Source organism: Rhizobium sp. FKY42 (genome assembly GCF_005222835.1).
Lineage (GTDB): Bacteria > Pseudomonadota > Alphaproteobacteria > Rhizobiales > Rhizobiaceae > Neorhizobium.
Window position 1 is genome coordinate 913490 of record NZ_STGA01000029.1, and the last position, 56826, is coordinate 970315.

General features: G+C 57.5%; 57 protein-coding genes, 1 tRNA gene and 1 pseudogene (2 of these 59 only partly in view). 26 read left to right on the forward strand and 33 right to left on the reverse strand.

Annotated features, from left to right (window positions below):
- Nucleotides 1–171, reverse strand: partial view of an oxygen-independent coproporphyrinogen III oxidase gene (hemN, locus tag E8M78_RS15170; protein WP_137135789.1) — the 5' end (the start) only. The gene continues 1179 nt to the left of window position 1, outside the view; the window shows 171 of its 1350 coding nt (coding positions 1–171); its start codon is at nt 169–171; its stop codon lies off the left edge, out of view.
- Between the two features lie 105 nt (nt 172–276).
- Between hemN and E8M78_RS15175 the strand changes: the two genes are divergently transcribed.
- From E8M78_RS15175 to E8M78_RS15215, 9 genes are all read left to right on the forward strand, one after another.
- Entirely contained in the window at nt 277–999 is a 723-nt protein-coding gene (locus tag E8M78_RS15175) for a helix-turn-helix domain-containing protein (RefSeq protein WP_205910242.1), read from the forward strand.
- 245 nt (nt 1000–1244) lie between these two features.
- On the forward strand, nt 1245–2336 hold the full coding sequence (gene rutA, locus E8M78_RS15180; RefSeq protein WP_137135790.1) for a pyrimidine utilization protein A: 1092 nt from the start codon (nt 1245–1247) through the stop codon (nt 2334–2336).
- Nucleotides 2333–3079 carry a pyrimidine utilization protein B gene (gene rutB, locus E8M78_RS15185; RefSeq protein WP_137135791.1) on the forward strand — a complete coding sequence of 249 codons (747 nt, stop codon included), beginning with the start codon at nt 2333–2335 and terminating at the stop codon, nt 3077–3079. The genes rutA and rutB overlap by 4 nt, the downstream gene beginning before the upstream one ends.
- A 25-nt stretch (nt 3080–3104) precedes the next feature.
- Complete coding sequence (gene rutC / locus E8M78_RS15190) at nt 3105–3494, forward strand: pyrimidine utilization protein C (protein ID WP_137135792.1); 390 nt, start codon at nt 3105–3107, stop codon at nt 3492–3494.
- 68 nt (nt 3495–3562) lie between these two features.
- Nucleotides 3563–4336, forward strand: a complete 774-nt coding sequence (gene rutD, locus E8M78_RS15195; protein WP_137135793.1) for a pyrimidine utilization protein D — start codon at nt 3563–3565, stop codon at nt 4334–4336.
- A gap of 93 nt (nt 4337–4429) precedes the next feature.
- Complete coding sequence (locus tag E8M78_RS15200; RefSeq protein WP_137135794.1) at nt 4430–4939, forward strand: flavin reductase; 510 nt, start codon at nt 4430–4432, stop codon at nt 4937–4939.
- A gap of 111 nt (nt 4940–5050) precedes the next feature.
- Entirely contained in the window at nt 5051–5482 is a 432-nt protein-coding gene (locus tag E8M78_RS15205; RefSeq protein WP_137135795.1) for a curlin, read from the forward strand.
- Between the two features lie 62 nt (nt 5483–5544).
- Entirely contained in the window at nt 5545–5937 is a 393-nt protein-coding gene (gene csgH, locus E8M78_RS15210) for a curli-like amyloid fiber formation chaperone CsgH (protein WP_137135796.1), read from the forward strand.
- Nucleotides 5938–6135: 198 nt separating this feature from the next.
- Complete coding sequence (locus E8M78_RS15215; protein WP_137135797.1) at nt 6136–6549, forward strand: curlin; 414 nt, start codon at nt 6136–6138, stop codon at nt 6547–6549.
- A 36-nt stretch (nt 6550–6585) separates the two neighbouring features.
- Here the strand turns inward: E8M78_RS15215 and E8M78_RS15220 are convergent.
- The 3 genes from E8M78_RS15220 to E8M78_RS15230 form a co-directional block, all read right to left on the reverse strand.
- Nucleotides 6586–6662 (reverse strand) — tRNA-Arg (locus E8M78_RS15220).
- 132 nt (nt 6663–6794) lie between these two features.
- Nucleotides 6795–8225 (reverse strand): HAMP domain-containing sensor histidine kinase, encoded by a 1431-nt coding sequence (locus E8M78_RS15225; RefSeq protein WP_246658351.1) that lies wholly within the window; start codon nt 8223–8225, stop codon nt 6795–6797.
- Between the two features lie 205 nt (nt 8226–8430).
- Nucleotides 8431–10491, reverse strand: coding sequence for a methyl-accepting chemotaxis protein (locus E8M78_RS15230; protein WP_137135799.1), 2061 nt, complete (start codon nt 10489–10491; stop codon nt 8431–8433).
- Nucleotides 10492–10841: 350 nt separating this feature from the next.
- Here E8M78_RS15230 and rpmH point away from each other — a divergent pair, with 350 nt between their 5' ends.
- The 4 genes from rpmH to yihA all read left to right on the forward strand — a co-directional run bounded on the left by rpmH (nt 10842) and on the right by yihA (nt 14011).
- Nucleotides 10842–10976: a 50S ribosomal protein L34 gene (rpmH, locus tag E8M78_RS15235; protein WP_062555230.1), complete on the forward strand. Its 135-nt coding sequence runs from the start codon at nt 10842–10844 to the stop codon at nt 10974–10976.
- 28 nt (nt 10977–11004) lie between these two features.
- A complete protein-coding gene (gene rnpA / locus E8M78_RS15240; RefSeq protein ID WP_062555229.1) occupies nt 11005–11397 on the forward strand; it encodes a ribonuclease P protein component in 393 nt (130 codons plus the stop codon).
- Nucleotides 11397–13199, forward strand: coding sequence for a membrane protein insertase YidC (gene yidC, locus E8M78_RS15245; protein ID WP_137135800.1), 1803 nt, complete (start codon nt 11397–11399; stop codon nt 13197–13199). The genes rnpA and yidC overlap by 1 nt, the downstream gene beginning before the upstream one ends.
- 155 nt (nt 13200–13354) lie before the next feature.
- The gene (gene yihA / locus E8M78_RS15250; RefSeq protein ID WP_062555227.1) at nt 13355–14011 is read left to right on the forward strand and encodes a ribosome biogenesis GTP-binding protein YihA/YsxC; all 657 of its coding nucleotides are present in this window, start codon (nt 13355–13357) and stop codon (nt 14009–14011) included.
- Nucleotides 14012–14047: 36 nt separating this feature from the next.
- Here the strand turns inward: yihA and E8M78_RS15255 are convergent.
- The 3 genes and pseudogenes from E8M78_RS15255 to E8M78_RS15265 form a co-directional block, all read right to left on the reverse strand.
- Nucleotides 14048–14601 (reverse strand): annotated as a pseudogene (locus E8M78_RS15255) (fasciclin domain-containing protein).
- 133 nt (nt 14602–14734) lie between these two features.
- On the reverse strand, nt 14735–15463 hold the full coding sequence (locus E8M78_RS15260) for an anti-sigma factor (RefSeq protein ID WP_137135801.1): 729 nt from the start codon (nt 15461–15463) through the stop codon (nt 14735–14737).
- The gene (locus E8M78_RS15265) at nt 15460–16002 is read right to left on the reverse strand and encodes a sigma-70 family RNA polymerase sigma factor (RefSeq protein ID WP_137135802.1); all 543 of its coding nucleotides are present in this window, start codon (nt 16000–16002) and stop codon (nt 15460–15462) included. Before E8M78_RS15265 ends, E8M78_RS15260 begins: the two co-directional genes overlap by 4 nt.
- A gap of 125 nt (nt 16003–16127) precedes the next feature.
- On the opposite strand from E8M78_RS15265, the gene argB reads away from it, so the two are divergent.
- On the forward strand, nt 16128–17015 hold the full coding sequence (gene argB, locus E8M78_RS15270) for an acetylglutamate kinase (RefSeq protein WP_137135803.1): 888 nt from the start codon (nt 16128–16130) through the stop codon (nt 17013–17015).
- Nucleotides 17016–17021: 6 nt separating this feature from the next.
- Here argB and E8M78_RS15275 read toward each other — a convergent pair whose 3' ends face one another.
- A complete protein-coding gene (locus E8M78_RS15275; protein WP_137135804.1) occupies nt 17022–17924 on the reverse strand; it encodes a DMT family transporter in 903 nt (300 codons plus the stop codon).
- 99 nt (nt 17925–18023) lie between these two features.
- Here E8M78_RS15275 and E8M78_RS15280 point away from each other — a divergent pair, with 99 nt between their 5' ends.
- On the forward strand, nt 18024–18734 hold the full coding sequence (locus E8M78_RS15280) for a pyrimidine 5'-nucleotidase (RefSeq protein ID WP_137135805.1): 711 nt from the start codon (nt 18024–18026) through the stop codon (nt 18732–18734).
- A 123-nt stretch (nt 18735–18857) separates the two neighbouring features.
- Entirely contained in the window at nt 18858–19526 is a 669-nt protein-coding gene (locus tag E8M78_RS15285; protein WP_137135806.1) for a hypothetical protein, read from the forward strand.
- 82 nt (nt 19527–19608) lie between these two features.
- Here E8M78_RS15285 and E8M78_RS15290 read toward each other — a convergent pair whose 3' ends face one another.
- Entirely contained in the window at nt 19609–20487 is an 879-nt protein-coding gene (locus E8M78_RS15290) for an LOG family protein (protein ID WP_137135807.1), read from the reverse strand.
- Nucleotides 20488–20636: 149 nt separating this feature from the next.
- On the opposite strand from E8M78_RS15290, the gene dapD reads away from it, so the two are divergent.
- From dapD to E8M78_RS15310, 4 genes are read left to right on the forward strand one after another with little or no spacing between them, the layout of a single operon-like run.
- Complete coding sequence (gene dapD, locus E8M78_RS15295; RefSeq protein WP_137135808.1) at nt 20637–21506, forward strand: 2,3,4,5-tetrahydropyridine-2,6-dicarboxylate N-succinyltransferase; 870 nt, start codon at nt 20637–20639, stop codon at nt 21504–21506.
- A 27-nt stretch (nt 21507–21533) separates the two neighbouring features.
- Nucleotides 21534–22727 (forward strand): succinyl-diaminopimelate desuccinylase, encoded by a 1194-nt coding sequence (dapE, locus tag E8M78_RS15300; RefSeq protein WP_137135809.1) that lies wholly within the window; start codon nt 21534–21536, stop codon nt 22725–22727.
- A complete protein-coding gene (locus E8M78_RS15305; RefSeq protein WP_137135810.1) occupies nt 22714–23331 on the forward strand; it encodes a hypothetical protein in 618 nt (205 codons plus the stop codon). The genes dapE and E8M78_RS15305 overlap by 14 nt, the downstream gene beginning before the upstream one ends.
- 28 nt (nt 23332–23359) lie before the next feature.
- Complete coding sequence (locus E8M78_RS15310; protein ID WP_137135811.1) at nt 23360–23956, forward strand: hypothetical protein; 597 nt, start codon at nt 23360–23362, stop codon at nt 23954–23956.
- Here the strand turns inward: E8M78_RS15310 and truA are convergent.
- From truA to def, 3 genes are read right to left on the reverse strand one after another with little or no spacing between them, the layout of a single operon-like run.
- Nucleotides 23944–24702 (reverse strand): tRNA pseudouridine(38-40) synthase TruA, encoded by a 759-nt coding sequence (gene truA / locus E8M78_RS15315; protein ID WP_137135812.1) that lies wholly within the window; start codon nt 24700–24702, stop codon nt 23944–23946. The genes E8M78_RS15310 and truA overlap by 13 nt on opposite strands.
- Entirely contained in the window at nt 24702–25637 is a 936-nt protein-coding gene (gene fmt, locus E8M78_RS15320; protein WP_137135813.1) for a methionyl-tRNA formyltransferase, read from the reverse strand. Before fmt ends, truA begins: the two co-directional genes overlap by 1 nt.
- A gap of 50 nt (nt 25638–25687) precedes the next feature.
- Entirely contained in the window at nt 25688–26200 is a 513-nt protein-coding gene (gene def, locus E8M78_RS15325) for a peptide deformylase (RefSeq protein ID WP_137135814.1), read from the reverse strand.
- A 123-nt stretch (nt 26201–26323) separates the two neighbouring features.
- Here def and rmuC point away from each other — a divergent pair, with 123 nt between their 5' ends.
- The 4 genes from rmuC to E8M78_RS15345 all read left to right on the forward strand — a co-directional run bounded on the left by rmuC (nt 26324) and on the right by E8M78_RS15345 (nt 29347).
- Nucleotides 26324–27511, forward strand: a complete 1188-nt coding sequence (gene rmuC, locus E8M78_RS15330; RefSeq protein WP_137135815.1) for a DNA recombination protein RmuC — start codon at nt 26324–26326, stop codon at nt 27509–27511.
- A 49-nt stretch (nt 27512–27560) separates the two neighbouring features.
- Entirely contained in the window at nt 27561–28460 is a 900-nt protein-coding gene (locus E8M78_RS15335; protein ID WP_137135816.1) for a ribokinase, read from the forward strand.
- Between the two features lie 157 nt (nt 28461–28617).
- On the forward strand, nt 28618–29046 hold the full coding sequence (locus E8M78_RS15340) for an Hsp20 family protein (protein ID WP_137135817.1): 429 nt from the start codon (nt 28618–28620) through the stop codon (nt 29044–29046).
- 43 nt (nt 29047–29089) lie between these two features.
- The gene (locus E8M78_RS15345) at nt 29090–29347 is read left to right on the forward strand and encodes a DUF1150 family protein (protein ID WP_062555210.1); all 258 of its coding nucleotides are present in this window, start codon (nt 29090–29092) and stop codon (nt 29345–29347) included.
- 206 nt (nt 29348–29553) lie between these two features.
- Here the strand turns inward: E8M78_RS15345 and trmB are convergent, their stop codons facing one another.
- From trmB to trpS, 15 genes are all read right to left on the reverse strand, one after another.
- Nucleotides 29554–30252, reverse strand: coding sequence for a tRNA (guanosine(46)-N7)-methyltransferase TrmB (trmB, locus tag E8M78_RS15350; RefSeq protein ID WP_137135818.1), 699 nt, complete (start codon nt 30250–30252; stop codon nt 29554–29556).
- Between the two features lie 11 nt (nt 30253–30263).
- Nucleotides 30264–31502, reverse strand: coding sequence for a methionine adenosyltransferase (gene metK, locus E8M78_RS15355; protein WP_137135819.1), 1239 nt, complete (start codon nt 31500–31502; stop codon nt 30264–30266).
- Nucleotides 31503–31694: 192 nt separating this feature from the next.
- Nucleotides 31695–32114 carry a helix-turn-helix domain-containing protein gene (locus tag E8M78_RS15360; protein WP_137135820.1) on the reverse strand — a complete coding sequence of 140 codons (420 nt, stop codon included), beginning with the start codon at nt 32112–32114 and terminating at the stop codon, nt 31695–31697.
- 147 nt (nt 32115–32261) lie between these two features.
- Nucleotides 32262–33863: an apolipoprotein N-acyltransferase gene (lnt, locus tag E8M78_RS15365; RefSeq protein WP_137135821.1), complete on the reverse strand. Its 1602-nt coding sequence runs from the start codon at nt 33861–33863 to the stop codon at nt 32262–32264.
- Between the two features lie 100 nt (nt 33864–33963).
- On the reverse strand, nt 33964–35127 hold the full coding sequence (locus E8M78_RS15370) for a hemolysin family protein (RefSeq protein WP_137135822.1): 1164 nt from the start codon (nt 35125–35127) through the stop codon (nt 33964–33966).
- A gap of 10 nt (nt 35128–35137) precedes the next feature.
- The gene (ybeY, locus tag E8M78_RS15375) at nt 35138–35647 is read right to left on the reverse strand and encodes an rRNA maturation RNase YbeY (RefSeq protein ID WP_137135823.1); all 510 of its coding nucleotides are present in this window, start codon (nt 35645–35647) and stop codon (nt 35138–35140) included.
- 14 nt (nt 35648–35661) lie between these two features.
- The gene (locus E8M78_RS15380) at nt 35662–36720 is read right to left on the reverse strand and encodes a PhoH family protein (RefSeq protein ID WP_062555203.1); all 1059 of its coding nucleotides are present in this window, start codon (nt 36718–36720) and stop codon (nt 35662–35664) included.
- A 35-nt stretch (nt 36721–36755) separates the two neighbouring features.
- Nucleotides 36756–38159: a tRNA (N6-isopentenyl adenosine(37)-C2)-methylthiotransferase MiaB gene (gene miaB, locus E8M78_RS15385; RefSeq protein ID WP_137135824.1), complete on the reverse strand. Its 1404-nt coding sequence runs from the start codon at nt 38157–38159 to the stop codon at nt 36756–36758.
- Nucleotides 38160–38203: 44 nt separating this feature from the next.
- A complete protein-coding gene (locus E8M78_RS15390; RefSeq protein WP_137135825.1) occupies nt 38204–38998 on the reverse strand; it encodes a 1-acyl-sn-glycerol-3-phosphate acyltransferase in 795 nt (264 codons plus the stop codon).
- Entirely contained in the window at nt 38995–39423 is a 429-nt protein-coding gene (locus E8M78_RS15395) for a Fur family transcriptional regulator (protein WP_137135826.1), read from the reverse strand. Before E8M78_RS15395 ends, E8M78_RS15390 begins: the two co-directional genes overlap by 4 nt.
- A gap of 39 nt (nt 39424–39462) precedes the next feature.
- Entirely contained in the window at nt 39463–39957 is a 495-nt protein-coding gene (locus E8M78_RS15400) for an N-acetyltransferase (RefSeq protein ID WP_137135827.1), read from the reverse strand.
- A gap of 9 nt (nt 39958–39966) precedes the next feature.
- The gene (tsaB, locus tag E8M78_RS15405) at nt 39967–40626 is read right to left on the reverse strand and encodes a tRNA (adenosine(37)-N6)-threonylcarbamoyltransferase complex dimerization subunit type 1 TsaB (protein WP_137135828.1); all 660 of its coding nucleotides are present in this window, start codon (nt 40624–40626) and stop codon (nt 39967–39969) included.
- A gap of 6 nt (nt 40627–40632) precedes the next feature.
- Nucleotides 40633–41199: a NifU family protein gene (locus E8M78_RS15410; protein WP_062555197.1), complete on the reverse strand. Its 567-nt coding sequence runs from the start codon at nt 41197–41199 to the stop codon at nt 40633–40635.
- A gap of 112 nt (nt 41200–41311) precedes the next feature.
- On the reverse strand, nt 41312–41803 hold the full coding sequence (locus E8M78_RS15415) for a universal stress protein (RefSeq protein WP_137135829.1): 492 nt from the start codon (nt 41801–41803) through the stop codon (nt 41312–41314).
- 118 nt (nt 41804–41921) lie between these two features.
- Complete coding sequence (gene trpS, locus E8M78_RS15420; protein WP_137135830.1) at nt 41922–42986, reverse strand: tryptophan--tRNA ligase; 1065 nt, start codon at nt 42984–42986, stop codon at nt 41922–41924.
- Nucleotides 42987–43357: 371 nt separating this feature from the next.
- On the opposite strand from trpS, the gene E8M78_RS15425 reads away from it, so the two are divergent.
- Nucleotides 43358–43792, forward strand: coding sequence for a DUF882 domain-containing protein (locus E8M78_RS15425; RefSeq protein WP_137135831.1), 435 nt, complete (start codon nt 43358–43360; stop codon nt 43790–43792).
- Here E8M78_RS15425 and murJ read toward each other — a convergent pair.
- From murJ to mutS, 4 genes are all read right to left on the reverse strand, one after another.
- Entirely contained in the window at nt 43783–45378 is a 1596-nt protein-coding gene (murJ, locus tag E8M78_RS15430; protein ID WP_137135832.1) for a murein biosynthesis integral membrane protein MurJ, read from the reverse strand. The genes E8M78_RS15425 and murJ overlap by 10 nt on opposite strands.
- Complete coding sequence (locus tag E8M78_RS15435) at nt 45375–48215, reverse strand: [protein-PII] uridylyltransferase (RefSeq protein ID WP_137135833.1); 2841 nt, start codon at nt 48213–48215, stop codon at nt 45375–45377. Before E8M78_RS15435 ends, murJ begins: the two co-directional genes overlap by 4 nt.
- A gap of 169 nt (nt 48216–48384) precedes the next feature.
- Complete coding sequence (locus tag E8M78_RS15440) at nt 48385–49401, reverse strand: AraC family transcriptional regulator (protein ID WP_137135834.1); 1017 nt, start codon at nt 49399–49401, stop codon at nt 48385–48387.
- A gap of 74 nt (nt 49402–49475) precedes the next feature.
- Nucleotides 49476–52121, reverse strand: a complete 2646-nt coding sequence (gene mutS, locus E8M78_RS15445) for a DNA mismatch repair protein MutS (RefSeq protein ID WP_137135958.1) — start codon at nt 52119–52121, stop codon at nt 49476–49478.
- 193 nt (nt 52122–52314) lie between these two features.
- Between mutS and E8M78_RS15450 the strand changes: the two genes are divergently transcribed.
- The gene (locus E8M78_RS15450; protein WP_137135835.1) at nt 52315–54615 is read left to right on the forward strand and encodes an NADP-dependent malic enzyme; all 2301 of its coding nucleotides are present in this window, start codon (nt 52315–52317) and stop codon (nt 54613–54615) included.
- Between the two features lie 55 nt (nt 54616–54670).
- Here E8M78_RS15450 and E8M78_RS15455 read toward each other — a convergent pair whose 3' ends face one another.
- Nucleotides 54671–55543, reverse strand: a complete 873-nt coding sequence (locus E8M78_RS15455) for a GNAT family N-acetyltransferase (protein ID WP_137135836.1) — start codon at nt 55541–55543, stop codon at nt 54671–54673.
- Nucleotides 55544–55675: 132 nt separating this feature from the next.
- Nucleotides 55676–56826, reverse strand: the 3' portion of a protein-coding gene (locus tag E8M78_RS15460) for an ATP-binding protein (protein WP_170973429.1). The gene runs 772 nt beyond the window's last position; 1151 of the gene's 1923 nt are visible here — the last part of the coding sequence; its start codon lies off the right edge, out of view — the gene reads right to left on this strand; it ends in the stop codon at nt 55676–55678.

A 56826-nucleotide genomic window follows, 5' to 3' on the forward strand; every position in this document is an offset into this window, starting at 1 on the left:
ATCACAAAACGGGATATGCAGATAGAGTGAAAGACCTGTTTCCCCGTCCTCGCGTGCAAGCCAATGGGCATAGGTTGCGCCGTTTACGCCCGTATGGAAATGGGGCGCAGTCGGATAACTGGTGTAACGGGGAACCGCGATAGCGTAGCGACGGATGAGTTCTGGCTGCATGGAATGTTCCTTTTGCAGCGACATTAGAAGCTCGGAGCCGCCATTCCTTGATCAAGATCAAGTGGAATGGAAGCATCCTTAAGAAGCCGCTATAACGAGCGTGCCATGGATATTTCGCGCCTCGACATTCACAACTCCGATATTCCCGAACTTTGCAAAAGCTGCGAGGTTCGCCACAAAGGCATGTGCGGCGCCCTGAACGCGATGGAGCTAACGTTTCTTTCGAAACACACACGGCAAATCAGCCAGCCCGCCGGTGAGGAACTGGTTGGCGAAAGCACCGATATCGATGCCTATGACAACATCATCCGGGGTGTGGTGAAACTCTCCAAGACGCTCGAAGATGGCCGCCAACAAATTGTGGGATTGCAATTCGCGCCGGATCTCGTCGGTAGGCTCTATGCCAGCGAAAGCCCGATGACCGCTGAAGCCGCATCGGATGTGGATGTCTGCCGTGTACCGCGGCGCATTCTGGAAAGACTGATCGACGGAAACCCGGAACTTCGCAAAAGACTAATGGATCAGTCGCTGCGTGAACTGGATGAGGCACGCGACTGGATGGTAACGCTCGGCCGCAAGACCGCTGCCGAAAAAGTTGCCAGTCTGCTTCTGCTGATTGCCACGCATCTGGATCCGGACGCAGAAGGGGAGAAACGGGTTTTCGATCTCCCCGTCTCGCGCCTGGATATCGCCGATTATCTCGGCCTGACGATTGAAACCGTCTCCCGCCAGCTTTCAAAGCTCAAGGGCGAGAAGGTCATCTCGATTACCGCAAACCGCCACATAGAGGTTCTTAGTTTTACTAAATTGCGCGTTCGGGCGGGGTAAGATAAGCGGGCGACGTTTTGCCATTCGTTTGATCAAGATCAAAAAATAAGCATTGCGCTGTTCAACAGGCGTGCGCGACGACTGCTGCCTGTCTAACGGATAGGCATTTTTTGACCATTTGATAAATTTTTTTGATCGCCGAAACTTAACCATTTGTTTTACAATCACTATTTCATCTGGCACGCGGATTGCAAAACCTTCTGCAGCGGGTCTCGGACCCTTGAGCGACAGAAGGAGTAAGTCTCATGGAAATCGGTGTCTTCATTCCAATCGGCAACAATGGCTGGCTGCTCTCGGAAAATGCGCCGCAATACAAGCCAAGCTTCGAGCTCAACAAGGAAATCACGCTCCGGGCAGAGAAGTACGGCTTCGACTTTGCGCTCTCGATGATCAAGCTGCGTGGATTTGGCGGAAAGACGGAGTTCTGGGACTATAATCTGGAAAGCTTTACACTGATGGCGGGTCTTGCCGCGGTCACCTCCAAGATCAAGCTCTTCGGCACGGCCGCTACGCTCATCATGCCGCCGGCCATCGTCGCACGGATGGCAACCACGATCGATTCCATTTCGGGCGGACGGTTTGGCGTCAACCTCGTCACGGGCTGGCAGCGGCCGGAATACAGCCAGATGGGACTGTGGCCGGGAGATGACTATTTCTCCGACCGGTACGAATATCTTTCGGAATACACCACAGTCCTCAAGGATTTGCTGACGACAGGTCAGTCCGACCTGAAGGGCAAATATTTCCAGATGGATGATTGCCGGATGAAGCCGGTGCCGCAGGGCGATGTTAAGCTGATCTGCGCCGGTTCCTCGAATTCAGGCATGGCGTTCTCGGCACAGTTTGCAGACTACAGCTTCTGCTTCGGCGTTGGCGTCAACACGCCCAAGGCCTTTGCACCTACCAATGAGCGGCTTCTGGCCGCCACGCAAAAGACAGGTCGTGAAGTGCGCTCCTTCGTGTTGACCATGGTGATTGCGGAAGAAACGACAGAAGCCGCCTTCGCCAAGTGGGAGCACTACAAGGCAGGTGCGGATGAAGAAGCTATAAAGTGGCTTGGCCTGCAGAGTGCCGCCGACACCAAATCCGGCTCCGATACCAATGTGCGCCATATGTCCAACCCGGTCTCCGCCGTCAACATCAACATGGGTACGCTGATCGGCTCCTATGCGGAAGTGGCAGCCATGCTGGACGAGATGAGCGAAGTGCCCGGCACCGGCGGCGTCATGCTGACCTTCGACGACTTTTTGGAAGGCATCGAAAAGTTTGGCCAGTTCGTCCAGCCGCTGATGAAGAGCCGCGCCCACATTCAATCCATGTTGGAGGCCGCCGAATGAGCGAGAGGGTTGTTGCAGGATACCAGCCTCGCCCGGAACTGACCAAGAGCGTGACACTTCCGGCCCGACCAGAACCGATTTCGCTGAAGCCGTCTGAAACTGCCGTCGTGGTGGTGGACATGCAGAATGCCTATTCCACCGAAGGCGGCTATGTGGATCTCGCGGGCTTCGATATCTCAGGCGCCAAAGGGACGATTTCCAACATCAAGAAGACACTCGATGCGGCGCGCGCGGCGGGCGTTCTGGTTGTTTATTTCCAGAACGGCTGGGACAAGGACTATGTGGAGGCTGGCGGCCCCGGCTCACCCAACTGGCACAAATCCAACGCGCTGAAGACCATGCGCAAGCGCCCGGAGCTTCAAGGTCAGTTGCTTGCCAAGGGTACCTGGGATTACGCCATCGTGGACGAGCTTCAGCCGCAGCCCGGGGACATTCTGGTGCCGAAGACGCGCTATTCCGGTTTCTTCAACACCAATATGGACAGTGTCCTGCGCGCCCGCGGCATCCGTAACCTCGTCTTTGTCGGCATTGCCACCAATGTCTGCGTGGAAAGCTCGCTGCGGGACGCTTTCCACCTCGAATATTTCGGCGTGATGCTGGAGGATGCGACCCATCATCTTGGGCCAGACTTCATTCAGCAGGCCACCGTCTACAACGTCGAGAAATTCTTTGGCTGGGTTTCGACCGTCAATGATTTCTGCGGCGCGATCGGTCAGGCAGCACCCGCCGAAGCCGCCGAATAATATCCATCACATCAGGAGAGAGATCATGCCGAAAACTATCGTCGTTCCCGAAGGCACGCAGAAGCCCATCGCCCCCTATTCGCCCGGCACGCTGGCCGATGGCGTACTGTACGTGTCGGGCACCCTTCCCTTCGACAAGAACAACGATGTTGTTCACGTGGGTGATGCGGCCGCACAGACCCGCCATGTGCTGGAAACCATCAAATCCGTTATCGAGACTGCGGGCGGCACGATGGAAGATGTCACCATGAACCACATCTTCCTCACCGACTGGGCCAATTATCAGGCGATCAACAAGGTCTATGCCGAATATTTCCCCGGCGAAAAACCCGCCCGCTACTGCGTACAGTGCGGGCTGGTGAAGCCGGATGCGCTGGTGGAAATCGCCACTGTTGCGCATATCGGAACGAAGTAAACCGATCGCCTCCCCTTCGCGCGTGCGGCCGGGGGAGGCTCCATATCCATTTCAGCCAAGAGCACCCGATGCATTACGAGATCCACGGCCTGACCGAGCCAGATGCGCCAACCATTCTGCTTTCCTCTGGACTCGGCGGCTCAGGCGCCTACTGGGCACCACAGATCCCGGCGCTCTCCAAGCGTTTCCGTGTCATTACCTACGATCATCGTGGGTGCGGAAATACAGGCGGCGAGGTTCCAGTGACAGGCGGCATCGCGGCCATGGCCGATGATGTGCTGGAGATCGTTGAAGCTCTTGGCCTTACACGCTTTGATTTCATGGGTCATGCGCTGGGCGGGCTGATCGGCCTCGACATCGCTCTTCGCAGGCCCGACCTCATCGAAAAACTCATTCTGATCAATGCATGGAGCAAGGCCGATCCGCACTCCGGCCGATGCTTTGATGTACGCCTCGAACTGCTGGAAAAGTCTGGTGTGCCTGCCTTCGTGAAGGCACAGCCCCTGTTTTTATATCCTTCCTGGTGGATGAGCGAAAACGCCGAACGGCTTGCCCGGGATGATGCGCATGGCATCACACACTTTCAGGGCAAAGAAAACGTGACGCGGCGCATTGCAGCACTTCGTGCCTTCGATGTGGATACAAAGCTTGATCGCATCTCCTGCAAGACCTTCGTCATGGCAACAAAAGACGACCTGCTGGTACCGTTCACCCGGTCTGTGCGGCTTGACCAGGGACTGACCCATTCGACCCTGTCTGTCTGGGACCATGGAGGTCACGCCATGAACATTACCCTGTCGGATCGCTTCAATGCCGAGGTCGGGGAATTTCTTTCATCTTAAACAAGCTGTGAAAGTTTGAGAGCCACGCCATTGAACCTTAACGCTGCTTCCTCCGTAACATTCAAGACTACTGCCCCTCTGGAGACATCCGAAATGCCCGCTTCGCCTCAACTTCTCTCCTCCACCGAGACTGACATGCGCCAGATTTTCCGAGATGCCATGGCGCGTCTGGCTGCTGCGGTCACCATCGTGACCACGGATGGGGATGGTGGCCGGGCGGGTTTTGCGGCAACAGCCGTATGTTCTGTGTCTGACTCTCCTCCCATGCTTCTCGTGTGCCTCAACAAGGGGTCTTCCGCCTACCCGGCGGTTGCGGCCAATCAAGCAATCTGCGTCAACATTCTGGCCAGCGAACATGAGAGCCTCAGCCGCCTCTTCGGCGGCAAGACACCGGTAGACGAACGTTTCGCGGCGGCAACCTGGTCTCGGACAGAGACGGGCTGCCTACGTCTGGAGGGAGCGCTTGCGAGTTTCGACTGCACGATCTCCTCTGTCGCCGATGGCGGAACTCATGACGTCCTTTTCTGCTCTGTCGAAACGATCGATATCCGGAGCGAGGGCCAAGGCCTTATCTATTTCGATCGCGCTTACAAGACGGTGTGATCATTCACGGCATGAACGGCAGCTAAATGGCGTCTTCAGACGCCATTCCGCATCGGCCAACTAAAAAGAAAGCGTTCAATGGCGGAACGATCCGCACAAGGAGACGCTTTCATGATCCGCAAAACTCTCATCGCTCTTGCAGCCCTGACCAGCCTCACCGCGGCTGTGCCGGCCTTGGCCAACGATGTCCGGATCGATCAATACGGATGGTCCAATTCCGCTGGCGGCACGCAGCATGGATCCTGGAACCGCATAAGATCCTACCAGAACGGCTACGGCAACTCGTCGGCCTCTCACCAGCGTGGCTACGACAACCTCTCCGTCACGGGCCAGGACGGCAACCGCAATTCCGCAAGCACCTATCAGACCGGAAACCGCAACAGCGCAGGTGTCGGCCAGTTCGGCTCCGGTCACCAGACGATCCTGACCCAGGATGGCAATGGCAATATCGCTGCCGGTGTTCAGGTGGGCCGTGGCTGTAGCGCAAATGTAGCGCAGGCCGGCAGCGGCAATATCGCTGCCTTCGTCCAGTCCTGCGACTGACGCCAACCCAAACCTGTTCAAACGCTTCCCGCCCACAGAGCCAGTTTGTTTGGAGAATGGCCATGTTCATCAATACCAATGCCAAGAGCACCGTCGTCGTCGCCCTACTGCTCGCCGCAGTGGGCGGAACGGCAGGGCTTGCCATCGCGGGCTCAAGCAAGGGTCCGCTACGCTGCGAGTTGCGCGTCACGAAATCCGGCGGAAACATTACACTGGAAGCTCTCGCCTTCTCGGACAAAAGCATTGAGGGCACCTACCGTCTGATGGTGGATAGATCTGGTCAAGGCGGCAATAGCGTGATTCAGCAAGGCGGCCCTTTCAATGTGGACGCCGCGAAAGCCAGCTCTCTCGGCCTGGTGTCACTCGGCACAGGTTCCAGCTACGATGCACGACTGGAAGTCAAGGGTGGCGGGACAAGCGTCAAATGTACGGAAACGGTCGGCGCGGGGGTCTGAACTCCTGCCAAAAGAAAATTGTTGATCCGGCTTCCAGGAGCCGGATTTTCTTTTTGAGTTCATTTGCGGATTGGCACTTCTAACGGCGACCGGGCTTGCCCGACATGAAGTTAAACGGCAGCTAAACATCGGGTTCCGCAGCCATTCAGCCATGGCAGTGCAATCTCTCTTCAGGCTCAGATCAAGGAGAGACCGACGATGAACCGCCTGCTGAAGACACCCGTAGCCGCTCTTGCTTTGGCAGCCCTTTCCCTGTCGCTTGGCACGCAAACGCCCGCCCATGCTGGAGGATCGGTCTCTTTCACGCTCAACCCTTCGCGGGATCAGGGTGGAGACCTGCTTTCAACGGGCGTACGCCTCTACTCCATGTACCGAGGATTGAAGCAAGGAGAGATCCGGCAGGATGGTTCACATAATGAAGCTGGTGTCGTCCAGAACGGGAGAGACAATGTCGGATTCATCCGGCAGCGCGGCAGCGACCACTCTGCGACACTGCGCCAGAACGGCGACGAGAATGCCTACGGAATATTTCAGTACGGTCGCGGAGCGGTGGCAAACGTCGAGCAGCGCGGTCAAGAAAGCGGCCTGACGTTCAGCTACGGATGGCGATAATCTGCCCGCGTGCTATCAAAATCATTGGAAGAAGAATGGCGCACCCGAAGAGATTCGAACTCCTGACCCCCAGATTCGTAGTCTGGTGCTCTATCCAGCTGAGCTACGGGTGCTTGCCTCACCGACTGTCCGTCGGCGTTGGCGATCCTCTAAAGCGTTACGTTTCGGATTGCAAGCGCTTTTGAAAAATCAGGCGTCATTTTCTTGAAATATATGAGCAAGGTATTGAAAAATATCGGTTATTTTCATGCCCTTGCGCGATAGCTCTCCAGGGAGACCGGCCGGTCAGGAATCTCTATGCGAAATTGCGTGCCCCGTCCCGGCTTCTCGACGAGCGCAATCGTGCCGCCGTGAGCGAGCACGAGCTCACGCGCTATGGCCAGGCCCAGGCCCGTCCCACCAGAGCGGGCAGCGCCCCGAAACGCCGTAAAGAGGTTCTCCCGGGCCTTCTGCGGCATGCCGGGACCATTGTCGTCGATAGTGATGCTGACAACCGATCCCACACGCTGCGCACTGAGGGTAATACGGTGTGCCTGTGCGTCTTCACCAGGCTCGGCCTGGCTGAGCGCCTGAACGGCGTTTCGACACAGATTGTGGATCACGCGGAACAGTTGCTCACCATCGGCGTCAACCTCCAGATCCTCCGCAATCTGCTCGACAAAACCAATCGTTCCTTCCGGATCGATGGCCAGCATGTCCCGAACATCCTGACAGAGGTCGGCAAGCTTCAGCAGCCTGCGGCGCGGCGCCGCCTCCGAGGCCTGACCGTAGGCAAGAACCTCATTGGTATAGCCGACTGCGCGATCAATCGTGCGCAGCAGCTTGGGGGCGAAGCTGCGCACCATGGGATCCTCCACGTCCACAAGCCGGTCAGACATCAACTGGGCCGAAGCAAGAATGTTACGCATGTCGTGATTGATTTTTGAGACCGCGAGGCCAAGATCGGCAAGATTCTTTTGTTGCTTGAGTGTCCGCTGCAATTCCATCTGCATGGCAGCCAGATGCTGACCGGCCACTTCAATTTCACCCTTTGCCCTGCCCGGCTGGAAGATTCGGTCCGGATCTTCGGGACGATCGGAAAAGCGCTGCATGCCATGCGTCAAACGGCGGATCGGACTAATCATCATGCGGTTGATCGAGACGTAAATCAGTCCGGCCGTCACCAGGGAGATCAAGAGCGAAATACCGAACATGAGCTTGGAAAAACTGATCATCGCCTTGCGAAGGGCATCGTCCGTCATGACCAGCTCAATGATCATGTCGGTCTCACCGATTGGACCGAAGACGCGCATCACCTTCCCGCCACCCAAAAACAGCGTATCAAGCGCATTTTGCATGGCGTAGACGGCGCCTTCATTGGCGAGATCGTACTGGTCATCGACCTGTGGAGGCACATCAATGGCCGCCAGAAGTCGAGACGTTCCATCCTTGCGCAGCGCCAGAACTTTCGTCCCGGTCGCAAGCAGCGTATCGTCCTGAACTTCGCGGGGCAATTCAGCCGGCTGCAGGCCATCGATGACGATCCCAGCAGCGGCGGCTGTATCGAGCCTGTCGCGCAGCCAGGTCGTGCGCATCACAGAAATGGACGGTATGAATATCAGGACTTCGGCAAACATGACGAAGGCAACCGTCAGCCAAAGAAGGCGCCCTGACAGGCCGTGAAGTCGCCGCGGCATCCGCTGTATCGCCGCGTCCGCATCGTCTCCTGCCAGTGCCTGTCGGGCGGATAGATCCGCCACTCTGCTCATGCGGAACTCCATTCCCCTTGGACAGCAGGCCCTCAGGCCCACCTAGCTCAGGACAGAATGATAATGGCGCCCGAAGGGTTTTTCCAGCCCTCGGACGCCAAACCTTCATTACAGTTCGTTAATTCGGCAGTTCTCAGAATTCTTCCCAGTGTTCGCCGCTGGCGGCAACCGCCACGGCAGCGCTTGGCACCGAGAGAGCACGGGCGAGATTGCCCATGATCTTGCGGGCTGGCGAGGCCTTTGGTGAAGATGCCGTATCGGCAGCACGGGGCACACGAGAAACGCCCGGACGCGAAGTTGCTTCGGATGCGTAACTCGAAGGCGCAGCGACCACCATGTCACCAATCTTGAAGTGTGACAGAAGCGAGAAGAGCGTTGCGGTTTCGCTCGAAAGCTTGTGTGTCGCGGCGGACGTCTCTTCCACCATGGCAGCGTTCTTCTGCGTAACCTGATCCATCTGGTTGATGGCGGTATTGATCTCGTGCAGACCAGTCGCCTGTTCCCGGGCAGCAACCGCGATCGAATGAATATGATCGTTGATGCTGAGGACCTGCGTCTCGATTTCGTGGAGCGAAGCGCCCGTTTTCTGTACAAGCTTCACACCACCAGCAACCTCGTCGCCGGACTTCGTGATCAGCGTCTTGATGTCTTTGGCGGCGTTCGCAGACCGCTGGGCCAGTTCACGAACCTCCTGGGCAACGACGGCAAAGCCTTTACCTGCCTCACCGGCACGAGCCGCTTCGACGCCTGCGTTCAGAGCCAGCAGGTTCGTCTGGAAGGCGATCTCATCGATCACATTGATGATCTGAGAAATTTCGTGGGAAGCCTGCTCGATGCGGCCCATCGCGGTGATGGCGTCACGAACAACATTTGCGGATTGAGCGGCGCTCTGCTTGGCTTCGGTCACCATTTCGCTGGCTTCCTGAGCTCGTGTCGTGGATGTCTTGACCACGGCTGTGATTTCATCGAGCGCGGCTGACGTTTGTTCAAGTGCAGCGGCCTGCTGCTCAGTTCGACGAGACAGGTCATCGGCTGCTATACGAAGCTCTTCCGAGTTGCTGTTGATCGAGCTCGTCGCGTTGCGGATCTCTTCCATGGTCTTGCGCAGACCCGTGATGGCTTCATTCACATTGAACTGCAGCTCTGCAAAGGCACCGCGAAATTCACCGCGCATCGTCTCCGTCAGATCGCCAACGGCGAGGCGCTTCAGGATTGCGCCAGTCTGGGTAAGTCCGGAATCAACCGATTCCAGCAGTTCATCGACATTGCGAGCGAAGCGATCGAGTGCCGGATCACCAAACTCCTTGTTGATACGAGAAGAGAAATCACCACTTGCAGCCGCAGCCATAACGCTGGCCATGCGATTCTGCAGAGCATCACTCTTGGCACGATTCGCGGTTTCCTGGGCATTCATACGATTGACTTCGACGCCATTCGACTTGAACACCTCGACGGCAGCGGCCATATCGCCGATTTCATCCTGGCGTCCCATGGACGGAATCTCAGTGGAATAATCTCCGTTTGCGAGGCGCTTCATCGCTTCAGTCAAGCCAATAATCGGGTTGCTCAGCGAACGGGTGCCGATAAACATCCCTACGGCAGCACCGGCAATCACGCCGATGGCAGTAATCGCGGCAATCATACTGAACAATGTCCGACCGAACGATTCCGCGCTCTTTTGGACCTCGTCCAGTTCAGCGAGATCGGAGGCAACCACTGCGTCGATTTCTGCTTGGAACGCCTTGCGGTTATTGCGGTTTGCTTCGTTGTTACCCTGCTTGTTGGCTGCGACAGGACCTTCCTCCTTCGCCAGCCGGACCGTTTCAGAACGGAACGCACGGAATTCCTTGGCGCGCGACACCATCGCCTCAAAAACAGCACGCTGATCCTTGGGAACCAGCGGCTGCCAGGAAGCCAGAACCTGATCAATCTGATCCAGGCTCTTCATGAGGCCCGGGCCAAATTTCTCGGCGTCTGCTGCGTCCTTGGCAGCGTAGATGCCACGCGCTTCCATGACGACGGCCGTGACCGCACGGTTCAGAGTTTCGCCCTTGTAGGCCCGCGTGGCAGCATTATCAAATGCCGCGATGCGGTTGCTGTACTCAACAATTGCAAAGAGCGACAATCCGCCGACAACCAATGCAACCATACTCAGTATGCCAACAAGTAAATTGATTTTGCCTCGAATTCTCATTGCACCCTTCCTGTCTTCCGTGTCGCCGGCTACTGAGCCCCCGCTCCCGGACAGCTTCGATTGCCCGAAATTTTGCCATCGAGTAATTAAGGAAGCCTGAACATAAATCAGAGCTTGTGTCGTAAACGACCTACCCGCATAGGTGACCGGAACAAAATCGGAGTCAGAGTTACCGTGATGTGAAGGCGGCAATGATTGACTTTGCGCGGCTGATGCCCTTATAAGCCGCGCACGTCCGGCATCTCAGGCTGAAGCGCATCAGCGCACCTGTGGCTGAAACGTTTTCAAACAACGCTCTTGCTCCTCTCGGAGCAACTTCAAGAAGGGCCGCACACCGCGGTGTTAAAAAAATGAAGCGTACCTACCAACCATCCAAGCTTGTTCGCAAGCGTCGTCACGGCTTCCGCGCCCGCATGGCTACGCCTGGCGGTCGCAAGGTTCTTGCTGCCCGTCGCGCACGTGGCCGCAAGCGTCTGTCGGCCTAAGTGTCGACAGCCCGAGATTGACCGGGCAATGAAGTCGAAAGACATTATGCAGCGAACTGTCGGGCGGCTGAAAAGTCGGCCGCAGTTTCTTGCCGTGAGGGACGGTGAGAAGCGGCGTGGACCCCTCTTCCTTCTGGAGGTTCTCGATCGCAAGGATCCCGCAAGCGAGCCCCGCGTCGGCTTCACGGTTACGAAGAAGCAGGGCAATGCTGTAGAGCGAAACCGGATGAAGCGACGGCTGCGCGAAGCAGTTCGTCAAAGCGCCCAGTTTGCAATGAAAGACGGTCACGACTACGTCATTGTCGCGCGGCGCGAGTTACTAAGTGCGCCTTTCGCAGACGTGACGAAAGCGCTTTCCGAGCGGATCGGAAGCAGACCGAAACACAAGCGGTCCGAGGAGACCCGTTCCAGGAAAGCATGATGGAAAAGAATCGCAATTACTTCATCGCGATCGCCCTTTCAGTGGTGATTGTTCTTGCCTGGCAATTCCTCTATATGAATCCGAGGTTGGAAGCCCAGCGTCGCGCCGAGGAAGCCCGGCTCGCGAGCCAGGGGCAAAGCCAGATCATCCAGCCGGAGAGCCTTGGCGCTCAATCCGGCGTACAGCCGAACGGCACCCTGCCTGCCAGCGCACAGGCTCAGGGCCAGGTTACGCGCGAAGAATCGCTTGCGAAATCCGCACGCGTCGTGATCGACACGCCTGCCCTCTCCGGCTCCATCAACCTCACGGGCGCCCGCTTTGACGATCTGAGCCTTCGCGAATATCATGAGACGGTCGATCCGAAGAGCCCGACCATCGTGCTCTTCTCTCCGGCCGACACGAAGGACGGATACTTCACCGAACTCGGTTACATTGGTAGTCAGGAGACCGGAACGGTGCCGGGTCCATCAACGGTATGGACGGCACCTGCAGGTGCCAAGCTGACCGTCCAGACACCGGTAACACTGACGTTCACCAATGATAAAGGCTTGCTGTTCAACCGCACGGTCGCTATCGACGAACATTACATGCTGACGGTGACCGACAAGATCGAGAACCCGACCGGCGCAGCCGTCAATCTTTCGTCCTATGGACGCGTCACACGCTACAACAAGCCGAACCATCCCTCCGTTTATGTGATTCATGAAGGCTTTCTCGGCGTCATCGGCTCCGAGGCAGGTCTCTCAGAGCACAGCTATAGCAATGTCGAAAAGGAAGCGACCGTCAACGCAAAGGCGACCGGCGGCTGGCTTGGCATAACCGACAAGTATTGGGCTGCAACACTCATTCCGCCGCAGACGCTCGCCTATGAATCCCAGTTCCGCTATCTCGCGGACGGCCAGACGCGCTATCAGGCGGACTTCAAGTCAGACAGCTTCACCGTACAGCCGGGTCAGCCGACCGAGATCAAGAATCTTGTCTTTGCAGGCGCCAAGGAAGTACCGCTCGTCGACGGCTATGAAGCAAGCCACTCAATTCCAAAGTTCGATCTGCTCATCGACTGGGGCTGGTTCTATTTCATCACCAAGCCGATGTTCAAGCTGATGGACTTCTTCTTCCGCTTCTTCGGCAACTTCGGCGTCGCTATCCTGTGCACCACCATCGTGGTCAAGGGATTGTTCTTCCCGCTCGCAAGCAAGCAATACGCCTCCATGGCTGCGATGAAGCGCGTTCAGCCAAAGATGGAGGAATTGAAGGCAAAGCATGGCGATGACCGCATGGCCATGCAACAGGCGATGATGCAGCTCTACAAGGAAGAGAAGATAAACCCGATTGCAGGCTGCTGGCCGGTCCTGCTTCAGATCCCGGTGTTCTTCGCTCTCTACAAGGTCATCTACGTCACGATCGAAATGCGCCACGCGCCGTTCTTCGGCTGGATCCAGGATCTGTCTGCGCCCGATCCGACATCGCTGTTCAACCTTTTCGGCCTTCTGCCCTACGACGTGCCGCATGCATTGATGATCGGCATCTGGCCCATCATCATGGGTGTCACGATGTTCCTGCAGATGCGCATGAACCCGACACCGCCGGATCCGACGCAGGCCATGATCTTTACGTGGATGCCGCTGGTCTTCACCTTCATGCTGGCGTCGTTCCCTGCTGGTCTGGTCATCTACTGGGCGTGGAACAACACCTTGTCGATTATGCAGCAGGCGCTGATCATGAAGCGTCACGGTGCAAAGATTGAGTTGTTCGGCAATCTGAAGAGTATATTCCAGCGAAAACCGGCGCAAACCAAGTAAATACAAGATGGCCCCGGCTTACTCAAAGGCCGGGGCCTTTTGCTTCACGGTTGCAGGAAAGTCTGGCGCGGGATTTCAGCAAGACAGGTGCGCTCGCCGCTTGACTCGGGCATCGAAACCCTGAATGCACGGGACCTGAAACAAAGGCACTGTTCATGACAAGCGACACCAAAAGCACGAAGCCGATCTTTGGGCACCCCTGGATTTTCATTCGCGGGGTTCCCGCCATGAAGTTCCTGCCACCGGAAGGACCGCTCGAGGTTGCTTTTGCAGGGCGTTCGAATGTTGGCAAGTCTTCGCTGATCAATGCACTTGTCGGGCAGAAGGGTCTTGCGCGAACATCCAATACGCCCGGCCGCACCCAGGAACTCAACTACTTTGTCCCGGACGGCTATTCCGGTGAAGGCGACGATCTGCCGCCCATGGCGCTGGTGGACATGCCCGGTTACGGCTATGCACAAGCCCCCAAGGAACAGGTGGATGCCTGGACGAAGCTGGTTTTCGATTACCTTCGCGGCCGCGCGACCCTGAAGCGCGTTTATGTGCTGATCGACAGCCGCCATGGGCTGAAGAAGAACGATGATGAGGTTCTGTCGCTGCTCGACAAGGCCGCCGTCTCGTACCAGATCGTTCTGACAAAGACCGACAAGATCAAGGCACCTGCCGTACCGAAACTGGTTGACGAAACGCTGGAGAAGATCCGCAAGCGCCCCGCCGCCTATCCAGAGGTTCTGGCGACTTCATCGGAGAAGTCTGAAGGTCTCGATGCCTTGCGCGCGGAAATCCTGAAGACGATCGGGCGTCCGGCCTGACGTATCGGTGAGCCAGGCCGGACCTTGATCTGGCTATTACATGGTCTTCGGCAGCATAACGCGGTCGATCACATGGATCATGCCGTTCGACTGCTTCACATCGGCAATCGTGACACGAGCAGCGCTTCCGTTTTCATCCGTCAGCGTAATACGGCCCTTGTTCATCTTTGCTTTCAGGATACAACCGTCTTGACGTCGTGCGTACCGCCATCATCCTTGATCATCTTTGCGATCATGCCGGACATGGCATCAGCCGCGACAACATGACATGTCAGCACCTTCTGCAACTGCGCCTTGTTTTCCGGCTTCAGGAGATTATCGACCGCACCCTTCGGCAGCTTTTTGAATGCGGCATTCGTCGGCGCGAACACGGTGAAGGGGCCCTTGCCGGACAATGTATCGACAAGACCGGCAGCCTTCACAGCAGCAACCAGCGTCGTGTGATCCCTGGAGTTGACGGCATTCTCGACGATGGTCTTTGTTTCATACATCGGCGCGCCGCCGACCTTCGGATTCGCAGCGAAGACGCGAGCGGTGGAACCCGCTACCAGAGCGACAGCTGCCAATGTGTGCATCGCGAATTTGAACATGGATATTTCCTCTTCCTTCGTTCAAACAGCGACGGGACTCTTGCCCGTTGGATGGCCCGAAATAGTCGGGTCATTTGAAAGGACGAGAGTTGGGGAGAGGAAGTTTCAGCTAATCTAAAATAAATTTCACCACTCAGCGAGCAGCCATCTGTCCAGACATCAGCACGGGACCGGTGGGACCGGTGGACGGCGAGCCGCCTTTTGGTTCAAGACTGACGGCCAGCGTGACACCGTTCGCAATGCGTCGGCGCATAGCATCCGGAATGATGACATCCCCAGTCCCGATGTCCGGCATCAGGCCAAGTGAAACAGGCGGGGCGTTTCCGTCAATCATCCAGAGCTGTAACGACTTTGGCTCCGCCTGCGAATTGGCAATGGGCGTCATCACAAGTCTTCCACTGCGCGGCTCGAAACTTGCGAGCAGGCTCATATTAGTCGCATCCTGCCCTTTCAATTGCGCCTGCAGCTGTCCACCAGTCTTCAGGGAAGACGGAGGCTGAAGACCAAAGATGGCGACACCAATCAGCATAAGGAACAAGGTAAGGGCCAAAGTTCGCCAAACCGTAGCCGAAGACCACAGGCGTCCAAATCCCGAAAGCTGCGTCTGTTGCGAGTTCCTCGTCAACAGACGCTGTTGCACTTGCGGAAATACAGATTCCGGTGGCAGTTGCGGAGTGTATTCATCATCCATGGATGACAGATTTTCCTGCCAACGCGCGACCATAGCCGCAAAGGCACGGTCGCGCCGGATCCGTTGTTCGACCTGCTGACGCTTTTCGGCGGGCAGGACGCCCAGAACATACTCGCCCGCAAGAACTTCGTCTCTTGCGCGATCCCCTTCGCTCTGGTCCGGCCTAGTCATCGGTCCATGCACACTCTCAGTTTCAAAAGACTGCGCCTCAGCCACGTCCGCATCGTATTCAATGGCACATCGTACCGTTCCGCCAGTTCCTGATAACCCATGCCATCGACATATGCTGCACGAACCGCCTGCGCCCGGTCAGGATCCAACTCTTCCATGCACCTGTCAATGCGCCTTCCTTCGCCATTGATCACAGTTTGTGCCTCCGGATCGGGAACTTCATCGACAAGGCGGTCCGTTTCATCGTCCAGATTTTCCGTCTCTTGCTTCCGGCCTCGCAGCACATCCAGCGAATGGTTACGTGCAATCGCGCAGAGCCAGGGCATCGCGCTGGTCTGCCCTCCGACAAAACGATCGGCCCGATACCAGATCTTGACGAAGATTTCCTGCAGCGCAACTTCCGCATCCGTCCGCACTTTGAGGAGACGAAGGCAAATGCCGAAAAGTTTCGGGGATGCGGCAAGATAAAGGGCGCGGAAAGCTGCACGATCCTGCAAGGCCACCCGGGCCAGCAGATCCGGGAGATCGGTTTCAGCCATTGCACTCATCTTCCACGGCACATTTGGCGATACTACGTCGCTTACGCTCATTTGTTTCAAACGGATTATTTCCTCCGCCAAAAACATGGGTTAAAAGGCCGCACCAAGGTTCCAGAGGTGTTTTCATGTCCCCTTCCGAAAGCGAGATGCAGGCCCAGTTGCTGGCGCAGGCCCTGCCCTTCATGCAGCGTTACGAAAACAAGACGATTGTCGTGAAATATGGCGGCCATGCAATGGGTGATACGGCACTCGGTCGCGCTTTCGCCGAAGACATTGCACTTCTCAAGCAGGCGGGCGTCAACCCGATCGTCGTGCATGGTGGCGGTCCGCAGATCGGCGCAATGCTTTCCAAGATGGGAATCGAATCCAAGTTCGAAGGCGGATTGCGGGTGACAGACCAGAAGACGGTCGAGATCGTTGAAATGGTGCTGGCTGGTTCCATCAACAAGGAGATCGTCGCGCTCATCAACCAGACGGGCGAATGGGCAATCGGGCTTTGCGGCAAGGACGGCAACATGGTGTTTGCTGAAAAGGCCAAGAAGACCGTGATCGATCCGGAATCCAATATCGAGCGCGTTCTGGACCTCGGCTTCGTCGGCGAAGTGGTGGAAGTGGATCGTACGCTGCTCGACCTTCTGGCGAAGTCGGAAATGATCCCTGTCATCGCACCTGTTGCTCCGGGCCGTGATGGCGCTACCTACAACATCAACGCCGATACGTTTGCCGGGGCGATTGCTGGCGCACTCCGCGCCGACCGTCTGCTGTTTTTGACCGATGTACCAGGCGTGCTCGACAAAGATAAGAACCTGATCAAGGAGCTTTCTGTTGCGCAGGCGCAGGCGCTGATCAAGGACGGTACAATTTCCGGCGGCATGATTCCGAAAGTCGAGACCTGCATCGACGCCATCAAGGCAGGCGTTCAGGGCGTCGTCATCCTCAACGGCAAGACGTCGCATTCGGTTCTTCTGGAAATCTACACCGAAGGTGGCGCAGGAACGCTCATCGTTCCTTGATATCGCTCAAACGAAAATGAGACCGAGGATGCCTGTCAGAATGAGCAGGCATCCCAAGACTTCCAGCCGGTTGATACGCTCCTTGAACAGGAAGACCGAGGCTGCGAATGTAAAAACGAGTTCGATCTGGCCTAGCGCCCTGACATAGGCCACCTGCTGCAGCGTCATGGCCGTAAACCATCCCGCAGACCCCAGGACGCCTGCCAGCCCAACCAGCGCTGACGATCGCCAGGACCGGATGACCTTGCCGATTTCGGCACGGTCGGTAAACACCATCCAGACCAGCATATAGAGCGTCTGGAACCCGGTGACGAAGGCCAGCGTGAAGGCTGCCTGCACTACGGCATTGGGTCCGTCCAGGGACAGAGACGCGCTCCGATAGGCGACGGCCGAGATTCCGAAGACACCGCCCGACGCAATGCCGATGAGGGCTGTGCGGCTGAAAAGCGCGGCCAATAGACTGCGCGCGTTGAGTGGCGTGCGGGCAACCGAGATCAGCATGACACCGATAACGCCGATGATGATGGCAACGACGGTTCCCGGCTGGAGCCTTTCGCCGAGAAGGACCAGACCGAACAGCGCGGCCTGCACGGGCTCTGTTTTCGAGTAGGCAGTTCCAACCGCGAAGTTTCGCAAGGAAAACAGATAGACCAGCATGATCGTCGCGTAGATCTGCGCCAGTCCACCGAAAATTGCCCAGCCAACGAAGGGCCAGTTCATCTGCGGCAGGTGATAGCCTCCAACAAAATGGAGGGCCGCGACGTAAAGAACGGCAACCGGAAAACCGTAGCCGAAGCGCACGAAACTGGCGCCCCGGGTGCCGAGGCTAGAACGCAGATGACGCTGCAGGGCAGAGCGCAGATTCTGCAGAAATGCAGCCGCAATCGTGATGGGGATCCAGAGTTCCATGATCACGCGCTAACACGCGTTCGTGCACCCGCCAAGTCCTCATGCAACAGCAAGCGTTCGCCTCTTTCAATTCTCCTCGGCTCAAGGCATAAAGCGCGCATGGCCAAGATGACGAACACACCTGACCCCGCCGATTTCTCGCATGTCCGCGACTGGGTCTTCGACCTCGACAACACGCTCTATCCGCATCACCTCAATCTGTTTGAACAGATCGATCGCAATATGACCGAGTTCGTCGCGACCCTTCTGCAGCTAGAGCCGGACGAAGCACGCAAGCTTCAGAAGCAGTATTACCACGAGCATGGCACCACGCTGCGCGGCTTGATGATCCATCATAAGATCGATCCAAATGCCTTTCTGGAAAAGGCCCACGCCATCGATTACTCGGCGCTTCTGCCGCATCCGGAACTTGGCGAGGCAATCAAGGCACTCTCAGGCCGTAAGTTCATCTTCACCAATGGCACCGTATCGCATGCGGAGGCCGCGGCCCGGGCGCTCGGGATCCTTGATCATTTCGACGATATTTTCGACATTGTCGCTGCCGATTACGTTCCAAAACCTGCTGGCGAAACCTATGACAAGTTTACCCAGCTGAAACGGATCGACACGGCTCATGCGGCCATGTTCGAGGATCTGCCGCGCAACCTGATCGCGCCGCGGGCGCTCGGCATGAAAACGGTTCTGCTCGCACCCAGGAATCTGGGAGAATTTGTCATCGAGCGCTGGGAAGAAGTGCGCGAAGACGACGAGAGCATCGACTATGTCACCGATGATCTTGCGACATTCCTGCAAACGCTGAACCGCGGTTGAGCTCATCTCGCCACAACCGAGATTACCAAAGTTTCATTCAGCCTTACGGTTCTTTAAGTGGTGTCGGAACGGCTCTGCTCCTACCTTCATTGTCATAAGACAAAGGGAAAGGAAGCAACCCACATGACACTCAAGAGAGTTGCACTCGCCGCACTTGGCGCAACATTTCTGGTGGGCGCTCTTGTGCCTGCAAGCTTCGCCGCGCCCGGTCGTCCAGACAGAGAGGGGCATGGCCCCCGTGGCGGGATGATGCAGGAATTGGTGTTCGTGCGGCTGTTGAAGGACGCCGACACGAACAAGGACGGCAAGGTTACCAAGGAAGAAGTTGCCGCCTGGGAAACCAAGCTGTTCGATGCCGTTGACGCCAACAAGGATGGCAATCTGACACCCGGCGAAATGCGTCAATATCAGAAGGCGCGCATGGAAGAATTCCGGGAGCAACGCAAGGCAGAACGTGCAGCGAATGGCCAGACAAAGCCGGACGAGCAGGCGAAAGGTCCCGATGCCCCTCCACCGGGCCCTGACGGCAAGCCCGGCCACGGCCCTCGGCATGGCGGCGCTCATGAAATGGCAGATGGCGAGCGCGGCCATGGCCGCGACGGCTGGGGTGGTCATGGCAAGCCCCATGGCATGATGCCGGGCGCTGCGTTGATCCGCTTTGTTGATGCGGATGAGAATGGTCAGGTCAGCAAGGACGAAGCTGCCAATGCCGTAACGAAGCTGTTTGAGCGCATGGACCGCAACAAGGATGGCGTGATTTCGATCGACGACATCCCAAGCCAGCCGCTTTAACCGCAACCGGTAGCGCAGCGCGCTTTCCAGCCGCTGCATTGCGAGGTCCGCTCCTGCCGCCGGGAGCGGACCTTTTCCGCCTCTACTCTTTGTTGCCGTTCAAGTCGTAGAAGTCGGCGATGATTTTCCACGCCTGATCCGCGGTCTCCACGAAATTGATGAGATCCATATCGTCCGGAGCGATAGTGCCGAAATTGGCAAGCGCTTCGAAATCGATGATGCGGTTCCAGAATTCCGGAGCAAACAGGATCAACGGAACGCGTTCCATGCGGCGTGTCTGGATCAGCGTCAGCGCCTCGAACAGCTCATCAAGAGTCCCGAAACCACCCGGAAACACCACGACGGCACGTGCACGCATCAGAAAGTGCATCTTGCGAATGGCAAAATAGTGGAAGTTGAAGCTGAGCTCCGGCGTTACATACTGGTTCGGCGCCTGTTCATGCGGCAGAAGAATGTTCAAACCGATGGTGGGTGCACCAGCTTCCGCCGCCCCCTTGTTACCCGCTTCCATGACGCCCGGACCGCCACCGGTGACCACAACAAATTCCTGATGATTTGAGAGTGCCGAATGGTGCGCGCAGAGTGCCGCGAACTTCTCAGCCTCCTCATAGAAAACAGAAGCTTTCTTAAGATTCTCCCGCTGAACATCGTTCTTGGCAGCCCAGGGTTCCGCGCCGGGGGCGGGAATGCGGGCACCGCCGAACAGCACGACCGTGGACTTGATGCCCATTTCGCTCAGCATCATTTCGGGCTTGAGGAGTTCGAGCTGCAGCCGGACGGGGCGCAGCTCCGGACGGCAGAGGAAATCCTCATCCACATAGGCAAGGCGATAGGATGGCGATTCAGACTGCGGCGTCTTGGGAACCTGACGGGCGCGCAGCTTGTCGACGGAACTCGCCTTCAACGGATCCCATACGCCGTCCTTGCGCCGCATCTTCTTCTCATCGCCTGCTTTCGCCATTGCGCACAATCCCCTGAGATACGAATCACGGAGGCCGCCAATTCGCATTGACGCCCGGATGGCGCTCGCTTAGAGCAAAAGGCACAAATTTGCCAGTCGGCAAGAGAGCCTACCCCATCACGTTACGAGCGACAGCCGCAGGATTTCCGATGACCAGCACAGCAAGCCAGGACTACGCCTCCCTTGAAGCCCTGATCGAAAAGGCTTTCGATGAACGCGACAGCGTTTCGATCAACACACGCGGCGAAGTACGCGAGAGCGTGGAAGAAGCGCTGAACCTGCTCGATAGCGGCAAGCTGCGCGTTGCGACCCGCGGCGAAGACGGCAACTGGACTGTTCACCAGTGGCTGAAGAAGGCCGTGCTTCTGTCGTTCCGCCTCAACGACATGGAAGTCGTGAAGGGTGGTCCCGGCGCTTCCACCTGGTGGGACAAGGTTCCTTCCAAGTTTGAAAACTGGGGTGAAACGGAGTTCCGTTCAGCTGGCTTCCGCGCGGTGCCAAATGCTGTTGTTCGCCGCTCCGCCTATATCGCGCCAAGCGTCGTTCTGATGCCCTCCTTCGTCAACCTCGGCGCCTATGTCGGGGAAGGCACCATGGTCGATACATGGGCCACCGTCGGCTCCTGCGCCCAGATCGGCAAGCACGTCCATCTCTCCGGCGGCGTCGGCATTGGCGGCGTTCTGGAGCCGATGCAGGCAGGCCCGACCATCATTGAAGATAACTGCTTCATCGGCGCGCGTTCCGAAGTCGTGGAAGGCTGCATTATCCGTGAAGGCTCCGTGCTCGGCATGGGGGTCTATATCGGCAAGTCTACCAAGATCGTGGATCGGGCGACCGGCGAAGTCATGTATGGCGAAGTTCCGCCCTACTCGGTTGTGGTTGCGGGCTCCATGCCTTCCGGCAACGCCACCATGGCCAATGGCCAGCCAGCGCCGCACCTTTACTGCGCTGTGATCGTCAAGCGCGTCGATGAGAAGACCCGCTCCAAGACGGGCATCAACGAGCTGCTGCGCGACTAACCAGACGAAGCGAGCATTGCGGCAATCATGTCTGTTACCAATCCGATCGAGAACCTTCAGACACTCATCCGCTGCCCTTCGGTGACGCCGAAGGAAGGTGGTGCGCTGACTGCGCTTGCAGCAATGCTTGAACCGCTTGGCTTTGCCGTTCATCGTGTCACGGCTACGGAAGCAGGTACGCCGGATATCGAGAACCTCTATGCGCGGCTGGGAACATCCGGCCCGCATCTTATGTTTGCCGGTCATACGGATGTGGTGCCCGTTGGCGATGAGGCTGCATGGACGCATCCGCCCTTTTCTGCCGATATTGCCAATGGCGAGATGTATGGTCGTGGCGCAGTGGATATGAAGGGCGGCATTGCCTGCTTCATCGCAGCCGTTGCTCGCCACATCGAAGCGCATGGTGCGCCGAAGGGCTCCATCTCGTTCCTGATCACCGGTGATGAGGAAGGCCCTGCCATCAACGGCACCGTGAAGCTGCTGGAATGGGCGGCGGCAAAAGGTGAGCGCTGGGATGCCTGCCTTGTCGGCGAGCCAACCAATCCGGACCAACTGGGCGACATGATCAAGATCGGCCGTCGTGGTTCGACCTCAGGTTTCGTGACCGTGCATGGGGTACAAGGCCATGTTGCCTATCCGCATCTCGCGGATAATCCCATCCGCGCTGTCACGGCCATGACCAAGGCGTTGATGAGCCCACCACTTGATGCAGGGACTACCGAATTCCCGCCGACCAATCTGGAAGTCACATCCATCGATACCGGCAATACGGCCACGAATGTCATTCCCGCCAAGGCGAGCTTTGCCTTCAATGTACGCTTCAACGACATATGGACGGCTGACAGCATTCAAGCAGAACTGATCCGGCGGCTGAACGAAGCTGCCAATGATCAGGAACTGCGCGCAGGCCGTCCCGCCATTCGCTATGACATCACCTGGTCGGAGCGACCAAGCCACGTGTTCCTGACCCGTGACGATGCGTTGATCTCTTCGCTCTCCAAAGCGATTGAGGCGAAGACAGGCAGGCACCCTGCCCTTTCCACGACAGGCGGCACATCGGACGCACGGTTCATCAAGGACTACTGCCCGGTGGTGGAGTTCGGTCTCGTGGGACAGACCATGCACATGGTGGATGAGCGAGTGGCCGTGGCAGATCTGGAAAAGCTGACGGGTATCTACGCTCACTTCATCAAGCAATGGTTCGAGAATGCCACGGCTTGAAGAGGTCCGCTTCCTTTGGGGAGGACTGTGGCAGGTCGCCCGTGGAGATGCCCGTGGACTGTCTCTCTTCGACATATCCGATGAGGGTCTGACACGCTCCTTCTGGGCCCTCGCCTACTGCCTGCCTATCCTCCTGCTGAACGCGATCCTGCTTCGCGCCGCCTTTATCGAGGTGATTCCCGATCCTGCACGCGGACATATAATCTTTGTGTTTCAGGCCCTGGTACTGCAACTGGCAAGCTGGGCTTTCGTTCTGATTTGCATCATCCTGTTCGGGCTGGCATTTGGTTATCGTCCGTTGCTGAGGCCCATGGTGGTCATGGCGAACTGGGGCAGCGTCCCCATCCTTTACGCCATCGCCGGACTTGTTCAGCCGATCCTTCGTTTGACACGTGGAACGGGTCTCCTGTCCTGGATGCTGAATATGTCATTCTGGATTGTAGCAATCGCAATCCCGCTCTATCTCATCTGGCGTATTCTTCTGACGCTTGTGGGCGGCCCGGTGTGGAAGCGTGGCGGTTTCCTGTTTCTCGTTCTGGCTGCGTCGCTCTGGGCTATCCGCACACTTGAAATATCTCTGGGACTCAATATTCCCTATCCGTGAAATCCTGTTCCATCGCGAGGCGTGATTCTTGCCCTCTTTCTCCGAAGTGAAGCTTTACGTGCTCGGTCTCTGGCTACTGGTCAAAGGCGACCGGGCAGGATTCGCCCTTGTTGATTTCACTGATCGCGGGATGATGCGCTCCTTCTGGGCCATCGTCTGGTGCATTCCGGCAATCGGCTTTTCCTGGATCTGGTGGCGGCTTGCCTTTCTGGAAACCATGCCACCCGGTTTCCGCCTCGGCAGCATATTCTTCTTCCGCATGGCCCTGCTGGAAGCCTCGAACTGGCTGGTGCCGCTTGTACTGGCCGGTCTGATGGCGCTGACAATGGGGCTTGCCCGACAATTCCCGGCCATCGTCTTTACGGCCAACTGGCTCTCCGTGCCGTTTTCCTATCTCTACGGATTGCTCAGCATTCTTTTGGTGCTCATGCCCGGACTAACCGGCCTGATCGCACTCATCTGGCTTGGCGCGATCGTCGCGCTGGTCGTCTGCCTGTCGCGCATCTTTCGCATGATCATCGGTCCGCAAGGATTGACGATTGCGACGCTGACAATGGTGCTGATCGTGCCGTCGCTACTGCTGTCCGACGTTCTGGAACGCTTTCTCGGCGTCTATCCTGGCTGATCGGGATAATCGACCTGCATGAAGTAAAGACCTTCCGGCGGAGCAACCGGTCCGCAGGCGGCCCGGTTTCTGGCCTCGAGCGCTTCGCGCACAGCCTGCGGGCTCATCTTGCCCTCACCCGCCAGCTTCAGCGTTCCTGCGAAAGAGCGGATCTGATTGTGCAGAAAACTTTGCGCCGAGGCTCGGATCTCGATCAACTCTCCCTGCCGCGTCACATCCAGCCTGTCGAGTGTCCTGATCGGACTTGCCGCCTGACAGTGCGCCGAGCGGAAGGTCGTAAAATCATGGTGACCGACGAGCATCTGCGCGGCCGCATGCATGGCTTCGTGATCGAGATCTTTGGAAACCCACCACGCGCGCTTCGCTTCGATCGCTAAGGGAGCCCGACGGCTGATGATTCTGTAGAGATAGTGGCGGCGTAGCGCAGAGAAACGGGCATCGAAATCATCAGACACCTGATCGACATCGATGATCGACACCTTTTCGCTCGCCATCATCAGGTGCGCATTCAGCGCATTGCGCAGTTTGAAGGGCGCCCATTCGCGCGAAAGATCGACATGAATGACCTGGCCCAGCGCATGAACGCCGGAATCCGTTCTGCCCGCCCCGCGGATGACAACGGTTTCCGATGTCAGTGACAGAATGGCGGCTTCGACTGCAGCCTGAACGGAATGGCCGTTTTCCTGGCGCTGCCAGCCCACATAGGGCGTGCCATCATATTCCACGACCATCTTGTAGCGTGGCATCAACCAATCCTCAAACCGGGCGGCAGCGGCGTGCCACGCAGAAATTCCTGTGCGTCGAGGGGCTTGCCACCGGCTTTTTGCAGTCGCTTCAACCGGACCGCGCCAGAGCCACAGGCAATTGACAGGTGATCATCCAGAACCTCACCCGGCTGCCCATCGCCCTCTGCCATTTCACTCGACAGAACCTTGATACGTTCCGGCCTACCGCCCAGTTCAACCTCGAACCATGCGCCGGGAAACGGCGAAAGACCACGGATGTGGTTGTGCACCTCGATTGCGGGGCAGGTGAAATCGATGCGGGTTTCGCTCTTGTCGATCTTGGAGGCGTAGAGAACGCCATCCTCGGCCTGCATGACCAGCGGCAAATCGCCGTCTTCCAGCTTTGCCATGGCTTCCACCACGGCCTCTGCGCCCTGCGTCATCAGGATATCGTGCAATTCTCCTGCCGTCATGGTCGCGCCAATTGCAACCTCGCGCGTCAGTGCGACAGGGCCTGTATCCAGCCCCTTCTCCATTTTCATCACCATCATGCCCGTCTTTGCATCCCCGGCCATGATTGCACGTTGAATCGGCGCTGCACCACGCCAGCGCGGGAGAAGCGACGCGTGGCCATTATATGCGCCGAGCCGCGTACCTTCGAGGATCTCGACCGGCAACAGAAGCCCGTAGGCGACAACGACAGCCACATCGGCATTCAAGGCCCGGAATGTCTGCCGATCTTCAGGATCCTTGAAGTTAACCGGGTTGAAGACCGGTATGCCCAGTTCCTCCGCAGCCTGATGTACGGGGGACTTTTGAAGATCCAAGCCGCGCCGGCCACCCGGACGCGGCGGCTGGCTGTAGACGGCAACGACCTCATGACCCGCCTTGGCCAGAGCCTTCAAGGTCGGCACGGAAAAATCCGGCGTTCCCATGAAGATGATGCGAAGAGCCATTCAGACCTCCATCCTGACCGGTACGTATTGAAGATCAGCGCCGTGCGCGCTCAGACCTTGGCTTTGGCAGCCTTGGTGAATTTCTTGATGACCATTTCGCGCTTCAACCGCGAGATATGATCGATGAAGAGCACACCATTCAGATGGTCGATCTCATGCTGAAGGCACGTCGCCAGCAGGCCATCGGCCTCAAGCAGGTGCTCCTTGCCGTCCCGACCGACATGCTTGACCGTTACTGCCGCAGGACGCTCGACTTCCGCATAATATTCCGGGATCGAAAGGCAACCTTCTTCGTAAACAGAGCGCTCGTCCGAGCTTCTGACAATCTCGGGATTGATGATGACGATCGGCTTTTTCTCCTCATCCTCGCGCGAGACGTCGACCACGAGAATGCGGCGTGCAATGCCAATCTGAATGCCGGCAAGGCCGATGCCCGGCGCGTCATACATGGTCTCCAGCATGTCATCAGCAAGCTTGAGAACGTCGGAATCCACCTGCTCGATCGGCTTGGAAACCTGACGCAGAAGAGGATCGGGAAGGATGATAAGCGGCTTGATCGTCATGCGCCTCCCATAGCCGATCTTTTTGCAAGATGGAACATCCCTGCAAGCGTCAAAAGGGGCGCAAATGCAATTTGTTCCTGTTTTGATCTTCCTATCTGGACACGGTTAGGCTAGCTTCGGGTGATGCAAAGCCAAGCCCTTTCGAATACAGACCGTCTCATGCAGTTCGCTGAAAGCAACAGCACTCTCCTCATCGTGCTGGGAGTGGCTGTATTCGCGCTGCTGTTCTGGCTCATAAAAGCCCGTCGGTCCGGAGGCGAAGAGGCATTGGATCAGCGTTTTGCGGAGCTGATGCGGGCGCAGTTGGAGATGCAGGGACGTGTTTCCGCCATGACGGAAGCCATCGGCTTGCGGCAGGCGGAGCTCAACCGTGCCGTCAACCAGCGCCTCGATGGCATGGCGCAGCGTCTGGGCAGCAGCATTGTCGAACAGACCAGATCCACGCACGACAACCTTCGGCAATTACAGGAACGTCTGGCGGTCATCGACGCAGCGCAGAACAATATCCAAACCTTGGCGAAAGACGTTGTTGGCCTGCAGGCCATTCTTTCAAACAAGCAGACCCGCGGCGCCTTTGGGCAGGGACGGATGGAAGCCATCGTCGCCGATGCCTTGCCAAAGGGCAGCTATCAATTCCAGGCGACCCTTTCGAATGGAATGCGGCCAGACTGCCTGATCGACATGCCAAACGACACTCCGCCGCTGGTGATCGACGCCAAGTTTCCGCTGGAAGCCTGGCATGCATTCCGGGACGCCACACAGCCAGACCTGCGCAAGCTTGCGGCACAACAGTTCCGGCGTGATCTGGAAAAGCACATCAGCGATATCGCGGATAAATATCTCATCAAGGGTGAGACACAAGAGACGGCCTTTCTCTTCGTGCCTTCCGAGTCGATCTTTGCCGAAATTCACGAACACTTCGAGGCGTGCGTCGCGAAGGCGCAACGTTCGCGGATCGTCATCGTCTCTCCCTCTTTGTTGATGTTGTCTATTCAGGTCATTCAGGCTGTGCTGAAAGATCAGCGCATGCGGGAGCAGGCCCACCTCATCCAGGGCGAAGTCGCAAGCCTGATGGACGACCTCGGTCGTCTGGATGAGCGGACGCGGAAACTGCAATCCCACTTCGCGGCGGCGCAGAAGGACGTGGAGCAGATCCTGACATCCTCCGACAAGCTTGTCCGCCGCGGAGATCGCATTGCCTCTCTCGACCTGGCGCGCGAACCAGCGCTTGCCGAAGCAATGACGGTGGAACCGAAAAGTGTCGAGAGTAGAACGGGGATGCTGAAGCTGAGGGTGGTTGACGAGGATTGATGCTGTCGGGCAGTGTCTCCAAAACCATACGACACGACAGGCTCATATCATGATTACCGTTTTCGGCTCCATCAACATGGATCTCATCGCCACTACCACCCGCTTGCCGAAACCGGGCGAAACCGTTGCGGGACAAAGCTTCGCAACAGCTGCTGGCGGCAAGGGCGCGAACCAGGCACTGGCGGCGCGGCGCGCGGGCAGCACTGTTCGCATGGCAGGTGCTGTGGGCGAGGACAGCTTTGCGGAACCCGCTCTCGCATTGCTGAAGGAAGCAGGAGTGCTGCTGGATACAGTGCGCCCGGTATCTGATCCAACCGGAACGGCCATCATTCTCGTGGGCGGCGATGGCGAGAACATGATTGCGGTCGTGCCCGGCGCCAATGGCGCAGTTTCTGCGCAGGACGCAGAGAAAAGTATTGGCCTGCTGGCGGAACGGGACATCCTGATGATGCAGATGGAGGTGCCCGCAGACGCCATGGAAACCGCGTTTCGTCTTGCCAAGACGCAAGGAACAACCACCATCTTCAACACGGCCCCTTTGACGGATGACGCAATCCGGCTGGCAGGCCTCGCCGATATCGTCGTTTCGAACGAAACCGAATTCGAACTCCTTGTCGGTCGGTCTGGTCTCTCTGCCGAGGAGCGAGTATCTGAGATGCAGCAGATGGCAGAAAGAAGCGGCCAGACGCTTGTGGTAACGCTCGGCGCCGAAGGAGTGGTGGCGATCCATAAGGGTCAAATCCTGCGAGCAACCGGCCTCAAGATTACACCCGTCGATACCGTTGGTGCAGGAGACACGTTCTGCGGCTATCTTGCTGCAAGCCTTGATCAGGGTTTGGATTTTGCCGCTGCCCTTCGTCGCGCGGCCGTCGCGGGTTCTCTTGCCTGCCTGAAAGCCGGTGCACAGCCATCGATTCCCGCTTCAGACGACGTTGCCGGGCATCTCTAATACCGGGTATGGTTGATATAGCAGGCAAGGTCGGCAGGCTGCTGCGTTGCGGGCCCCACGGAGGCGCTTGCACTTGCCGATCCCAGTTCCCATATGTTGTCGCACAGGCGCATGCCGTAAGGGTGCGTGATAGGTCGCTTGTTTCAAGGACTGTTTGATGAGCCGGATGACACCGTTTGCCAGCCCGCTTCTCCTGGGCTTCGACACAATGGAGAAAACACTCGAACGCCTGACCAAGGCCAATGACGGATATCCTCCCTATAACATCGAGCGCCTGCGCCCGAGCACTGGCGGGGAACCGGAAAAGCTAAGAATCACTTTGGCTGTCGCTGGTTTCGCGGAAGACGATCTTGACGTCACCGTAGAGGAAAACCAACTCATCATCCGCGGACGTCAGGCTGATCCGGGCGAGCGAGAATATCTCTATCGTGGTATCGCCGCACGCCAGTTCCAGCGAATGTTTGTTCTAGCAGATGGGATGCAGGTCGCAGGCGCCGGCCTGAAGAACGGACTTTTGTCGGTTGATCTGGTGCGGCCGGAACCCGAGCGTATGGTGCGAAAAATTAATATTTCCGTCTCAGACTGATCTTCGTGGCAGTTTTGCCAGAATCAGTATGACGGAGGCGTCCATGCTCCTGAAGAACACCTCAGCCCAGTTGACACTCAACGAACTCGCCCATCTTGGTGCGGGTGAAGTGGGTTACATTCGTAAGATGCGCCTTGAAGACGTTAGCCGTTGCTTTCCGGAGGCTCCGGAAATTGATCCCGGTCTCGACCTGTGGGCGCTTTTCGGTGCAGATGGCACACCGATCCTGCTGACCGATAACCGTTCCAGCACCTTTTTCAAGGCAGCCGAAGACGACCTGAAAACGGTAAGCCTTCACTAAAGCGTATCGCGATCTTTCCGATTCGCTCCTGACGCTTTAAGTATTTGTTCTATCGCATGTCGTTATCGCAAAACCGCTGCAGACTTTTGCGTAGACCATGCTTTAAGTTCAGCTTCCATCGCAGACAGGGCGCCGGTTATCACCGCGCTGCCCTGTCCAGGCGGCCATCATCGTGGGCAGATGGCATAGGCTAAATCCTACGCGCGTCAGACGCGTTTGAAGGTGAGATAGGCGGATGAACGCCCCTCTCGCCGTGCCTTCGCCTCGTAACGCGTGCTGGGCCAGTTCGTAAAGGGCGTCAGCCAGTCACACGGCTCCTGCGCCGTCCAGGCGAAACCGCCATGCGAATGGGTATGTTGCAATGTCCAGTTGACGTAGGTGTCGATGTCGGAGGCAAAGCAAAACAGGCCGCCCGGCTTCAAGACACGATGGAAGCGGTTGAGATTGACCTGCGACACAAAGCGACGCTTCCAGTGCTTTTTCTTTGGCCAGGGATCCGGATACAAAAGATCAATCTGATCCAGTGATGCGTCAGGAAGCCAGTCCAAGAGGACTGTTGCATCATCGTCGTAAAGACGGATGTTGTTCACGCCCGCTTCTTCGACATGGGCCAGCAATTTTGCCATAGAATTGATGAAGGGCTCGACACCGATGAAACCGGTTCTAGCATTTTCCTTGGCACGGTGGATGAGATGCTCTCCACCGCCAAAGCCAATTTCCAGACGAATACGCTCAACGGGCTTCGGGAAGATTTGCCCCAGTACCGCGGGCGCGGGCTGGGACAAGTCCACCTTCAGTTCCGGGAGTCTGGTGGCCATCATGTCGGCCTGCCGCTCCCGCAATGGCTTACCCTTGCGCCGGCCGAAGAACGCCTCGGTGGCGCGCGACCGACGTTCGGAGTCCATCGCTTCTATCCTCAGTTTTTCAGAGCTTCCTTGAGCGGCTTCACGAGATCCAGCTTCTCCCAGGAGAATGAACCGTCGCGGCCAGCCTTGCGCCCGAAATGTCCATAGGAAGCCGTCTTTGCATAGATCGGCTTGTTGAGATCGAGATGACGGCGAATGCCAGTTGGCGACAAATCGATCACCTGACGGATAGCCGCCTCGACCTGGTCTTCGGTTACCTTGCCAGTACCGTGCAGGTCAACATAGATCGACAGCGGCTGAGCGATACCGATCGCGTAGGACAATTGGATCGTGCACCTTTCGGACAATCCTGCTGCCACGACATTTTTCGCGATGTAGCGTGCAGCATAGGCAGCCGAACGATCGACCTTCGTCGTATCCTTGCCCGAGAAGGCACCGCCGCCGTGGGGCGCTGCACCACCATAGGTATCTACGATGATCTTTCGGCCTGTCAGGCCTGCGTCTCCGTCCGGTCCACCGATGACGAATTTTCCGGTTGGGTTGATGTACCACTTGCAATCGTCGGCAATCTTCAGATCACCGAGCGCTTCCCGGATATAGGGTTCGACAACCTTGCGAACCTTGGCAGAGTCCCAGCTTTCGTCGAGATGTTGCGTGGAAAGAACGATGGATACGGCTTCCGTGGGCTTTCCGTCGACATAGCGCACGGTAACCTGGCTCTTGGCATCCGGGCCCAGTTTACCCACATCGCCTTCGCCCTTCTTGCGTGCTGTTGCGAGCAACTGCAAAATACGGTGTGAATAGTATATCGGCGCCGGCATCAGGTCCGGTGTCTCATTGCAGGCGTAACCAAACATGATGCCCTGGTCGCCAGCACCCTCATTGCCCTGATGGTCGGCGGCGCTATCCACGCCCTGGGCAATATCGGCGGACTGGGAATGCAGCAGAACGTCGATCTTGGCGGTACGCCAGTTGAAGCCATCCTGCTCGTAGCCGATGTCCTTGATCGCGCGGCGCGCCGCAGCCTTGAATTTCGAGGGATTGATAACCTCGTTGCCGTTCTTGTCCTGTTTCATCAGGCTCGGCGGCAGGCGAACTTCACCGGCGATGACCACACGGTTCGTCGTCGCAAGCGTCTCGCAGGCGATACGCACTTTCCAGGGATCGACCCCGGTCTTTGCCGCTTCACGATAGACGAGATCCACGATTTCGTCAGAAATACGATCGCAAACCTTGTCAGGATGGCCTTCTGCGACAGACTCGCTGGTGAACAGGTAATTGGCGCGCATGCTGGGATTCCCCTCAAGAACAAACCGCAACTGTCCTAGTCACTTCCAACCGTCATGACAAGGACAGAACCACATAAATATATCTTTATATGGCATGAGCTGGTTTAAGAAGGGTAGCTTTCGCTATTTTTTCTGCACCAAACGAAAAAAAGCGGCCTTTCGACCGCTTTTCCCGAACAATGTGGTGCGAGGTCAGTCCACTTCACCGTCGGCGGCCAAGGCCTTCACAAGGTCCACAACCTTGCGACGGACCTTGGGATCCGAAATCTTGACGAAAGCGCGGTTCAGTTGAAGACCTTCCGACGAGGAAAGGAAATCGACCACATAGTTTGAACTCGATGCCTCTGCCATACCGCCCGGAGCGGAAGATTGCTCACCTGGCGCATCTTCGAAAAAAAATGAAACGGGTACATTCAGTATGCTCGAAATATTCTGCAACCGGCTCGCGCCGACACGGTTGGTGCCCTTTTCGTATTTCTGGATTTGCTGAAAGGTGATGCCGAGACTTTCTCCCAGCTTCTCCTGACTCATCCCCAGCATCGTGCGCCGAAGTCGGATGCGGCTTCCGACGTGTATATCAATCGGATTCGGCTTCTTCTTATTTTCCATCATTTCACGCGTCCTAATTTTTTCTCAATTGTCCCCACAGCCCGCAGAACGTGCAAATATACTATATTGCTAATACCCGCTGCCCAAACGGCTGATTGCAATAAGGCGGCACGAAGTGCGTTGGTACTATGCAATTTTAGGGGTTTGCGGTCAATTGAGCATTATTTTGTAACCTACGCGCGAAATACCTGCAATCAAAAACAGTGATAGTAAAATCAACCCAAGATTGGTGTTGCGGGTAAAGCTGTTCCAATCAGAGACATAAAGTCCACTCAAGGTGGAATCGAGAAACCCTTTCTGACCAAAATCAAGACCCCGCAAGATTTCACCATGAGGATTTATGATTGCAGAAACCCCGCTGTTCGCGGCACGAATCAGAGGAAGACCGGTTTCAACGGCACGCAGGCGGGATTGGAGAAAGTGCTGGTAGGGGCCCGGCGTATCTCCAAACCAGGCGTCATTCGTCAGGTTGAGGACGAAAGAGGCCTTAGCAATATCGGATGTGATCTCATCAGGGAATATCGCCTCGTAGCAGATCAGCGGATAAAGGGATTTACCGTCTGGTAACGTAATGGGTGAGCGGGTAGAACCAGCAGTGAAGCCACCAGGCATATTGACGATATTGCCGATTCCGATCGAGTTCCAAAGCGCCTCATAGGGAAGATATTCGCCAAAGGGCGTGAGGTGAACTTTGTCGGCAGCGCCAATGATCTGCCCTTGGCTGTCAATCGCATAAATCGAATTGTAGTAGCGGGTCGGCTGGCCCGCGGCTCCTCCTTCAGCTCGCACCACACCCGCAATCAACACCTGCCCATCGCTCAATACATCTGCAATACGTGAAAGCGCATCGCGATTTTCCGTCAGAAGGAACGGCACCGAAGTTTCCGGCCAGACAATGATATCCGGTCTTCTCTGGCCCGGCTTCGGGGGTTGCGATGACAGTGATAGATGCTCTTCGAAAACGGCCTGCCGCTCCCTGCTGTCCATCTTTCGGGCCTGATCAATGGAGGGTTGAACGATCCTTATGGTAAAAGGCGTATCAGAGGCTTTTGGGTCGTTCAGGAGAGGCTGGTTCAATCGGTAATAGCCGTAACCAAAATGGGCGCAGGTCAACAGAAGCGACAGAACGACACCCGTTATCAATCCGCGACGCGTTCCGAAAAGTGCGGGTGTCGATAAAACAACGACTGCGCAAGCAGTCACGCCCAGAACACCTATGGCGTGCGCGGATTGCATCATGATCGGGATCGGCATGACGCCGTAGCCGATGGCGTTCCACGGAAAGCCCGTCAGCAGAATTCCACGCAGCCATTCCGCTAGAGCAAAGCTAACGGCGAGCGCCGCCAAACGGCCAAAGCCCTCCGACCACAGAAGACCTGCCAGCATTGTCGCGAAGCCATAATAAAGCGCAAGGAACGCAGGCAGACCGAATATGGCCAAAGGCAGCGCCCAGGCAAATTCATCACCGTCCACCAGCAGCGCATTGCCCAGCCACCAGAGTCCGGCAACGAAGTAACCAAAACCAAAAAGCCAGCCGAGGGAGAAGCTCGATCGGCACCGTCCCAGGAGGCCGGTTCCGGGCGCACTGGCACATCCGTCCATCAGCCAGACAAGAAGCGTAAAGGAGACAAACAGGGCTGCGACAAACGAGAACGGAGGAAGGGCCAAAGCTCCGATAGCTCCGGCGAAAACAGCAAGCAGAGCCCGACGAAAGCCCCATAGCAGAATGACCCTACCCGCCAGACGCTCCATTCCCACCCCTTTCGGATCCGCTCAACGAATCGATTCGGCCGATAAGGTGCGGCCTGCCCGCCAACTGTTTAGCAGGAAGGCCCAAAGGGTCAAAAGGTCATCAGGAAGATGTCTGCTCTTCAGCGCGTGGCGTTGATGCGACTGCCTCAGGTTCGGAAATCGGCGCTTCGTGCTCTCCCTTGGGCGAGCGACGACGCGCGACGATCTGCTTGCGCCGAACGATGCGGACACGCTTGATCCGTCGTGGATCGGCATCGAGAATCTGAAATTCGAAACCAGGCACCGCCTGAACCAATTCTCCGCGAACCGGAATGCGACCGAGCGCCGAAAAGATCAGCCCTCCCAGCGTATCGACGTCCTCCAATTGCTCGGCAACGTCAAAGTCCGGCCCGATCGCTTCCGCGATCTCTTCCAGTTCGACACGGGCATCGGCAAGCCAGATATCCTCGCCGATGCGAGAGAACATGACTTCTTCATCGTCATGCTCATCATCGACATCACCAATGACCATTTCGACGATGTCTTCGTGACTTACCAGTCCATCCGTGCCGCCATATTCGTCGATGACCAGCGCCATTTGGGTGCGGGTTGCCTGCATGGTTCGCAGAAGGTCCGACGCGAGCATGGATGGCGGAACAAACAACACTTTGCGAATGAGGCCCGCCTCCGCCACGGTCTTGCTGAGATCGACGCGTCCCAGATCGAAGGCCGGTCTTGGCACGCGTGCAGGCTTTTCCTTCAAAACCGCATCTGGCGCCACATCCACCTGCACCGTCTTGGCGGTCGAGGTCTTTCGCTTGTTGCGCGCCTGTTTGGCAAGATAGGATAGAAGGTCGCGGATATGGACGAAGCCACGGGGGTCATCCAGCGTTTCGCTGTAAACCGGCATACGAGAGCGACCCGTTTCCTCGAAGTGGATCAGCAACTCACCCAGTGTCATCGTAATATCGATTGCCTCGATATCGGCACGCGGTACCATGACATCCTCGATCCGGACCTCCCGGAAACGAAGGATATTGTGCAACATGTCGCGCTCTTCAGGCGAGAATGCCGCACTGACCGCAGTATCGGTCAAAAGCGCATCGGCCAGATCTTCGCGGAGCCGCTCGCCTTGCGCCGGGCGCAGAAGCCGTATGGCTCTCGCCCAGAAGGAATTGCCGTTGCGACTGCTCGCCTCACGTTTTAACGGACTGCCGCCTTCATCAGAAGATGACTGATCCGCTTCGGTACCGCTATGCGCGGCGCTGGTAGAAATCTCGTTCATGGTTCCAAGTTTACACTATCGGGTCCTGTCCCGCATAGGGATCAGATAGGCCGAGTTCCGCCAAAATGCGAGTCTCCAGCGCTTCCATTTGTTCTGCTTCTTCATCATTCAAATGATCGTAGCCGAACAAATGCAAAAATCCATGCACCATCAGATGGGTCAAATGGTCCTCAAAAGGCTTCTCAAGGTCAAGCGCTTCCCGCTCGACGGTCTCACGGGCAATAACGATATCACCCAGCATCGGACCCGGTTTCTTTCCGGGCGTGATGGAGAATGCAGGGAAAGAGAGCACATTGGTCGGCTTGTCCTTGCCCCGCCACTCGGCGTTGATTTCGCGGATCGATTCGTCGTTTGTGAAGACAAGTGAAAGCTCCACGGCATGAGGAGGAAAGGGCTGTTTTTCGTGGTCTGCAAGATAACTGGCAGCCAATGCCAGCACCTTGTCTGCCGTTGCCAGCAATCCGTCTTCCTCACCCCAGCGCTCGTCTTCGACGCTGATCTGTATATCGAGTTCAGGCATAGCAAATGGGATTCTTACGAATCCGCAGCCTCGCTTTCCTCATGCACGGCATATTGCGCATCATAGGCCTGAACGATCCGGCCAACCAACGGGTGGCGGACAACATCGGTATCCTTGAAGCGGATCACGGAAATCCCCTCAACGCCCTTCAGAATCTGCAATGCTTCCACAAGGCCGGACTTCACGCCGCGCGGCAGGTCGACCTGGCTCGGGTCGCCCGTGATGATCATCCGCGAATTTTCCCCGAGACGGGTCAGGAACATCTTCATCTGCATGGATGTCGTGTTCTGCGCTTCGTCCAGAATGACCGCCGCATTGGCAAGGGTACGTCCGCGCATGAAAGCCAGTGGCGCGATTTCGATCACGCCAGCGGTAATGGCGCGCTCCACCTTATCGCCGGGCATCATGTCATAGAGGGCGTCATAGAGTGGACGAAGGTAGGGATCGACCTTCTCCTTCATATCACCGGGCAGAAAGCCCAGACGCTCTCCCGCTTCCACGGCGGGACGCGACAGGATGATCTTGTCGACTGCGCCGCGTTCCAGAAGTTGCGCGGCATGAGCGACAGCGAGATAGGTTTTGCCAGTGCCAGCCGGACCGACGCCGAAGACGAGTTCGGAGCGCTCCAGTGCGCGCATATAGGCGTCTTGGGTCGGAGTGCGCGCCGAAATGGTTTTCTTGCGCGTGGAGATCTGCGCCATGGAGAGCTTCGCCTTCCGCTCGAGCGTCGGAAGCGTCAACTGGTCATCGGCTGCCACTGCCATGCGAATGGCTCCTTCCACGTCCGAGACTTCTACGGAGCCGCCCTTTTGAAGACGCTCATACAGGAAATCGAGAGCGCGGCGCGCCTGATTGGTCGCCTGAAGCTCACCGGTAATGCTGACGGAATTGCCGCGGGCGCGGGCATCAATGTGAAGACGTTCTTCGAGAAGCTTCAGGTGCTGGTCGAACTGACCGAACAGTTCGCTTGCCAGCCTGTTGTTCTCAAACGTCAAAACGAAGTGATTGGCGTCTATCGCAGCGGTGCGGGTGTTGCGCGATGATGAGGATTGTACCAGTTCACGTCCGTTCAAGTAGGCATGCTCCCAACAGGATCGATGGTCAGAGTTTAACGCTCAATCCGCTCCGCAAACAAGCTGTTTGGTCCGGTGCCGACGATTCGTACAGAAATAATGTCACCGATTTGCGATGATTTTGCATCAACATTCACAGATTGCAGCCACGGAGAACGACCAATTAGCTGTTCGGGCATGCGACCCGGCTTTTCAAGCAGGATATCGATGACCTTGCCGACGCATGATTCGGCGAATTCATGCTGCTGCTTCAAGAGCAATGCCTGCAGCCTTTCCAGCCGCTCTGCCTTGACCTCTTCCGCTACCTGAGAACCGAGCTCCGCGCCCGGCGTTCCCGGCCGTGTCGAATATTTGAACGAGAAGGATTGCGCATAACGAACTGTTTCCACCAGCTTCAGCGTATCCTCGAATTCGGCATCCGTCTCGCCAGGGAAGCCGACGATGAAGTCGCCGGAAAGAGCAATATCCGGGCGCGCCGCGCGAATGCGTTCGATCAGGCGAATATACTCCTCCGCCGTATGACGCCGGTTCATTGCCTTGAGGACCCGATCCGATCCAGCCTGCACCGGAAGATGCAAATAGGGCATGAGAGCACGCAGGTCGCGATGGGCCTCAATCAACCGATCATCCATGTCACGGGGATGGCTTGTCGTGTAGCGAAGTCGCGCAAGGCCCGGAATTTCCGCCAGCCGATAAAGCAGGTCGCCAAGCCCCCAGGTTGAACCATCCGGTCCTGTTCCATGCCATGCATTGACGTTCTGCCCCAGCAGTGTGATCTCACGGACGCCAGCATCAGCCAGCTGTTTCGCCTCGTCGAGTATCTGCGCCAGTGGACGGGAAACCTCGGAACCGCGGGTATAGGGGACGACGCAGAAGGTGCAGAACTTGTCACATCCCTCCTGCACCGTCAGGAAGGATGTGACGCCGCGCGAGCGGATCACCTTCTTGTCCGGCACCGGCAGGTGTTCGAATTTGTCTTCGACCGCGTAATCGGTATCCACGACACGTTCACCCTGACGCGCGCGCTTGAGAGCTTGCGGCAGGCGGTGGTAGGTCTGCGGACCGATGACGACATCGACTGCGGAGGAGCGGCGCAGAATTTCCTCGCCTTCTGCCTGCGCAACACAGCCGGTGACACCGACCATCAGCTCCCTGCCCTCGGCATTGCGCTCTTTCTTCATGTCGCGCAAACGGCCCAGAGCGGAATAGACCTTGTCGGCCGCCTTTTCGCGGATATGACAGGTGTTCAACAGTACGAGGTCAGCGTCCTCAGCCCTATCGGTTGTGACATAGCCTTCGCTGGCAAGCGCGTCGCCCATACGCACGGAATCGTAGACATTCATCTGACACCCGTAGGTCTTGATGAACACCTTGCGTGTATTGGTGCGGTCAGCGGCCTGAGCCACCGGGTTCGGGATGAGTGTTGTCTGGTCGGTCATGGCGGGTTCTTTACTGCAAGATCGCCCGGAAATGAAGGGTTGTTTCAGCCGGAGCGCGGGTAAAGGCGCTGATTGAGCATGGTGCGCAGGCGCGAGACGACCGATGCGCCGGCAACCTTGCGGTTCGTGTCTGCGCGAAACTCGACAGCCTCACCGAAATCCACGTCGACTTCCAGCGCTTCCGCTTTCAAGACGCCCATAAGGTGGGGAGTAAGCTCTATATCACCGGGCCATGCTGCGATCGGTCGATGATAACGCCCCATGGGCATTCCATAGATACCCGTATAGGCAATGGAAACCGGCTGCACATAGACCACACCATCTGGTGAGGACGCAACGGCGGCACTGGCTGCCCCGAAAAGCGATGATTTGACATCGAGCAGGCGGTTGCCATCGGATGTCGTCCCTTCAGGGAAGAGGACGACGATCTCGCCGCCGCCAAGCCGCGATGCGATCTCGTTCACCTGATCCCCGGCTTTGCGCTTCTGTTCGCGCTCGACAAATATCGTCTTCTGAAGCTTGGCCAGAACGCCGAAAACAGGCCAGTTCGCGACCTCCGACTTGGCCACATAGACAACATCCGCGACAGAGCCGAGAACAAGAATATCTTTCCAGGATGCATGGTTTGCGGCAATCATCAGCGGGCGGCGCGCTTCAAGGCCCCCATGAGTGCGAACATGGATGCCAAGAAGCCGACAGGCCGCCCTATGCCACAAACGTGGCAGGGTCCGTCGCAGGCGCCAGTCGAACTTCAGTCCGAGCAGTTGCACCGGTAGCAAACAGAGTGTGACGATTGCGAGGATGAGAACAATCGCGACGATTCGCAACCAGGCGATCACGTGTCGTCCTTGTCGAGCGGGATTCCGTAAAGTTCGAGGCGATGGCCCACGAGCCGGAAGCCATGCTCGCGCGCTATGCGCTCCTGCAGAGCCTCGATCTCAGCAGAATGAAACTCTATCACCGTGCCGGTCTTCACATCGATCATATGATCATGATGCTCTTCCGGTACCGTTTCGTAGCGCGAGCGGCCATCGCGAAAATCATGCTTCTCGATGATGCCTGCATCCTCGAACAGCTTGACCGTGCGATAGACAGTCGAAATCGAAATGCGCGGATCAATCTTGCTGGAGCGTCGATAAAGCTCCTCAACGTCCGGATGATCATCGGATTGCTGCAGGGTCCGCGCGATCACGCGGCGCTGCTCGGTCATGCGCATGCCCTTTTGAGCACAAAGCTCTTCCAGCGATTTGGTCAAATCGGTCATCGTGTCACGGCCTTGCGCGCTCCCGTCATCGTCAAGGGACTAGCGAAGATCGCGCTTCATGACAAGCGCCGCGGAGCGCGTTCCATCGGCGCTCGCATAATAGGCAGGTCTGCGAGCAACCTGCTCGAAGCCAAGCCTGCGATAAAGGCCGACAGCTGGGTCGTTGGTTTCCTCGACTTCCAGGAACATCTCTTCCGCGCCGCGGTCCACGGCATCGCGAAGCGCCGCCTGCATGAGCCGCCAGCCGAGGCCTGAGCGACCGACTTTTTCGCCAACAGCAATCGTGAGAATTTCCGATTCGCCAGCCGCTTCACGAGCGAGCACGAAACCACCCAACGGCCTGCTAAAGAAAGCATTCGTCTGAATGGCGCAAAAGCCGAAGACACCCGACTGTTCGAGAAGGTTCAGGACTTCCTGCTCACTCCACTGGCGAGCAAAGCGTTGCCCGTGCATTTCCGAAACGGCAGCCGCATCCGCATCCCGCATCGGTACGATGTCGAAAAACGGTTTCCAAGTCAGATAATCTTCAAACATGAAGTCTCGTCAGGCACGAAGCAGAGCAAAACCATCCTGCGGTTTAGCATCCGGCCCGCGCAGGTAAAGAGGTTTTGGCAAATCCACAGCCACGTCGGCCAGTGCCGCCAGTCGGGCGACAGTTGCAATGTCGAACCGATCAGGTTCAACCGTCTTATTTGCATCGTCGAGCAAGGCCGAAGCGGTGCCGGTCACCTTCGCTCCGAAATGGTCGACCCAACGCCTGAGTTGCTCGACATCGATGCTTTGCGGTGAGGTAAGTGGCTTACCATCCACCGCAAAGACCTGCGCATAGATCTCGTCTCGTTTGGCATCCATGGCGGCAATGACGGGATGAGATGAATTTGCATTGAGATGCATTTGCGCGAGCGTGTGTAAGGTCGACACGCCGACCGTCTCCACGCCAAGGGCCAGGCCAAACCCACGGGCAGCGGCAACACCGACACGAATTCCGGTGAAGGAGCCGGGACCAATGGTCACGCCGATACGCTCGATACCACTCAGCGGAACATCGGCGGTGCCCACAGCTTCTTCAACCATGGCCATCAGGCGTTCTGCATGCCCTTTGCCGATCCGCTCGCTCACGACCGAGAGCATTTGCCCCGTCGTGGCATCAAGAACTGCGGCGGAGCAATCCACCCCGGCCGTATCGATTGCCAGAAGCTTCATTGGGGATCAGAGCGCCTCGACGGCCTGAACTTCGGGCACGAAGTGGCGCAGCAGGTTCTGGACACCGTGTTTCAACGTCGCCGTCGAGGACGGGCAACCCGAGCAAGCGCCTTTCATGTTCAGGTAGACAGTTCCTTCACGAAAGCCCTTGAACGTGATGTCGCCGCCATCCTGCGCAACAGCCGGACGAACGCGTGTTTCCAGCAGTTCCTTGATCGTGGCGACTATGGTTTCATCGCCTGCATCGAAGAACTCGCCTTCCTCATCCGTTGCTTCGGCAAAGCTTGCCGAACCACCCATGACCGGCTGGCCGGACATGAAGTGTTCCATGATGGAGCCGAGGATGGCTGGCTTCAGATGCTGCCACTCCTGCGCTTCCTTCGTGACGGTCACGAAATCGTAGCCGAAATAGACGCCCGTAACGCCCGGAATATTGAACAGGCGCGCTGCAAGCGGCGATGCCTGCGCTTCATCGGAAGAGCGGAAATCAGCGGTGCCCTTTTCCATCACCACCTTGCCAGGCAAAAACTTCAGCGTTGCAGGGTTCGGGGTGGCTTCGGTCTGGATGAACATGTCCCGTCTCCTTGGCGGCTTTTTTAGCGCCAGTTTAGAATTCTTCAAAAGAAGATAGTCGCATTCAGCTTTCGCTTCAAGTGCGCCTTTGCTCAACGAGGGTCAAGAGCGATCAGCAGAGTGCGTCGATTTCGTCGTCGCTCAAGGTATCTGGCAAAACCGTTACTGGAATGGGAAAAGCGGCGGTGCGACCGGCAAGAGAAGCGACCAATGGTCCCGGCCCTTCCTTTGCGGAACCCGCAGCCAGAACCAGAATGGCAATGTCCCGGTCTTCTTCGATCGCGGCATTGATCTCTTCAGCCGCATTTCCTTCGCGAATCACGATTTCCGGGTCGATACCAATGGTCTCGCGCACTTTCTGCGCCACCTTTGCCATCACCGCCTCGGCTTCTTCACGCGCCTCCGCACGCATGATTTGTTCGACACCCAGCCATTGCTGAAAATCCCCCTCGGGGATCACATAGAGCATGACCAGAGAGCCATTGGTGTTCTGGGCGCGGCGGCCCGCATAATGTACGGCGCGCTCGCATTCCGGCGTAGCATCGATCACAGCCATGAACTTGCGCCGGTGTCCCTCCAGCCGTGACAGTCGCTTTGAAACCATGCTTCTCCTCCGCAACCTCGACCGATCCTATCGAGATTGCGAAATCTATACGAAAACCGCCAAATGAAAACCCGCCGGTGATGACACCGGCGGGCTCACATGAAACTGATCTTTCCTATCAGCGCAGGAAGCCCACGATGTCGTAAACGTCGTTCATCACCGCTTCGGCGCGGGCGCGGGCGCGCTCACCGCCATCCTTGAGGATTGCGTCGATATGTGAGGTATCCCCAAGCAGACGGCGCATTTCGGCACTGATCGGCGCCAGAACCTGAACGGCCAGATCGGCCAGTGCAGGCTTGAAAACGGAAAATTGCTGACCGCCGAATTCCTGCAGAACATCGGCTTTCGTTCTGTCGGCAAGAGCGGCATAGATGCCGATCAGATTGTCCGCTTCCGGGCGTCCGGCCAAGCCTTCGACTTCCGACGGCAAACCGTCAGGATCCGTCTTTGCCTTGCGGATCTTCTTGAGAATTTCGTCAGCGTCATCCATCAGGTTGATGCGGGACAGGTCGGACGGATCGGACTTCGACATCTTTTTGGTGCCATCGCGTAAGCTCATGACGCGTGGCGCCGGCCCATCGATCAGCGGCTCGACCAGCGGGAAATAGCCATGGATCGGCTCTTCGCCCACCACCATATCGACGCCCTGACCCGTGGTGCGGATGCGCTCCTGGAAGTCGATGTTGAATTTCTGCGCGATATCACGCGCCAGTTCCAGATGCTGCTTCTGGTCGTCGCCGACCGGTACATGGGTCGCGCGGTAAACGAGAATATCTGCAGCCATCAGGCTTGGATAGGCGAGGAGGCCGAGAGATGCGTTTTCGCGGTCTTTGCCAGCCTTGTCCTTGAACTGCGTCATACGGTTCATCCAGCCGATGCGCGCAACGCAATTGAAGATCCAGGCCAGTTCCGCATGCTGCGGTACTGCCGACTGATTGAAAACGATATGCTTTACCGGGTCGATACCGGACGCGATGAAGGCGGCTGCGATCGAACGGATCTGTCCTTTCAGATCCTCGTGCACGAGTTGCGCGGTGATGGCGTGCAGGTCCACGACGCAATAGATGCAGTCGTTGTTCTCCTGAAGCGCCACGAATTTGCGAATGGCGCCGAGATAGTTTCCGAGATGCAGGTTACCGGTCGGTTGTACGCCGGAAAAGACAAGCGGTTTGAAGCTGTTCATATCGTCCTCGATAGGCTGGTGGAGGGCCACAGGCTTTCGGAAACGAGACATCGGAAAGGGTGAAGTCTTTCCGCGTCCCGCCCCTGACGGCCAGGGTTTTCAAGGCGCGCTTGAAGCACGACGCTCGCAGCCGATCAAGAGGGCATCAGGATGCTTGCTGGATCAGATCCCACAATTGCGTTTCCACAGGCAGTCCACGATCAAACCATTTTGCGCGTTGAAAACTTTTTAACGGTTAAGGGATCTTAGCAATTAAGGCAGCGACTTCTCTAATTTGAGCAAATTTGTCCTTATTGACGTCACTTTGAGAAACGAAATGCTCCGCACATTCTTTCGCGGCAGTCCGAGGGCCGCACAGTTACGGAGTTCAAATGCGTTTACTTCTATATGTGGGGCTCAGCCTCGTCATCGCGGCCACATCCGCCATTGCCGGAGAGGGCTCCACAGAGAGCAACGGCGTCAAGAAACGCCGGGCCAATTTGTTCAAGCACGATTACAGCGCGGCGTATACGGTACAAAGAGTCAGCGTCCGGACAGGATGCTTTCCCGAAAAGCTGGAGGCGATCCTCGCTCATATTGCGCAGCAGACGGGTCGCAAGCCCGTCGTCACGTCAGGTCATCGTCCCCGCGCCGGGGCCTCACAGCACAGCCATTGCCTGGCCGCCGACATCCGGGTTCCCGGTGTGTCTGATCGCAAAGTGGTGGCAGCAGCCAGCACCGCGCCCGGAATTGGCGGCATCGGACGCTATTGCAACGGCATCATCCACGTCGATGTCGGGCCAAGGCGTCGCTGGGTCTATTGCTGATCGTCTACCGAAGGAGCAGGCGCCCGCTTTTCACGCTTCAGATTTCGCCGGATCATGCCGAGATCGGCGCCGCCGATCAGGAAGGCAATGCCGAAATAGGTCACCATCGCCAGTCCGATCAGACCGAATAGTGCCGCAAGTTGATGCAACAGTCCGCTTTCCGGAGTCAGCCAAGGCGCAGCATAGGGCATGGCGTAGATCAGTCCCGCGCTCATGATCGCCGTTGCGATCAAAAGCATCAGCACTCGCCGCGCAAACGACCACTCCCAAGTCAGATCGCCGCGCTTCCACAGCGTGAAGAACAGCAGGCAGGTGTTGATCCAGCCTGCAGCAGCTTCAGCAGTGGCAATGCCCCTTTCCGCGATTAACGGAAACAGGCTTATGGCGAGCGCGGAGTTGACCACGACCGAAACGATGGTGAAACGCATCGGCGTCTTGGTATCTTCGCGTGCGTAAAAGCCCGGCTGCAGCGCCTTGATCATGACAAAGCCCGGCAGACCAAGACCGTAAATGGCGAGGATAGACGCAACGACAGCGGTATTATCAGCGCTGAAGGCTCCACGTTCGTAGAGAACGCGAATGATGGCTTCGGACAGGATCCAGATGCCTGCAGCGGCGGGGAGCGTCAGAAACAGCACGAATTCCAGAGAGCGGTTCTGGATGTTCGATGCCTCCTTCATGTGCCCGCCCTTAAGGGCACGTGCCAGTTCCGGCAGAAGCACGACACCGACAGCCACGCCTACCACACCCAGCGGCAGCTGGTAGATGCGGTCGGCATATTGGAGCGCCGCGATGGCGCCTTCCTTGCCGGACGCAATAGCCTGCCCGATAATCTGGTTGATCTGCGTAATCCCGCCTGTCACTGCAGCCGGAACAGCCAGAACCAACAGGCGCTTGACGTTCGGCGTCATTTTCGGTCGGCGGAAACCGATACGGATGTCCGCATGGCGTACGCCGAAATAGACAATGACAAGCTGGACGACCCCTGCCGCGAGCACGCTCCAGGACAGGTACCAGCCTGTCGTCAGCGGATCGGCACCGGTCCACAGCGCATACAAGAGCGCGCCGATCATGATGACGTTCAGGAAGACCGGCGCAATGGCTGCCGCGAAGAAATGATGAAGTGAGTTCAGCATGCCGCTCATCATGGCCGTCAGCGACATGCACATGAGGTAGGGGAACATGACGATCGCCATGCGCACCGTGAGTGCTGTCTTTTCCGGATCGTCCGCAAAGCCCGGCGCTATGATCCAGCGCACCAGAAGCGGCATGGAAAGCTGCATGCCGATGGTAATAACCAGCAGCGCCGTGAAGAGGACCCCGAAGACTTCTTCCGAAAAGCGCTTGGCACCCTCGACGCCATTCGCCTCTATTTCCTTGGAAAACAACGGTACGAAGGCGGCATTGAAGGCACCTTCGGCAAAGAGACGGCGAAAGAGGTTTGGAAAACGGAAGGCCGCATAGAAGATGTCCGCCATCGGGCCTGTCCCAAGGGCCGCGGCCATCAGCGTCTCACGCGCAAAGCCGAACAGGCGGCTGCCGAGCGTTGCGCCGCCAACGGTCGCGAACTTCTTGACGAGGCTCATGCGTCTGCCCGAGATTTGCGCGGTGGATTGCCTGCCCGCACCGCAACCGGATCCGGCGCAATGATACCCGATGGCATGCCTCGACGAAGCTCATCCTCCTGCTCGGTCAACACCGTTTTCAGGCGCTGGACGATTGTGCCCTGCCTGTTTTCATTGGTGATTTTCGACCCGACCAGATCCGTCACATAAAAAGTATCGATGACCTTTTCGCCGAAGGTGGTAATGCGCGCAGAATGGATATCGAGCGAAAGATCGGCAAGGACGACTGTGATATCGGCAAGGAGACCGGTGCGATCCAGTCCCTCCACCTCGATTACCGTGAACTTGTTCGACAAGGTGTTCGAGATCGTAACAGACGGGTGAACTGTGAAGGTCTTGTTCTTCTTCTTGGCTTTTGCCCTTGTTGCGATCACTTCCGGCAAGCGCTTCTTGCCGGACAGAACGTCCTCGATCATTCGGCAGACGGTCTTGGCGCGTCGAAGTTCATCCTCATCATCCGGGAATTCGCGGTTGATGAGGATGGTATCCAGAGCACGGCCATCGGTCGTTGTGTAGATCTGCGCATCCGCAATGTTGGAGCCCGCAGCAGCGCAGGCGCCTGCGATGATCGACAAGAGGCGCGGATGGTCAGGCGCCAGAACCGTGATTTCCGTAATCGCTCGAAAACTATCGGTGCGCACCATAGTCGCCAGCGCCTGCCCGCCTTTATCCGCATCACGAATAAACTGCGCATGCCGCAACTGGTCTTCGAGCGCGACGGACAGGAGGTAGGGCTGGTAATGTAGCTTTGAATAGGTCTTGCGGTCCTTCTGGCTCCAGGAACCCAGAGCATTGGCCAGAGCCTCTTCCGCTGCCTTGGCACGCTCCTTGCGGGAGACCTCCGAGAAGCCGCCGGACAGCAGGAGCTCCGTCTCATAATACAGCGTGCGCAGCAACTGGCCTTTCCAGCCGTTCCACACACCCGGCCCAACAGCGCGGATATCGCAGATCGTCAGGACCAGCAGCGCCTTCAGTCGGTCCAATGATTGCACCTTGTCGGCGAAGTCCGTCACGGTCTTGCGATCATGCAGGTCGCGGGTCTGGGCAACCATGGACATCAGAAGGTGCTGGTCGATGAGCCAGGCAACAAGTTCCACCTGCTTCGGCTTCAAACCAAAACGCGGGCCGAGTTTGCGGGCAACACGCGCCCCGGCAATGGAGTGATCCTCCTGCCTGCCCTTAGCGATGTCGTGTAGAAGCACGGCAACATAGAGCGCCTCGCGCTCCTCGATTGAGGGCATCAGCTTGTTGGCAAGCGGATGCTCTTCGGCAAAGCGCCCCTTGTCGATATCGGAAAGGGCTTCGACAGCGCGGATCAGATGCTCATCCACTGTGTAATGGTGGTACATGCTGAACTGCATCATCGCGACAATCTTGCCGAACTCAGGAATGAAGCGCCCCAGAACACCAGATTCGTTCATGCGCCTGAGCGTCAAGGCCGGTTCAAGCCGTGATGTGAGGACCGAGAGAAACAGCCGATTGGCTTCGGCATCCTCACGCAATCTGTCATCGATCAGATGCAGGCTGCGCGTAATCGCCTGAAGCGCATCCGGATGATATTCAAGACCATGGAGATCGGCCACATGAAACAGGCGGATGATGCTGACCGGGTCTCGCTTGAAGACCTCGGGATCTGCCAGTGCGATCCGGCCGCGATCTTCCACGAATTCCGAGCTTCCGGGAAGCCTGCGCACGCGACGGCGGAAACGCCCGATCACGCCGGTGAGACCGGGGGCAGGCTTGGCCTGTTCTTCTTCAAGCGCGGCGCACAGGATGCGCGTCAGATCCCCCACATCCTTCGTGACAAGGAAGTAGTGCTTCATGAAGCGTTCGACGGCCGATAGATTAGGCCGGTTATGATAGCCAAGATTGGCTGCGATCTCGCGCTGAATATCAAAAGAAAGGCGTTCCTCTGCCTTCCCCGTGACGAAATGCATCTGGCAGCGTACGGCCCAGAGAAAATCTTCTGCCTTCTGGAAGAGGCGCCATTCACGGCGAGACAGGACGCCGAGCTTCACAAGCTGGGCAGTGTCCCGAACACGGTAATGATACTTGGTAATCCAGAACAGGGTCTGGATATCGCGAAGCCCGCCCTTGCCTTCCTTGACGTTCGGTTCAACCAGGTAGCGCGTATCGCCAGCCTTCTGGTGCCGCTGGTCGCGCTCGCCGAGCTTTGCTGCGATGAAGTCTTCGGCGCCATGACCGACGATTTCGCTATCGAAGCGATGCTGCAGTTCTTCGGACAAAAGCTTGCGACCGCAGATGAACCGCATCTCCAGCACGGCGGTGCGGATCGTCATGTCCTGCTTGGACAGTGCGATGCACTCATCGACGGTGCGGGTGGCGTGGCCTACCTTGAAACCGAGATCCCACAGAACGTAGAGCAGGAACTCGATCGCCTTTCGCATTTCGTCTGTATTCTTGGCAGGCAACAGGAAGAGCAGGTCGATATCCGACCCTGGCGCCAGCGTGCCGCGGCCATAGCCACCAACTGCAGTTACTGAAACCTGCGCCGCAGCTGTTGGGTAAAGCTTGGCGGTTACGGTTTCGAAGATAATGGTGATCAACTGATCCTGAACGTAAGAAATACGCTCTGCGCAGTTCAGGCCGCTGCCATCCTCGGCCAGAAGCTCTCTGGCCCGGTCACGGCTTTCATTGCTTGCCTTGCGAAAAACGGGCAGCAAGGCTGCTCGCATTTCCAGGATCTTGTCGGCCCCTCGTTCCAGAACCGCCTCGCAGTCCCTTCTCAATTGAGCTACATCCAGAAGTCCGGAAAATTCTATCTCGTGTCTTGCCATGTTATCCCGCCGGGTGCCGCACCCTGCGCTACAGCCTCAACCGCATCATGTCGATACCGGATTGAGACGTAACGCCTCATTGCGGCACAGTGGTGCGGCAGTGTTGCCAGAGCGTTTCAGTCCTGCGGATAGATTTCACATCCGGACCGATTTTCCAATCCTTGGTTTCTCATGTCTTACTGATTGACGAAGCACGCAGCTTCGAGCGCCACTCGCTGGGGCTCATTCCCATGAGCCGACGAAACTCGCGATTGAAGTTGGACTTCGTCGCGAAACCGGCGTCAAGCATGATCGTCGTCAACGGCTGATCTGTCTCTTGCAGCAACCGACACACTTCTCGTATCCGGCGATTGTTGACGAATTGCGATACGTTGAGACCCGTCGCACGATTGATTGCTGCCGAGACATCCCTTGCCGGTGCACCAACGCGGCGCGCCAGCTTGGCAAGGCTTAAGTCCTCCTGCCGGTAGAGATCCTTGGCATCCAGAGCCTCTTGGATACGAAGCAGGAAAGCCTGATCCTGGTCGGACGCTGAGAACTTTGTCGGCTCCGGAATGACGGGGTCCCGACCAAAGAGATCGGGGTATCCGATGTAAAGTGTGACAGTCGCCAGCACGAACAAGTTCATGGCTGTCACCACCATGGGGACAGCCTCATTGCCGTTTAACAATGTAAAGATTGCAAGGCCCGCATCACTTGCGCCAAAAAACAATAGCAGGACAGCGCAGAGCCTTGCTGCGCGCAGGGCCGGCAGCATGCGCTGCAAGGGCGCTTCAGCCAGGGCATCCGGGGCATTGAGCGTAAAGCGATAGAGCAACACGCCATAGGTCCCGAAGGTGGTCATCAGCAGCGCATCCGTCAGTTGCGGAAGGAACGCGACGGCCATGGCTGCCGCGAGGAAGGGCAATATATGCATCCAAGCTCGCGCGACAGGCACTGCGGCCAGTGCGCGAAAGGCAAGGTATGCAAGCGGCGGCATGGCAGCAGCCGTTACCGGCTGAATTAGATGCAACCAGTCTACTCCGTAGCCGAAACGAAGGCCGATAATGATGCCCTGCAATGCATAGGCGACAAGGAAAATGGTGAAATAGCGCTTGGAACCCGGCGTCTCAACGCCTTTCAGATTCCGATACAGCGTGAGCGCGAAGACCAATCCAACGATGAATGGCAACGGAATGGAAAGCACGGCAACGCCTCAGCAATCTCTTTGAACCAGGGCGGCCTTATCATGAATTGAGAACCGCCGTCACGGCACTCACCTTAGGCTCCCAACTGTTTTCGCAGCGCATAAAGCGCATCCAGCGCCTCGCGCGGTGTCATATCGTCTGGATTGATGGCCTTCAGTGCCTCTTCCAGCTTCGAGGGGCCGCGCTTTTCCTGCTCCTTGCGTACCGCCACCTGAAACAGCGGCAAATCATCGATCAACTGGTTGGCCGGGTTCTTGCGGTCAGCATCCTCAAGCTTGTTCAAAACATCTCTGGCGCGCGCCACAACAGACTCCGGCAGACCTGCGAGTTTGGCCACCTGAATTCCATAGGATCGATCCGCTGCACCTGGCCCCACCTCGTGCAGGAAAATGACATCGCCATCCCATTCCTTCACCTTCATGGTGGCGTTAGAGAGGCGGTTGAGCTTTTCGGACAACACCGTCAACTCATGGAAATGGGTTGCAAACAGCCCGCGGCAACGGTTGGCCTCATGCAGGTGCTCGACGGCTGCCCAGGCAATGGAGAGACCATCGAACGTTGCCGTGCCTCGCCCGATTTCATCGAGAATGACAAGGCTACGATCCGTCGCCTGATTCAGAATCGCTGCCGTCTCGACCATTTCCACCATAAAAGTGGATCGGCCACGCGCCAGATCGTCAGATGCGCCGACGCGGGAAAACAGGCGATCGACGACACCGATCTGGGCCTTGGTGGCGGGCACGAAGGAACCCATCTGGGCGAGAATGGCGATGACAGCGTTCTGTCGCAGGAAGGTCGATTTGCCGCCCATGTTGGGGCCAGTCAGCAACCAGAGAGCACCGAATCCGCCTGTTTTCTGGGGCGAAAGATCGCAATCATTAGCGATGAACGAGCCAGAAGACTGGCGGCGCAGCGCCTGCTCGACCACCGGATGGCGTCCACCGATAATGCAAAACTGGCGGGAGGCATCCACCTCTGGTCGGCAATAGTTCCATTCCTCCGCCAGAAGCCCAAGAGCTGCCGCGACATCGACGACAGACAGCGCCCGTGCTCCCGCCTTGATGACTTCGGCATGGGCAAGCACCATAGCCGTCAGGCGATCGAAGGCTTCCAGTTCTATGGTCAGCGCCCGATCCGCCGCATTGGCAATGCGGCTTTCCAGATCGGCCAATTCCGTCGTCGTGAAACGCATGGCGTTTGCCATGGTCTGGCGATGAATGAAACGGGCCTTGGCTTCAGGCGTATCGGTCATTGGTCCGGCATTGCCCGCCGTGACCTCAATAAAGTAGCCCAGCACATTGTTGTGCTTGATCTTGAGTGACTTGATGCCGGTTTCTTCGGCATAGTGCAGTTGCAGTCCCGCTATGACGCGACGTGACTGGTCGCGTAGCGCCCTCACCTCATCCAGTTCGCCATGGGCGCCGTCGCGCACAAACCCGCCATCGCGCTTTAAAAGCGGCAGGTCATCGCCCAGCACACGATCCATCTCGTCTTCCACAAAACGGGGAAGTGCTGACAGATCCTTGAGCGCCGTAGAAAGCTCCTCCGGCAACAATGCTCGCCCGAGAAAATCAGCCACCTGACGAGCGGCCGCCAAGCCTTGGCGGATTGCACCGAGATCCCTCGGGCCGCCACGATCCAGCGCAAGGCGAGAGAGCGCACGCGGCATATCCGGCACATGCTTCAGCGAGGTGCGAAGATCTCCACAAAGAGATGGCTCGTCGATCAGAAAGGCGACGCTATCGAGGCGTCGATTGATCTCGTCCGGGTCGGTCAGCGGCGACATCAACCGCTCCGCCAGAAGGCGCGCACCGCCGCCGGTGACCGTACGGTCGATGGCTTTCAGAAGCGAGCCGTCGCGATCTCCCGCCAAGGTGCGGGTAAGCTCCAGATTGGCACGGGTTGCTGGGTCAATAAAGAGCGTGGAGGCGCCGCTTTCCCGCTCGGGCGGGTTGAGGGGCGGGCGTTCGGCAATCTGCGTCTTCTCCACATAGGCCACAGCGGCGGCGGCAGCAGCGAGTTCAGCCCGCGAGAAAGTGCCGAAACCATCCAGCGTGCCGACACCGAAATAGCGCGTAATGCGGCCTTCCGCCGTGGCACTGTCGAAGAGGACCGCCGGTTGCGGCACGACAACCCTTCCCAGCACATCGAAGGTGGGCTTCAATTCTTCGTCGTGGAAAACGCTGTCGGCGACGATCAATTCGCGCGGTTCAATACGCAGAATGTCTGCCAGAAGCCTGAGCTGCGTCGTTTCCGCCAACCGGAAAACGCCGGTGGAGATATCGATCCAGGCAAGCGCCAGCTGTGCCTCCGAACCGCCCTTGATGCGGGCGAGCGCCATCAAATAATTGGATTCAGACGGAGAAAGCAGCTTGTCTTCCGTCAGCGTGCCGGGGGTGACCAGACGCACGACATCGCGCTTGACGACAGACTTGGAACCCCGCTTCTTGGCTTCCGCCGGGTCTTCCACCTGCTCGCAAACCGCCACTCGAAAGCCGAGCGCGATCAGTTTCTGCAGGTAATCATCCGCCGCATGGATGGGCACGCCGCACATGGGGATATCCTGACCCAGATGCTGGCCACGCTTGGTGAGCGTAATTCCCAGAGCGCGCGAGGCTTCGACCGCGTCTTCAAAGAACAGCTCGTAGAAATCGCCCATGCGATAGAACAGCAGCGAATCCGGGTTATTCGCCTTGATCTCGATATATTGCTCCATCATGGGCGTTGCGGAAGCACGGCTTTCCGGAGAGGCAAGCTCAGTTGTATTCAGCACGTCTGAAGTGAAGGTCAGCAAGATCGTCCAGCCATTTTTTGTTGCGCAGGCTAATCCGTAACTCTATCGATTATGACCGCGGGAACACAATATCGCGCATCCGAAACAGAACGGATGCCCACAGGATGCTGGAGGAAACATGGCGCCCAAGGAAAATCATCCCAAGAATGGTGGGAAACGCTCCCGTCCGAGCGTGACCGAAAAGGAGGCGCTTGATTTTCACTCGGAAGGCCGCCCTGGCAAACTCGAGATCGTTCCGACAAAGCCAATGGCGACGCAGCGGGATCTGTCCCTCGCCTACTCACCGGGCGTGGCGGTTCCGGTCAAGGCAATCGCTGCCGATCCGGCAGCAGCCTACGACTATACCACGCGCGGCAACATGGTGGCCGTCATCTCCAACGGTACGGCGATCCTTGGTCTTGGCAATCTGGGTGCATTGGCCTCGAAGCCGGTGATGGAAGGCAAATCCGTTCTCTTCAAGCGCTTCGCCGATGTCGATTCCATTGACCTGGAAGTCGATACGGAAAACGTCGACGAATTCATCAATTGCGTTCGCTATCTCGGCCCCTCGTTCGGCGGCATCAACCTTGAGGATATCAAGGCACCGGAATGCTTCATCATCGAGAGCCGCCTGCGCGAGCTTATGGATATTCCGGTTTTCCACGACGATCAGCACGGCACGGCGATCATCGCCGCCGCTGGCCTGATCAATGCGCTGGAACTGACAGGTCGCGACCTGAAGACCACGAAGCTCGTGTGCAACGGCGCGGGTGCGGCGGCAATCGCCTGCATCGAACTCATCAAATCCATGGGCTTCAACCCAGAGAACATTATTCTCTGCGATACGAAGGGCGTGATCTATCAGGGTCGTACCGAGGGTATGAACCAATGGAAGAGCGCACATGCGGTGAAAACCGACCGGCGCACGCTGGAAGAAGCCATGAAAGGCGCCGATGTGGTTTTCGGTCTGTCCCAGAAGGGTGCCTTCACCGAAGAGATGATCCGGTCCATGGCCGACCGACCGATCATTTTCGCCATGGCAAACCCGGACCCGGAAATCACGCCGGAAGAAGTGGCCCGTATTCGCGACGACGCCATCATGGCGACCGGTCGCTCCGACTACCCGAACCAGGTGAATAACGTACTTGGCTTTCCCTACATCTTCCGCGGCGCGCTGGATGTTCGTGCACGTCAAATCAACGATGCGATGAAGATCGCGGCGGCAGAAGCGCTTGCAAACCTTGCCCGAGAAGACGTGCCGGACGACGTGGCTGCCGCTTATCAGGGCATTCGCCCACGCTTCGGATCCCAATACATCATTCCTGTACCCTTCGATCCCCGCCTGATTTCCGCCATCCCGGTTGCGGTTGCCAAGGCTGCGATTGAAAGCGGCGTGGCCCGCCGCGTGATCGAGGATCTGGATGCTTATGGCCGGGAGCTTTCGGCCCGCCGCGATCCGATTGCCGCGACCACGCAGAACATCTACGCGCAGGTGCGCCGCAGCCCCAAGCGGGTGGTCTTCGCAGAGGCTGAAGAAGAGCAGGTCATGCGTGCTGCCGTGTCCTTCATCAATCAGGGGCTCGGCACCGCCATCTTACTCGGGCGCGACGATGTGATCCGCTCGACGGCAGAGCGCGCCGGCATCGAGCTTGACCGTCCCGGCATCGAAATCGTGAACGCCCGTATTTCAAACCGCGTCGAGGCCTATATTGATTACCTTTATGCCCGACTGCAGCGCGAGGGCTATCTGCAGCGTGACGTACAGCGCCTGATCCACAATGACCGAAACCACTTCGCTGCGTGCATGGTGGCACTTGGTGATGCGGATGCCATGGTGACGGGAACGACGCGAAACTATGCGACGGCCCTCTCCGATGTGCGGCGGTGTATCGATCCGAAGCCGGGCCACAAGGTGATTGGCGTTTCGATCGTGGTTTCGCGCGGGCGAACCGTTTTCGTGGCGGATACCGCCGTTCACGACATGCCAAGCGCGCAGGATCTCGCGGATATTGCCTGCGAGGCCGCCCGTCTGGCACGGCGGATGGGCTACGAACCACGCGTTGCGATGCTTGCCTATTCTACCTTCGGGCAGCCCAGGGGAGAACGTTCCGAGCGTGTGCGTGAGGCCGTGGCGATCCTCGATCAGCGGCGTGTGAATTTCGAGTATGATGGAGAAATGGCAGCAGACGTCGCTCTCAACGCAGCCCGGATGGAGCAATACCCCTTTAACCGGCTATCCGGCACCGCCAATGTTCTGGTCATGCCCGCCATTCACTCGGCATCCATATCCACGCGCATGCTGGAAGAACTGGGCGGCTCGACGCTCATCGGGCCACTCCTCGTCGGGCTCGACAAGTCGGTTCAGATCACATCCATGGGTGCGAAGGATGCCGATATCGTCAACATGGCGGCCATCGCAGCCTACAATGCAGGCAGCTGAATGAGAAAGCCCGGCGGAAACACTCCGCCGGGCTTTCATGCCAATATTCTTGTGATCAGCCGCCGAAGCGACCAGCATCGGCACCGTAGTAGTTGATATAGCGACCGGAGATCGATTCGATCGGCAGGACAATCAGCACATCCGTTGTGTTGAATGCCTCATCAACAACAGCGCCATTGCCAACCATGGCACCCAATCTCAGATAACCCTTGATCAAGGGCGGCATGGACATCAGCGCATGCTTCGCGTTGATCGCTTCCTGCGGCATCAAATCCATGGTGTTGAACAGTTCTTCACGGGCGGACACTGCCCATTCGCCTTTGGCACCAACAGAATGATGCAGAAATGACAAGGCCAGTGCATGGCTTTCCGGGCTGGTGCCGGGAAAGGATGCGCAGCCGAACATAGCATGGATGCTGTGTCGCAGAGCATAGGCCCAATTGCCCTGCCATAGAAGTTCTACAGTACGCTTGGTGCGGTAATGCGGCAAGACGCAGGAGCGACCGAGCTCCATGAAACGCTTGCTCGGGTGACGTGCAAGAAGCGGAGCAATCTCATACTCGCTCGCAGAATAGAACCCACCATTGGCAAGGGCTACATCCTGCCGCAGAAGGCGATACGTGCCAACGATCTGCTCCTCCGGCTCACCGGTCAGGGCCGTATCGACGACGAGAAGATGGTCGCAAAAATCATCGTAGATATCGAAATCACGCTTGAGATTCATTGCTTCCGGAGAAAGGGTCGCGCCCATCTCTTCGACGAAGACCCTGTAACGGATAGATTGTGCTGCCTGGATTTCCTGAGAATTGCGCGCAAGCCGTGTTTCCATGCTGCCAATACGGCCAAACACATCCGCAGGCAGCAGCGACGTTGCAGGCTTCATAGCCGTTGCAGGTGCGACTTCACGATTGAGCAGATCGATACTCATATTTCCCCGTTCCAGCAGCTGGAGCCAATCCCGAACTCCATAAAGCACCCTTCTGCGACAGGAAAGTGACATAACTAATTGTAGATATAATGGATCATGCACACCATAAAGTGGCATTCACCGTTGACCATCCTAGATCGGCTTGCGTCCGGTACGTCGCAGTACGGTATCGATTTCCGCGAGCAGACGCCGTGGGTCAATCGGCTTTTGCAAAACACAACTTGCACCACTCGCGATCACGCGCTCACAAATCAGCGGATCCGTCTCGCCAGAAAGCACGAGAACAGGCGCGTGTTCGCCATTGGATGCTGCTCGTTTCCCAATGAGGGGCAGAACATCGGCAAGATCCCCACCCGGCATATGCAGATCGGAAATGATGAGGTCGGTATGCCTGTCCATAAGCGCGGCCTGCCGCAGTCCCTCCAGATCTGTGACATGGTGCACGATGCAGCCCGCCTTGCGCAGGATTGCCCCTACCATCATGGCAGACACCGGGTCATCCTCCGCCAGCAGCACGGACAATCCGGTCTCCAAACGCTTGCCTTCCGTAGACGGCACCACTTCAACGCTCATTCGCCCAGCCATACCGCCAAGGCGACCGCGAAGGACATCGACCAGCGACTGCTCGCGCAACGGGCGGATCAACCAGGCGTCGTAGGCATCCCAGCGCTGACTGCTGCGTTCCTCCGGGCTGACGAGAAGGATACGCCGAATTTTCTGGGCAACGGGGCCGAGAAGATCAACTCCAGGCACGCGATGGTCGACGATCATATCGGTAAAGGCGAGGTTCTTGCGCGTGAGATTGGCGATTGTCCATTCGGCTTCTTCGGCGGATGCCGCATGTCGGCACCGACCGCCAAGGGTCTCTATGGTCGAAATGATTGCCTGGGCTGCTGGGCCGTCCGGCGCCAGAAGAAGCACATGCGATGACCGAAGCAGCAACATGCGATCATTACCACCAGCATTCATGTCCGCCGAAATGGCGGGCAGCTCGATCGTGAACGTGGTGCCCACACCCTCCTCGCTCTCAACCGACAAGCGACCGCCGAATTCGCGAAGGATGCGCGATGAGATCGACAGACCGAGACCGGTGCCGCCGCTCCGCTCTGCTGCGGTTCCCACCTGTTCGAATTCCTCGAAGATTCTCGCGCGCGCTTCAGCAGACATACCGGGGCCAGTGTCTGCGACAGTAATGATCATTGCGCGACCATTCAGGCGGACACGGACGAGAACGCCGCCGACCTTCGTGAATTTGACTGCGTTGCCGATGACATTGAACAGGA

Bases quoted from the DNA above. Each gene is read 5' to 3' on its own strand.
- E8M78_RS15175 (WP_205910242.1), top strand. From the start codon at position 277: ATGGATATTTCGCGCCTCGACATTCACAACTCCGATATTCCCGAACTT.
- rutA (WP_137135790.1), top strand. From the start codon at position 1,245: ATGGAAATCGGTGTCTTCATTCCAATCGGCAACAATGGCTGGCTGCTC.
- rutB (WP_137135791.1), top strand. From the start codon at position 2,333: ATGAGCGAGAGGGTTGTTGCAGGATACCAGCCTCGCCCGGAACTGACC.
- rutC (WP_137135792.1), top strand. From the start codon at position 3,105: ATGCCGAAAACTATCGTCGTTCCCGAAGGCACGCAGAAGCCCATCGCC.
- rutD (WP_137135793.1), top strand. From the start codon at position 3,563: ATGCATTACGAGATCCACGGCCTGACCGAGCCAGATGCGCCAACCATT.
- E8M78_RS15200 (WP_137135794.1), top strand. From the start codon at position 4,430: ATGCCCGCTTCGCCTCAACTTCTCTCCTCCACCGAGACTGACATGCGC.
- E8M78_RS15205 (WP_137135795.1), top strand. From the start codon at position 5,051: ATGATCCGCAAAACTCTCATCGCTCTTGCAGCCCTGACCAGCCTCACC.
- csgH (WP_137135796.1), top strand. From the start codon at position 5,545: ATGTTCATCAATACCAATGCCAAGAGCACCGTCGTCGTCGCCCTACTG.
- E8M78_RS15215 (WP_137135797.1), top strand. From the start codon at position 6,136: ATGAACCGCCTGCTGAAGACACCCGTAGCCGCTCTTGCTTTGGCAGCC.
- E8M78_RS15225 (WP_246658351.1), bottom strand. From the start codon at position 8,225: ATGCCGCGGCGACTTCACGGCCTGTCAGGGCGCCTTCTTTGGCTGACG.
- E8M78_RS15230 (WP_137135799.1), bottom strand. From the start codon at position 10,491: ATGAGAATTCGAGGCAAAATCAATTTACTTGTTGGCATACTGAGTATG.
- rpmH (WP_062555230.1), top strand. From the start codon at position 10,842: ATGAAGCGTACCTACCAACCATCCAAGCTTGTTCGCAAGCGTCGTCAC.
- rnpA (WP_062555229.1), top strand. From the start codon at position 11,005: ATGAAGTCGAAAGACATTATGCAGCGAACTGTCGGGCGGCTGAAAAGT.
- yidC (WP_137135800.1), top strand. From the start codon at position 11,397: ATGGAAAAGAATCGCAATTACTTCATCGCGATCGCCCTTTCAGTGGTG.
- yihA (WP_062555227.1), top strand. From the start codon at position 13,355: ATGACAAGCGACACCAAAAGCACGAAGCCGATCTTTGGGCACCCCTGG.
- E8M78_RS15260 (WP_137135801.1), bottom strand. From the start codon at position 15,463: ATGACTAGGCCGGACCAGAGCGAAGGGGATCGCGCAAGAGACGAAGTT.
- E8M78_RS15265 (WP_137135802.1), bottom strand. From the start codon at position 16,002: ATGGCTGAAACCGATCTCCCGGATCTGCTGGCCCGGGTGGCCTTGCAG.
- argB (WP_137135803.1), top strand. From the start codon at position 16,128: ATGTCCCCTTCCGAAAGCGAGATGCAGGCCCAGTTGCTGGCGCAGGCC.
- E8M78_RS15275 (WP_137135804.1), bottom strand. From the start codon at position 17,924: ATGGAACTCTGGATCCCCATCACGATTGCGGCTGCATTTCTGCAGAAT.
- E8M78_RS15280 (WP_137135805.1), top strand. From the start codon at position 18,024: ATGGCCAAGATGACGAACACACCTGACCCCGCCGATTTCTCGCATGTC.
- E8M78_RS15285 (WP_137135806.1), top strand. From the start codon at position 18,858: ATGACACTCAAGAGAGTTGCACTCGCCGCACTTGGCGCAACATTTCTG.
- E8M78_RS15290 (WP_137135807.1), bottom strand. From the start codon at position 20,487: ATGGCGAAAGCAGGCGATGAGAAGAAGATGCGGCGCAAGGACGGCGTA.
- dapD (WP_137135808.1), top strand. From the start codon at position 20,637: ATGACCAGCACAGCAAGCCAGGACTACGCCTCCCTTGAAGCCCTGATC.
- dapE (WP_137135809.1), top strand. From the start codon at position 21,534: ATGTCTGTTACCAATCCGATCGAGAACCTTCAGACACTCATCCGCTGC.
- E8M78_RS15305 (WP_137135810.1), top strand. From the start codon at position 22,714: ATGCCACGGCTTGAAGAGGTCCGCTTCCTTTGGGGAGGACTGTGGCAG.
- truA (WP_137135812.1), bottom strand. From the start codon at position 24,702: ATGCCACGCTACAAGATGGTCGTGGAATATGATGGCACGCCCTATGTG.
- fmt (WP_137135813.1), bottom strand. From the start codon at position 25,637: ATGGCTCTTCGCATCATCTTCATGGGAACGCCGGATTTTTCCGTGCCG.
- def (WP_137135814.1), bottom strand. From the start codon at position 26,200: ATGACGATCAAGCCGCTTATCATCCTTCCCGATCCTCTTCTGCGTCAG.
- rmuC (WP_137135815.1), top strand. From the start codon at position 26,324: ATGCAAAGCCAAGCCCTTTCGAATACAGACCGTCTCATGCAGTTCGCT.
- E8M78_RS15335 (WP_137135816.1), top strand. From the start codon at position 27,561: ATGATTACCGTTTTCGGCTCCATCAACATGGATCTCATCGCCACTACC.
- E8M78_RS15340 (WP_137135817.1), top strand. From the start codon at position 28,618: ATGAGCCGGATGACACCGTTTGCCAGCCCGCTTCTCCTGGGCTTCGAC.
- E8M78_RS15345 (WP_062555210.1), top strand. From the start codon at position 29,090: ATGCTCCTGAAGAACACCTCAGCCCAGTTGACACTCAACGAACTCGCC.
- trmB (WP_137135818.1), bottom strand. From the start codon at position 30,252: ATGGACTCCGAACGTCGGTCGCGCGCCACCGAGGCGTTCTTCGGCCGG.
- metK (WP_137135819.1), bottom strand. From the start codon at position 31,502: ATGCGCGCCAATTACCTGTTCACCAGCGAGTCTGTCGCAGAAGGCCAT.
- E8M78_RS15360 (WP_137135820.1), bottom strand. From the start codon at position 32,114: ATGATGGAAAATAAGAAGAAGCCGAATCCGATTGATATACACGTCGGA.
- lnt (WP_137135821.1), bottom strand. From the start codon at position 33,863: ATGGAGCGTCTGGCGGGTAGGGTCATTCTGCTATGGGGCTTTCGTCGG.
- E8M78_RS15370 (WP_137135822.1), bottom strand. From the start codon at position 35,127: ATGAACGAGATTTCTACCAGCGCCGCGCATAGCGGTACCGAAGCGGAT.
- ybeY (WP_137135823.1), bottom strand. From the start codon at position 35,647: ATGCCTGAACTCGATATACAGATCAGCGTCGAAGACGAGCGCTGGGGT.
- miaB (WP_137135824.1), bottom strand. From the start codon at position 38,159: ATGACCGACCAGACAACACTCATCCCGAACCCGGTGGCTCAGGCCGCT.
- E8M78_RS15395 (WP_137135826.1), bottom strand. From the start codon at position 39,423: ATGACCGATTTGACCAAATCGCTGGAAGAGCTTTGTGCTCAAAAGGGC.
- E8M78_RS15400 (WP_137135827.1), bottom strand. From the start codon at position 39,957: ATGTTTGAAGATTATCTGACTTGGAAACCGTTTTTCGACATCGTACCG.
- tsaB (WP_137135828.1), bottom strand. From the start codon at position 40,626: ATGAAGCTTCTGGCAATCGATACGGCCGGGGTGGATTGCTCCGCCGCA.
- E8M78_RS15410 (WP_062555197.1), bottom strand. From the start codon at position 41,199: ATGTTCATCCAGACCGAAGCCACCCCGAACCCTGCAACGCTGAAGTTT.
- E8M78_RS15415 (WP_137135829.1), bottom strand. From the start codon at position 41,803: ATGGTTTCAAAGCGACTGTCACGGCTGGAGGGACACCGGCGCAAGTTC.
- trpS (WP_137135830.1), bottom strand. From the start codon at position 42,986: ATGAACAGCTTCAAACCGCTTGTCTTTTCCGGCGTACAACCGACCGGT.
- E8M78_RS15425 (WP_137135831.1), top strand. From the start codon at position 43,358: ATGCGTTTACTTCTATATGTGGGGCTCAGCCTCGTCATCGCGGCCACA.
- murJ (WP_137135832.1), bottom strand. From the start codon at position 45,378: ATGAGCCTCGTCAAGAAGTTCGCGACCGTTGGCGGCGCAACGCTCGGC.
- E8M78_RS15435 (WP_137135833.1), bottom strand. From the start codon at position 48,215: ATGGCAAGACACGAGATAGAATTTTCCGGACTTCTGGATGTAGCTCAA.
- mutS (WP_137135958.1), bottom strand. From the start codon at position 52,121: ATGATGGAGCAATATATCGAGATCAAGGCGAATAACCCGGATTCGCTG.
- E8M78_RS15450 (WP_137135835.1), top strand. From the start codon at position 52,315: ATGGCGCCCAAGGAAAATCATCCCAAGAATGGTGGGAAACGCTCCCGT.
- E8M78_RS15455 (WP_137135836.1), bottom strand. From the start codon at position 55,543: ATGAGTATCGATCTGCTCAATCGTGAAGTCGCACCTGCAACGGCTATG.